48 protein-coding genes (1 of these 48 only partly in view) are annotated in these 57671 nt (G+C 60.2%); 17 read left to right on the plus strand and 31 right to left on the minus strand.

Annotation, left to right across the window (positions count from 1 at the left end):
* Positions 1-96: the 3' portion of an ABC transporter ATP-binding protein gene (locus AB8B33_RS24830; protein ID WP_439017388.1), read on the plus strand. Its footprint begins 984 nt before the window's first position; 96 of the gene's 1080 nt are visible here — the last part of the coding sequence; its start codon lies off the left edge, out of view; the stop codon is at positions 94-96.
* A 6-nt stretch (positions 97-102) separates the two neighbouring features.
* Here the strand turns inward: AB8B33_RS24830 and AB8B33_RS24835 are convergent, their stop codons facing one another.
* Positions 103-936 (minus strand): inositol monophosphatase family protein, encoded by an 834-nt coding sequence (locus tag AB8B33_RS24835; protein ID WP_439017389.1) that lies wholly within the window; start codon positions 934-936, stop codon positions 103-105.
* A 130-nt stretch (positions 937-1066) separates the two neighbouring features.
* Entirely contained in the window at positions 1067-2098 is a 1032-nt protein-coding gene (locus AB8B33_RS24840) for a LacI family DNA-binding transcriptional regulator (RefSeq protein WP_113323830.1), read from the minus strand.
* A gap of 209 nt (positions 2099-2307) precedes the next feature.
* Between AB8B33_RS24840 and AB8B33_RS24845 the strand changes: the two genes are divergently transcribed.
* The 5 genes from AB8B33_RS24845 (at position 2308) to AB8B33_RS24865 (ending at position 9184) form a co-directional block, all read left to right on the plus strand.
* Positions 2308-3591 carry an ABC transporter substrate-binding protein gene (locus tag AB8B33_RS24845; protein WP_113323829.1) on the plus strand — a complete coding sequence of 428 codons (1284 nt, stop codon included), beginning with the start codon at positions 2308-2310 and terminating at the stop codon, positions 3589-3591.
* 98 nt (positions 3592-3689) lie between these two features.
* Positions 3690-4622 carry a carbohydrate ABC transporter permease gene (locus tag AB8B33_RS24850; RefSeq protein WP_439017390.1) on the plus strand — a complete coding sequence of 311 codons (933 nt, stop codon included), beginning with the start codon at positions 3690-3692 and terminating at the stop codon, positions 4620-4622.
* Positions 4619-5470: a carbohydrate ABC transporter permease gene (locus AB8B33_RS24855; RefSeq protein WP_439017391.1), complete on the plus strand. Its 852-nt coding sequence runs from the start codon at positions 4619-4621 to the stop codon at positions 5468-5470. Before AB8B33_RS24850 ends, AB8B33_RS24855 begins: the two co-directional genes overlap by 4 nt.
* A 19-nt stretch (positions 5471-5489) precedes the next feature.
* The gene (locus AB8B33_RS24860; RefSeq protein WP_439017392.1) at positions 5490-8081 is read left to right on the plus strand and encodes a GH116 family glycosyl-hydrolase; all 2592 of its coding nucleotides are present in this window, start codon (positions 5490-5492) and stop codon (positions 8079-8081) included.
* Entirely contained in the window at positions 8081-9184 is a 1104-nt protein-coding gene (locus tag AB8B33_RS24865) for an ABC transporter ATP-binding protein (protein ID WP_310390324.1), read from the plus strand. Before AB8B33_RS24860 ends, AB8B33_RS24865 begins: the two co-directional genes overlap by 1 nt.
* An 80-nt stretch (positions 9185-9264) precedes the next feature.
* Here AB8B33_RS24865 and poxB read toward each other — a convergent pair whose 3' ends face one another.
* From poxB to AB8B33_RS24880, 3 genes are all read right to left on the minus strand, one after another.
* The gene (gene poxB / locus AB8B33_RS24870) at positions 9265-10992 is read right to left on the minus strand and encodes a ubiquinone-dependent pyruvate dehydrogenase (RefSeq protein WP_439017393.1); all 1728 of its coding nucleotides are present in this window, start codon (positions 10990-10992) and stop codon (positions 9265-9267) included.
* 224 nt (positions 10993-11216) lie between these two features.
* Positions 11217-13076, minus strand: a complete 1860-nt coding sequence (locus AB8B33_RS24875; RefSeq protein WP_439018844.1) for a TPR end-of-group domain-containing protein — start codon at positions 13074-13076, stop codon at positions 11217-11219.
* A gap of 406 nt (positions 13077-13482) precedes the next feature.
* The gene (locus AB8B33_RS24880; protein WP_439018924.1) at positions 13483-13698 is read right to left on the minus strand and encodes a hypothetical protein; all 216 of its coding nucleotides are present in this window, start codon (positions 13696-13698) and stop codon (positions 13483-13485) included.
* 144 nt (positions 13699-13842) lie between these two features.
* Between AB8B33_RS24880 and AB8B33_RS24885 the strand changes: the two genes are divergently transcribed.
* Both AB8B33_RS24885 and AB8B33_RS24890 read left to right on the plus strand, forming a co-directional pair.
* Positions 13843-20877: a DUF4082 domain-containing protein gene (locus tag AB8B33_RS24885; RefSeq protein ID WP_439017394.1), complete on the plus strand. Its 7035-nt coding sequence runs from the start codon at positions 13843-13845 to the stop codon at positions 20875-20877.
* 92 nt (positions 20878-20969) lie between these two features.
* Positions 20970-22154: a GTP-binding protein gene (locus tag AB8B33_RS24890; RefSeq protein ID WP_439017395.1), complete on the plus strand. Its 1185-nt coding sequence runs from the start codon at positions 20970-20972 to the stop codon at positions 22152-22154.
* A gap of 69 nt (positions 22155-22223) precedes the next feature.
* Here AB8B33_RS24890 and AB8B33_RS24895 read toward each other — a convergent pair whose 3' ends face one another.
* The 5 genes from AB8B33_RS24895 to AB8B33_RS24915 form a co-directional block, all read right to left on the minus strand.
* A complete protein-coding gene (locus AB8B33_RS24895; protein WP_113323822.1) occupies positions 22224-23405 on the minus strand; it encodes a M20 aminoacylase family protein in 1182 nt (393 codons plus the stop codon).
* 87 nt (positions 23406-23492) lie between these two features.
* Complete coding sequence (locus AB8B33_RS24900) at positions 23493-24272, minus strand: amino acid ABC transporter ATP-binding protein (RefSeq protein WP_113323821.1); 780 nt, start codon at positions 24270-24272, stop codon at positions 23493-23495.
* Positions 24269-25210, minus strand: coding sequence for an amino acid ABC transporter permease (locus AB8B33_RS24905; protein ID WP_439017396.1), 942 nt, complete (start codon positions 25208-25210; stop codon positions 24269-24271). The genes AB8B33_RS24900 and AB8B33_RS24905 overlap by 4 nt, the downstream gene beginning before the upstream one ends.
* Positions 25207-26097, minus strand: a complete 891-nt coding sequence (locus tag AB8B33_RS24910; RefSeq protein WP_439017397.1) for an ABC transporter substrate-binding protein — start codon at positions 26095-26097, stop codon at positions 25207-25209. Before AB8B33_RS24910 ends, AB8B33_RS24905 begins: the two co-directional genes overlap by 4 nt.
* Positions 26098-26143: 46 nt before the next feature.
* The gene (locus tag AB8B33_RS24915) at positions 26144-27115 is read right to left on the minus strand and encodes a nitrate ABC transporter substrate-binding protein (RefSeq protein ID WP_439017398.1); all 972 of its coding nucleotides are present in this window, start codon (positions 27113-27115) and stop codon (positions 26144-26146) included.
* A gap of 100 nt (positions 27116-27215) precedes the next feature.
* Between AB8B33_RS24915 and AB8B33_RS24920 the strand changes: the two genes are divergently transcribed.
* Entirely contained in the window at positions 27216-28544 is a 1329-nt protein-coding gene (locus AB8B33_RS24920) for a PLP-dependent aminotransferase family protein (protein WP_439017399.1), read from the plus strand.
* 18 nt (positions 28545-28562) lie between these two features.
* Here AB8B33_RS24920 and AB8B33_RS24925 read toward each other — a convergent pair whose 3' ends face one another.
* From AB8B33_RS24925 to AB8B33_RS24950, 6 genes are all read right to left on the minus strand, one after another.
* Positions 28563-30248 (minus strand): GMC oxidoreductase, encoded by a 1686-nt coding sequence (locus AB8B33_RS24925; protein ID WP_439017400.1) that lies wholly within the window; start codon positions 30246-30248, stop codon positions 28563-28565.
* A gap of 73 nt (positions 30249-30321) precedes the next feature.
* The gene (locus AB8B33_RS24930; protein ID WP_113324020.1) at positions 30322-31401 is read right to left on the minus strand and encodes a sn-glycerol-3-phosphate ABC transporter ATP-binding protein UgpC; all 1080 of its coding nucleotides are present in this window, start codon (positions 31399-31401) and stop codon (positions 30322-30324) included.
* A 6-nt stretch (positions 31402-31407) separates the two neighbouring features.
* A complete protein-coding gene (locus tag AB8B33_RS24935; protein ID WP_113324019.1) occupies positions 31408-32286 on the minus strand; it encodes a carbohydrate ABC transporter permease in 879 nt (292 codons plus the stop codon).
* Positions 32283-33173 carry a carbohydrate ABC transporter permease gene (locus AB8B33_RS24940; RefSeq protein WP_113324018.1) on the minus strand — a complete coding sequence of 297 codons (891 nt, stop codon included), beginning with the start codon at positions 33171-33173 and terminating at the stop codon, positions 32283-32285. The genes AB8B33_RS24935 and AB8B33_RS24940 overlap by 4 nt, the downstream gene beginning before the upstream one ends.
* Positions 33174-33247: 74 nt before the next feature.
* Positions 33248-34477: an ABC transporter substrate-binding protein gene (locus AB8B33_RS24945; protein ID WP_439017401.1), complete on the minus strand. Its 1230-nt coding sequence runs from the start codon at positions 34475-34477 to the stop codon at positions 33248-33250.
* 55 nt (positions 34478-34532) lie between these two features.
* Positions 34533-35486 carry a sugar phosphate isomerase/epimerase family protein gene (locus AB8B33_RS24950; protein WP_439017402.1) on the minus strand — a complete coding sequence of 318 codons (954 nt, stop codon included), beginning with the start codon at positions 35484-35486 and terminating at the stop codon, positions 34533-34535.
* A 233-nt stretch (positions 35487-35719) separates the two neighbouring features.
* On the opposite strand from AB8B33_RS24950, the gene AB8B33_RS24955 reads away from it, so the two are divergent.
* Positions 35720-36799, plus strand: coding sequence for a LacI family DNA-binding transcriptional regulator (locus AB8B33_RS24955; protein ID WP_310382717.1), 1080 nt, complete (start codon positions 35720-35722; stop codon positions 36797-36799).
* 194 nt (positions 36800-36993) lie between these two features.
* On the opposite strand, the gene AB8B33_RS24960 is transcribed toward AB8B33_RS24955, so the two are convergent.
* The 8 genes from AB8B33_RS24960 to AB8B33_RS24995 all read right to left on the minus strand — a co-directional run bounded on the left by AB8B33_RS24960 (position 36994) and on the right by AB8B33_RS24995 (position 43223).
* The gene (locus AB8B33_RS24960) at positions 36994-37245 is read right to left on the minus strand and encodes a hypothetical protein (RefSeq protein WP_439017403.1); all 252 of its coding nucleotides are present in this window, start codon (positions 37243-37245) and stop codon (positions 36994-36996) included.
* Between the two features lie 75 nt (positions 37246-37320).
* Positions 37321-38058, minus strand: coding sequence for a TfuA-like protein (locus tag AB8B33_RS24965; RefSeq protein WP_439017404.1), 738 nt, complete (start codon positions 38056-38058; stop codon positions 37321-37323).
* Positions 38055-39212 carry a YcaO-like family protein gene (locus AB8B33_RS24970; protein ID WP_439017405.1) on the minus strand — a complete coding sequence of 386 codons (1158 nt, stop codon included), beginning with the start codon at positions 39210-39212 and terminating at the stop codon, positions 38055-38057. Before AB8B33_RS24970 ends, AB8B33_RS24965 begins: the two co-directional genes overlap by 4 nt.
* Before the next feature lie 48 nt (positions 39213-39260).
* The gene (locus AB8B33_RS24975) at positions 39261-39479 is read right to left on the minus strand and encodes a hypothetical protein (protein ID WP_310382211.1); all 219 of its coding nucleotides are present in this window, start codon (positions 39477-39479) and stop codon (positions 39261-39263) included.
* Between the two features lie 11 nt (positions 39480-39490).
* Positions 39491-41332, minus strand: a complete 1842-nt coding sequence (locus AB8B33_RS24980) for a peptide antibiotic resistance protein (RefSeq protein WP_439017406.1) — start codon at positions 41330-41332, stop codon at positions 39491-39493.
* Positions 41333-41340: 8 nt separating this feature from the next.
* Positions 41341-41772, minus strand: coding sequence for a helix-turn-helix domain-containing protein (locus AB8B33_RS24985; protein WP_439017407.1), 432 nt, complete (start codon positions 41770-41772; stop codon positions 41341-41343).
* 354 nt (positions 41773-42126) lie between these two features.
* Positions 42127-42606 carry a RidA family protein gene (locus AB8B33_RS24990; RefSeq protein ID WP_310382214.1) on the minus strand — a complete coding sequence of 160 codons (480 nt, stop codon included), beginning with the start codon at positions 42604-42606 and terminating at the stop codon, positions 42127-42129.
* A 2-nt stretch (positions 42607-42608) separates the two neighbouring features.
* Entirely contained in the window at positions 42609-43223 is a 615-nt protein-coding gene (locus AB8B33_RS24995; RefSeq protein ID WP_439017408.1) for an NIPSNAP family protein, read from the minus strand.
* A 127-nt stretch (positions 43224-43350) separates the two neighbouring features.
* On the opposite strand from AB8B33_RS24995, the gene AB8B33_RS25000 reads away from it, so the two are divergent.
* Positions 43351-44700, plus strand: coding sequence for a dihydroorotase (locus AB8B33_RS25000; protein WP_439017409.1), 1350 nt, complete (start codon positions 43351-43353; stop codon positions 44698-44700).
* A 40-nt stretch (positions 44701-44740) separates the two neighbouring features.
* Here the strand turns inward: AB8B33_RS25000 and AB8B33_RS25005 are convergent, their stop codons facing one another.
* Positions 44741-45424 carry a GntR family transcriptional regulator gene (locus AB8B33_RS25005; RefSeq protein ID WP_439017410.1) on the minus strand — a complete coding sequence of 228 codons (684 nt, stop codon included), beginning with the start codon at positions 45422-45424 and terminating at the stop codon, positions 44741-44743.
* Between the two features lie 231 nt (positions 45425-45655).
* On the opposite strand from AB8B33_RS25005, the gene AB8B33_RS25010 reads away from it, so the two are divergent.
* From AB8B33_RS25010 to AB8B33_RS25020, 3 genes are all read left to right on the plus strand, one after another.
* Positions 45656-46699 carry a nitrilase-related carbon-nitrogen hydrolase gene (locus tag AB8B33_RS25010; RefSeq protein ID WP_439017411.1) on the plus strand — a complete coding sequence of 348 codons (1044 nt, stop codon included), beginning with the start codon at positions 45656-45658 and terminating at the stop codon, positions 46697-46699.
* A gap of 16 nt (positions 46700-46715) precedes the next feature.
* The gene (locus tag AB8B33_RS25015; protein ID WP_439017412.1) at positions 46716-48044 is read left to right on the plus strand and encodes a Rieske 2Fe-2S domain-containing protein; all 1329 of its coding nucleotides are present in this window, start codon (positions 46716-46718) and stop codon (positions 48042-48044) included.
* A 92-nt stretch (positions 48045-48136) separates the two neighbouring features.
* Positions 48137-49096 (plus strand): PDR/VanB family oxidoreductase, encoded by a 960-nt coding sequence (locus tag AB8B33_RS25020; protein ID WP_439017413.1) that lies wholly within the window; start codon positions 48137-48139, stop codon positions 49094-49096.
* A gap of 153 nt (positions 49097-49249) precedes the next feature.
* On the opposite strand, the gene AB8B33_RS25025 is transcribed toward AB8B33_RS25020, so the two are convergent.
* The 5 genes from AB8B33_RS25025 to AB8B33_RS25045 form a co-directional block, all read right to left on the minus strand.
* Entirely contained in the window at positions 49250-50068 is an 819-nt protein-coding gene (locus AB8B33_RS25025) for an ABC transporter permease (RefSeq protein ID WP_439017414.1), read from the minus strand.
* A 2-nt stretch (positions 50069-50070) separates the two neighbouring features.
* On the minus strand, positions 50071-50889 hold the full coding sequence (locus AB8B33_RS25030) for an ABC transporter ATP-binding protein (protein ID WP_439017415.1): 819 nt from the start codon (positions 50887-50889) through the stop codon (positions 50071-50073).
* 74 nt (positions 50890-50963) lie between these two features.
* Entirely contained in the window at positions 50964-51749 is a 786-nt protein-coding gene (locus tag AB8B33_RS25035) for an SDR family NAD(P)-dependent oxidoreductase (protein WP_439017416.1), read from the minus strand.
* Between the two features lie 68 nt (positions 51750-51817).
* Entirely contained in the window at positions 51818-52810 is a 993-nt protein-coding gene (locus AB8B33_RS25040) for an ABC transporter substrate-binding protein (protein WP_439017417.1), read from the minus strand.
* A gap of 302 nt (positions 52811-53112) precedes the next feature.
* The gene (locus tag AB8B33_RS25045) at positions 53113-54144 is read right to left on the minus strand and encodes a nitrilase-related carbon-nitrogen hydrolase (RefSeq protein WP_439017418.1); all 1032 of its coding nucleotides are present in this window, start codon (positions 54142-54144) and stop codon (positions 53113-53115) included.
* Positions 54145-54305: 161 nt separating this feature from the next.
* Here AB8B33_RS25045 and AB8B33_RS25050 point away from each other — a divergent pair, with 161 nt between their 5' ends.
* Positions 54306-55001 carry a GntR family transcriptional regulator gene (locus tag AB8B33_RS25050; RefSeq protein WP_439017419.1) on the plus strand — a complete coding sequence of 232 codons (696 nt, stop codon included), beginning with the start codon at positions 54306-54308 and terminating at the stop codon, positions 54999-55001.
* Between the two features lie 7 nt (positions 55002-55008).
* Here AB8B33_RS25050 and AB8B33_RS25055 read toward each other — a convergent pair whose 3' ends face one another.
* Positions 55009-55938 (minus strand): dihydrodipicolinate synthase family protein, encoded by a 930-nt coding sequence (locus AB8B33_RS25055; RefSeq protein WP_439017420.1) that lies wholly within the window; start codon positions 55936-55938, stop codon positions 55009-55011.
* A 159-nt stretch (positions 55939-56097) separates the two neighbouring features.
* On the opposite strand from AB8B33_RS25055, the gene AB8B33_RS25060 reads away from it, so the two are divergent.
* On the plus strand, positions 56098-56775 hold the full coding sequence (locus tag AB8B33_RS25060; RefSeq protein ID WP_439017421.1) for an SDR family NAD(P)-dependent oxidoreductase: 678 nt from the start codon (positions 56098-56100) through the stop codon (positions 56773-56775).
* Positions 56776-56794: 19 nt separating this feature from the next.
* Positions 56795-57478, plus strand: coding sequence for an SDR family NAD(P)-dependent oxidoreductase (locus AB8B33_RS25065; protein WP_439017422.1), 684 nt, complete (start codon positions 56795-56797; stop codon positions 57476-57478).
* Positions 57479-57671: the final 193 nt, after the last annotated feature.

The raw sequence follows: 57671 nt of genomic DNA on the forward strand, positions 1-57671 counted from the left end.
TGCTCCGGCTTCTTCGCCTTCCGCGACAATGCGCTGATCCACCAATCGGCAGTGGCAGCAACGGCTGCAACCGTGCAGCCGCTCTTTACGGCCTGACGTGTCTCAGGCCTTCGGCTGAAAACCTTCCTGCAGCCAGGGATAGAGTGCCTTGCTTGCCGCCAGGATGTCGCCTTTGCCGGTGACGGCGGCGCCTGAAAACCTCGTGACGATACCGCCCGCTTCCTCGACCATCAGTGCCGAGGCGCCAAAGTCATGGACCGACAGGCCGTCCTCGAAAAAGCCGTCCAGCCGGCCGCAGGCGACATAGGCGATCGAAAGCGCTGCCGAACCGAGACGACGCACGCCGGCGGTATTGGCCATAAGGCGCTTGACGGCATCGAAATAAAGCTCTTCCGGGACCGCCTTGACCTGGCCGGGGATCGGCAGGCCGGCACCGACGAGCACGTTCTGGATATCGGCAACCGCGGCGCAATGGATCTGTTCGCCGTTCAGCCAGGCGCCGCTGCCGGCCTCCGCACTGAAGAGCTCGTCCTGCATGGCGTCATAGACGACGCCCGCAACGACACGGCCGGCCTCGGCGATCGAGATCGTCATGCCGAAATGCGGGATGCCCCAGGCAAAATTGGTCGTGCCGTCGATCGGGTCGATATAGATGACCGGTGCATCCGCGCCGGCCTGCCGGTTGCCGACCTCTTCCTCGCCCTGGATCGCATAGGCGGGGAATGCGCCCATCATCTCCTCGACGATGATCCGTTCAACCGCGACATCGATTTCCGTCTGGTAATCGCGCGGCGCCTTGTGGACCATCTCGGCGGCCGTGCGTCGTCTGAGCGCATTGCGCGCCGTCTCTCCTGCCTTGAGGGCTGTTTCGGCGAGTACGAGAAGGCGGGGCGAGGCTGTTGGTGACAGACGCGCGGCGGTCGAAGACAATTTCATGAAGACAATCCGTGTGATGACTGAGGATGGCGAGCAGTTCAGTGCTTCTCATTGCAAATGCGCATGATGCTTTTATGAAGCGAACACAATGGTATGCGACGCCGCGCAGATCTCAATCGACTGCTGCTTCTCAGGTCATGCTCTCTGCCCGCTCGGCTGCGGGTGCCGCGCAGGATTCGCGAAGGATCAGCTTTGGGGAAAAGATCGTCCGCGCGGCACTTGGCGGCGTTTTGTCGGAGATCTCGCTGAGAAGCGTGGAGATCGCCTTTTGGGCCATCTCGAGCACCGGGGCCGCAACGACTGTCGGCGGTGGGTTCATGATGTTTGCAAAATCGAAATCGTCTATCCCGATGACCGAGACGTCATCAGGCACTCTAATACCCAATTCGCGCAGCGCATTCAGGACGCCGAGCGTCATCATGTTCGACAGTGCAAAAATCGCGGTCGGCGGATCCGGCTCGCGCATGCGCCTGATTGTGCTGTCATGCGCGAGCGCCTGGTCGAAACGCCCCTGAAGCAGCAGACCTGGATCAACCGGCAGGTCATGGGCGGCATGGGCTTGCATATAGCCGGCAAGACGATCTTCACCGGTGATGATGTTGTTGCGCCCGACGGTCACTGCAATCCGTCTGTGACCAAGGCCGATCAGATGCTCCGTGGCGATGCGGCCGGCGGCGATATTGTCTAGCTTGATCACGTCATAGGGCAAGCCCTCGATGAAGCTGTCGAGCAGGATCGTCGGCACATGGATCTTGTCGACCATGCGAGCGCCATGTTCGGCATCCGAGCGTGTCGGAATGATGATGAGCCCTTCGACGCGCTGCATGCGCATCATGGTCAGGATCTGCTGCTCGCGATCATGATCCTCGCTCGTCGAATAGACCGCCGCCATGTAACCAGCATTGAGGCAGGCGGATTCGACGACCTTGGCGACCTTGGCGAAATGTGGGTTGGTGATATCGGGCAATATCAGGCCGATCAGCCGCGACTGGCCCATGCGCAGGCTGCGCGCGCCGGCATGCGGGATATATCCGATGTCGCGGACGGCAGCCTCGACCTTGGCAATCACCTCGTCGCTGACGGGAGCTGAGCGGTTGAGCGCGGCCGATGCAGTCGATATGGCGACACCCGCCCGTTTTGCCACGTCTTTGATGGTGGCCATGCATCCTCCCCAGCGCTTTTTGTCGAACCCTCTTGCCACGAGGGCCTTCTGATGCTCTTATACGAAACGTTTCGACTAAGCAAATGACGCCACGCGGGACCGAGGAAGAGCTGGATCCGCGATATTTCAGTAACAGCATACGAAACGTTTCGACCGGTGGAGGCCGGATAGATGGGAACGCGCCGGAGGAGGCGCATAGGGAGGATCACATGCATGAGTTCTCGCGGCGTTCGCTGCTGATTTCGTCTGCCGCTCTTGCCGTCGGCGCAAGTGTCGGCCGCACCTTTGCGCAATCGGATGTCACGGCGACCCTGAAGATGCAGGGCTTCGGCGGTGACGCCGAACTATCGGCCATGACCAACGCGATTGCGCGTTTCAACAAGAAATATCCCAACGTCAAGGTCGAGCTTTCCGTCGATCCGATTTCGACCGGCTGGGGCGACTATGTCACCAAGGTCTTCAGCCAGTTCAATTCCGGCCAGCAGGCCGATGTCTATGGCACGGCGATCGAGACCTTCCAGAGCTTCTCGTCGCGCTCTCTCTTTCTGCCGCTCAACGATTTCGTGGCCGCCAATCCGGGCTTTTCCGACTTCGCGCCGAGCCTCTTCAAGCAGTCGAGCTACAAGGGGGATATCAACTATATCCCGATCGGCTGGAACAACATCATGATCAACTACAACAGGGATCTGTTCGACAAGGCCGGGATTGCCTATCCGAAGGACGGCAAATGGACCTGGGACGAATTCCGCGACGTCGCCAAGAAGCTGACGGTCAAGGATGCGTCGGGCAATGTCACCCAGTTCGGTTATGAGGTGCCGAACCAGAACTTCTTCGTCCAGCCATGGTTCTTCTCGAATGGCACCGGCGCTATCAACGACGAGTGGACGGCATCCAACATGCTCGACCCCAAGGTCGCCGAAAGCCTGCAGTTCCTCCACGACCTCATCCATGTCGACGGCGTCTCGCCGATCCCTGGCAAGGATATGATGGACAACCAGTTCATGGCCGGCCAGGTGGCGATGATCAGTCGCGGCCACTGGATCGTCCAGAGCGCCAAGAACAACAAGCTCAACATGGATGTCGCCATTCCGCCGAGCAAGGTAACCGACACGACCGTGATCGGCTTCGGCGGTTACGCTGTCGCCAAGACGAGCAAAGAGCCCGATCTTGCCAAGGCGCTGATCCTTGAGCTGACAAGCGAGGAGACGCAGAAGGAGGAGGGCGAAAAGGGCGGCGGCGTTCCCGGCCGCAAGTCGGCGGCCGAGACCCCGGGTTTCCTGAGCTTCCCGCCGAGTGCCGCGCTCTATTACCAGACGCTGCCGAACACCAAGGCTGTGCCGTCTCCTGCCAATTTCCAGGAGGTCGAGAAGATCTTCATCCGCTACTACACGGCAATGATGGCCGGCGAGGTCTCGATCGCCGATGGCGTGAAGCAGGCAGATGCCGAGCTCAACGCCTCCTTCGAGCGGCTGAAGAAGCGCATGGGCGGCTGATCGATCTAGGGTTCTCACGATCGCCCTCCCGCCGTCGCGGCCGGGTGGCATGTTGCCATGCAGGCATCTGCCATTCCGGGCGCGGCGGATGACAAACCATGTCCGCCATTCGAGCAGATGCCATGACCGCCACTTTCGAAAGACACCAGCCTCCACAGCTACGCCGCGCGCAGGCAGCGACCGGCTATCTCTTCGTGCTGCCGGCAACGGTGCTTTACCTGACCTTCGTCATCGCGCCTGTCATCGTCACAACGATCCTCGCCTTTGCCTATTACGATCCAATGCTCGGTTCGCAATGGGTCGGTTTCGACAACTTCGTCCGCTTCTTCACAGATCAGCGCTCGCTTCAGATCCTCTGGAACACGCTGCGCTTCGCGCTCTTTGCTGTCACCTTCAACGTTTCGATCGGGCTTGTACTGGCGCTGGCGCTGAACCGCGCCATGCCGGGCTGGCTGCTCTATTTCTTCCGGCTCGCCTTCTTTCTGCCGGTCATCATCGCTGCCGCCTTCGTCTCGATCGTCTGGACCTATTTTTATGGCGATGATCTCGGTGTCATCAATTATTACCTGCGGCTGATCGGTCTGCCGGGTGTACGCTGGCTCACCGATGCCGGCCAGGCGATGACCTCGATCATCATCATGGACGTCTGGAAGAATACCGGCTTCTTCATGATCATCTTCATCGCAGCCCTCCAGGGCGTGCCGAAGAATATCCTGGAGGCGGCGGTGATGGACGGGACGCCTGCCTGGCGCCAGTTCTTCCGCATCACGCTGCCCTATATCTCGCCAGTCGTCTTCTTCTGCATCGTCTACGCCTCGATCGGCGCGCTGCAGGTGTTTGAATCGATCGTCATCCTGACGCAGGGCGGTCCGGGTGACGCCACGCGCTCGCTGTCGATCCAGATCGTCGAGGAGGGCTTCGGCAGCTTCCAGATCGGCTATGCCGCCTCGATTTCGGTCGTCATGACCGTGATCATCCTCATCATCACCGCCATCCAGCAGGTCCTCTCGCGCAAGTGGGTGCAGCAATGAACAGTATGATGCAGACACGCGCGGCCCGGCGCTGGATCGACTGGGCGATCATCGCCACCATGGTGGTGATGGCGATCGGCATGCTGCTGCCATTCCTATGGTTGTTCTCGATGTCGTTCCGGCCGGTCTCGGATGCCTACAAGCTGCCGCCGAGCTTCCTGCCGCCGAATTTCGACCTCACCAACTATCGGCAGGTGCTGGCCTCGCGCGTGCCGTTCCTGGAGATCTATTTCAACTCGGTCATGATCGCCGTCATCGTCACCGTCGGCCAGATGGTGACCTGCACGTTCGCGGCTTTCGCCTTCGCCAGGCTGAACTTCCGCGGACGCGATACATTGTTCTTCATCCTGCTTATCGGACTGATGTTTCCAGCCCAGGTGACGATCCTGCCGATCTATCTCGGCTATGCGCGGCTCGGCCTGCTCGACAAGCCGATCGGGCTGGCGCTTATGTATCTCACCTCCAGTTTCGGCATCTTCCTGGTGCGGCAATTCATGCTCAGCCAGCCGAAGGCGCTGGAGGAAGCGGCGCTGATGGATGGCGCCGGCTATTTCAAGATCTTCTGGCGGATCTCGCTACCGCAGCTTCGCCCGGCACTCTCGGCCCTCGGCATCATCACTTTCACCCAGACCTGGAACTATTATTTCCAGGCTAAGGTGCTTTTGAGCTCGAATGAATCGCTGACGCTTCCGGTCGCGATGGACGTGCTGCGCGGCTACATGGCCTCCGGCAATCTCTCGGTGGTGATGGCGGCGATGAGCATGTCGATCCTGCCCGTCGTTCTCCTCTTTCTCCTCGCCCAGAAATTCGTGATCGAAGGCATCACGATGAGCGGCATCAAGAACTAACATCAGGGACATTGATTTCATGTGGGATGATCTCGCTTCCATCGAACCTCGCTTTGCCTATAAAGGCGCACGCACGCGCCATATTGCTTTTCCTCTCGGCGGCATCGGCTCCGGCGGCCTGTCGATCTCCGGCAGCGGCCGGCTGATCGATTGGTCGATCCGCAACCGGCCGGCGCTGCAGGGCTATAACGGCTACTCGCATTTCGCCATCAAGGCCGAGAAGGGTGGGGAACTGGTCGATGCCCGTGTGCTCAACGGCCCCTATGATCTGAACCCTTCCGGCGCGCCGGGCCTGCGCAAGATGTTTGACGGCTTCGGCCATGGCGCCAACCGCCAGACGCTGGTCGGCGTGCCGCATTTCCAAGAGGTCGATTTTTACGGGCGTTTCCCGATCGCCGATCTCGTCTTCAAGGATCAGCGTTTCCCCGGCGGCGTCAGGCTGACGGCGCTGAGCCCTTTCATTCCCCACAACGACCGCGATTCCTCGATGCCGGTTGCGATGTTCGAATTCGATGTTGTCAACGATACCGCGGACGAACTGACCTATACGCTTGCCGGCACGCTCGGCAATTACGGCTCGAACAGCGGCATCCACACGTTCAGACGGGAAGGCGGGATCAGCAGCCTGCATCTGACCTCGTCTGACACGACGCTGCCGGCGACGCAACGCGGCGATCTGACGATCGCAACGGACGCTGATGACGTCGACCATACCGACCATCACTATCGGGGCCAGTGGTTCGACGATCTCTCGGTCTACTGGAAGGAGTTTGCAAGGCCCGGTCGTCTGCCGAAGCGACACTACGATGAACCGCGCAGCTCCCGGCACATGAGCCTGCAGCCGGAACACGGCACGCTCGGCGCCCGCTTCGTCCTGGCACCCGGAGGACGTAAGAAGCTGCGCTTCGTCATCACGTGGAATTTCCCGCAAGGCGATGTCTACTGGGCCTATCGCGACAAGCCTGATGGGGCCATTCCCGATCGGCCAACGCCGGGCTGGACGAACTATTATGCGACGCAATGGGCGGATTCGACCGCAAGCGCTACTGAAGCCCTGACGCGCTGGGACGCATTGCACTTGCAAACCGCGGCCTTCCGCAACGGACTTTTCGAAACGACGCTTCCGGCAGAAGTCAAGGACGCGGCGAGCGCGACGCTGGCGCTGCTGCGCACCGCGACCTGCATCCGGCTGGAGAATGGCGAACTCTGGGCCTGGGAAGGCCAACATACCCAGGATGGTTCCTGCGAGGGCACCTGCACCCATGTCTGGAATTACCAGCAGGCGGTCTCGCATCTTTTCCCTGCCATCGAGCGGACGCTGCGCGAGACCGAATTCAGCTACAACCAGTTGCCGACCGGCGGGCTGACTTTCCGCCAGAAGCTGCCGCTCGGCTCAGGTTTCGATATTATCGGCCCCTGCGCCGACGGGCATTTCGGCGCGATCATCAAGACCTATCGAGACTGGAAGCTTTGCGGCGATACCGAGTGGCTGCGCCGCTACTGGCCGAATGTCAAACGAGCCATCGAATATGCCTGGTCGCCCGAAAATCCTGACCGTTGGGATCCCGATCAGACCGGCATTCTCTCAGGCCGCCAGCACCAGACCCTCGATATGGAACTGTTCGGGCCGAACTCGTGGCTCGCCTCCATGTATGTGGCGGCCCTTCTCGGCGTTTCCGAAATGGCGGCGGTCCTCGGCGATACCGAGCTCTCGGAAAAGACGGCGTGCATGGGCAAAGCCGGTGCGGCCTATATCAATTCCGAACTCTTCAACGGCCGTTGGTTCATCCAGAAGATCGATCTCTCCGACAAGGACGTGCTGATACCCTTCGATGTCGGCCGCGCCGCCGGCGTTCTCGTCGATGGTTTCATGGAAACCTACTGGTCGGAGGAATTCCAAGAGCTCAAATACCAGATGGGCGAGGGCTGCATCTCCGATCAGATCCTCGGCCAATGGCATGCGGAGGTCGCCGGGATCGGCGGGTTCCTCGATGCCGACAAGGTCAGGATCGCGCTGAAATCGGTGCACAGAAACAATTTTCGCCCGACGCTGGAGGATCACTTCAATCCCTGCCGCAACTATGCCTATGAAGACGAGGCAGGGCTTTTGATTGCAACCTATCCCGAGGGCATTCGCCAGCCGATGGTGGCTGCGCCCTATGCCGAAGAGGTCTGGACCGGCATCGAATATATGGCCGCCTCGCACCTCATCATGCATGGCCTCATCGAGGAGGGTATGGATATTGTCTGCGGCGCCCGCAACCGCCATGACGGTTCGCGCCGCAACCCCTGGAACGATATCGAATGCGGCTCCTATTACGCGCGCTCGATGTCGGCCTGGCAGCTGGTCAATGCCTTCTCGGGGCTCAGCGCCGATTTCGTCTCCGGCACGCTTGCCTTCGCACCGAAAGTGCAAGGCGACTATCGTCTATTTTGGTCAGCCGGCAGCGCATTCGGCACATTGACCCGCAAGGGCGATGGTCTCACTCTCGCCGTGCTGGGAGGCAGCCTCAGGGTCGCTGAAATCGCCGTGGACGAGTTCAAGCATCGCCTTGCCGGGAAGACGCCCATCGAAGCGGGCCAGTCGATCGAACTTAAGACGGTGGCATAATGGCCGGCATTGAACTCAAGGCAGTCCGCAAGGCCTTTCAAAGTCTCGAAGTCATACACGGTATTGATCTCGCCATCGCCGACGGTTCGTTCACCGTCTTTGTCGGGCCGTCCGGCTGTGGCAAGTCGACCCTCTTGCGCATGATGGCAGGGCTGGAGGAAGTAACCTCAGGGGAAATCCGCATCGATGGCCAGCGCTGCGACCATCTTCTGCCATCCGCGCGCGGCATGGCGATGGTCTTCCAGTCCTATGCGCTTTATCCGCACATGAATGTCGAGCAGAACCTCAAATTCGGCCTGGAGAACCAGAAACTTGCCAGGCAGGAGATCGCCGCCCGCGTCGCCAAGGCGGCTAATATTCTGCAGATCGAGCACCTGATGAGCCGTCGCCCGAGCCAGCTGTCCGGCGGCCAGAGCCAGCGTGTTGCGATCGGCCGCGCCATCGTCAAGGAGCCGAAGGCCTTTCTCTTCGATGAGCCGCTCTCCAATCTCGATGCCGAACTGCGTGTAAAGATGCGCGGGGAACTGATCAGCCTGCATCGGCGGCTGAAGTCGACGATGGTCTACGTCACGCATGATCAGGTCGAGGCAATGACCATGGCCGACCAGATCGTCGTGCTCAACGAAGGCCGCATCGAACAGGTCGGCCCGCCGATCGAGCTTTATGCGCGCCCGGCTAACCTTTTCGTCGCACGCTTTCTTGGCGCACCGCCCATGAACCTTCTCGCGGGCCGGATCGCGCGCAGTGGTGACATGATGGGCGTTTCGCTTGAGGACGGCACCCACATTCCCTTGCCCGGTCGCCAAGTCGATTTGCCCGATGGCGCCCCGGTCACATTCGGCATAAGGCCCGAACATTGCGAAATCGGAGAGGGCAGCCTGCAGATCGTGGTCGGCGACACCGAAGTCCTCGGTTCGGAAACGATCATCCATGCCGGGACGGCGACCGGGAATGGCTTCACCGTGGCACTGCGTGGCATCAGCCGGGCAGTCTCGGGCGAACGGATCCCGATCGTCATACGAGAGCCTTTCGTTCATCTGTTCAACGAGGCTGGCATGACGATCGGTTCTGGCAGTGATTGGCGCGATGCCTATCTGAATTGAATCAAGCTTCATCGGCTTCTACAACCTGCCGGCCGGGGTCGAAGCCGTCGGCAGGGTTTCCATCCACTGTAGCGTCCGACTCACCGAGACAGGAAATTCGAGACAGTCAGGTCCACGAGTTCGTCTCCCCGGCCGTTCATCACCGCGCGAATGGCCCAGAGACCGAAACCCTTCACTTGCGCTGCTTCGATCCTGGGCGGCATCGACAATTCCTGCGTATTGGTAACGACGTCGAGCAGTGCCGGGCCGGGATGCGCCAGGATTTCCCTGATGGCACCGTCGAGTTCGGCGGGATCCTCCACGCGAACGCCATGGACTCCGGCTGCGCGGGCAACCGCCGCAAAATCCGGATTCTTGAGTTCGGTGCCGGTCTCAAGGAAGCCGGAAGCCTTCATTTCCATCGCCACGAATCCGAGAACGGAATTGTTGAAGACGACGACCTTGACCGGCAGATTCTGCTGAACGAGCGTCAGGAAGTCACCCATCAACATGGCAAAGCCACCATCGCCGGACATGCTGATGATCTGGCGTTCCTTATATGTTGCCTGTGCGCCTATTGCCTGGGGAAGGGCGTTGGCCATCGACCCGTGAACCAGGGATCCGATCAGGCGACGCTTTCCGTTCATTTTCAGGTAGCGTGCAGCCCAGATCGTGGGGGTCCCGACATCGAAGGTGAAAACGGCGTCGTCGGAGGCATGTTCGCTCAGAAGGCGTGCAACATATTGCGGATGAATCTTGCTGCCCTCTCTGCCGGTGGCGAGGTCGTCGAGGCCTTCCCGCGCCTTCTTATAGGCGGCAAGGCAGGCATCCAGATGATCCCGGTCCGTTCGCTCCGTCAGCTTCGGCAGCATTGCCGCCAGTGTCGATTTGACGTCGCCGACGATTGCGAGATCCAGCGAGGCCCTGCGGCCAAGATTTTCCGGGCGAATGTCCACCTGCGCGATCTTGGCGTCGGTTGGGTAGAACTGCCGATATGGGAAATCGGTGCCGAGCATAAGAAGCGTGTCACACTCCAGCATGGCCTTGTAACCCGAAGAGAAGCCGATCAGACCGGTCATGCCGACATCGAAGGGATTGTCCCACTCGACATGTTCCTTGCCGCCGAGCGCGTGGACAATGGGCGCCTTGAGCCGATCCGCAAAGGCGATCAATTCGTCATGCGCCCCTTCGCAACCGCGTCCGCACAGAAGGGTGACTTTCGAACTGTTGTTGAGCAGCTCCGACAATCGATCGATCTGATCGTTCGCCGGCACGACGTTCGGCTGGGACAGCGTGAGTGCGGCCGGTGTCGAAATCTTCGCGGTGAAATCGCTCAATGCCACGTCGCCGGAAATGACCACGACGGCAACGCCGCGCTTTCCGATAGCCGTGCGAATGGCCGTTTCGATGACTGCTGGCAATTGCTCCGGATGGCTGACAAGTTCGCAATAGTGGCTGCATTCCCGGAAAAGCTGGTCGGGATGCGTTTCCTGGAAATAGCCTCTGCCGATTTCAGCCGAAGGTATCTGCGCGGCAATGGCCAGGACGGGGACCCGCGAGCGATGGCAGTCGAACAGGCCGTTGATGAGGTGGAGGTTGCCCGGGCCGCAGCTTCCGGCGCACACGGCCAGTTCGCCACTGAGGTGGGCTTCGGCCCCCGCCGCGAAGGCTGCCGTTTCTTCATGACGGGTATGGACCCACTCGATGTCGCCTCTTTTTCGAAGCGCTTCCGTGAGCCCGTTCAGGCTGTCTCCGACTACGCCATATATCCGCTTGACTCCGGCCGAATGCAGCACCTCCGTCAGGACATCAGCTACTTTGGACTTCATTGAAAGGCTCCCGGGCTTTGGGTTTCAGGTGGATGGTAAAAGGAAGCTAGGCCTCGCTCTACGCTTCTCAACCCGGAGAATTATCAGAGCGGCGGAGACACCAAACTGGACCTTGGTGTAGGTGCCGGCAGAGAAGAAGCCCGTTTGCCTGATATCCCAGGACGCTGCCTATCAGCCGAGAGCATAGGGTCGCTCCGCGTTTGGCGCCCTTCTTCTGCCGCGACCTATGCTTCCACCTGTTCCCGCTCTTTCATCGCTTCTGCGACAAGTTTCATGAAGCGCGGATGCCGGCGCAGGTTGTCCAGGTCAGAATCATGTGTGAACCATTTGATGTGGTAGACGGAGCTTCGGGGCAGCAAGCCCTCCAGGATATCGATCGCCCGTTCCACATGGCCGAGTACGGAGTGGACGCAGGCAAGATTATATTGGGCGACGATATCATCGGGATCGATGGCGCTTGCCCGTGCGGCCCAATCGCAGGCCCGCGCCGCATCACCGAGATGGGCAAGGGCAAGCGCGCCGCGATGGGCAGGCCCGGAATTTTCCGGGTTCTGATTGAGCGCCCGCTCGGCTCTTTCAATGCCCATGCGCGCCCAGCTTTCCTTGTCCACCGTCCGTCCGAGAGAATGATACGAGGACATCAGGTGGATCGGCGAAACATAGTCGTCGGGGCGGATTTCGGCGGCACGGCTAAAGTAATGCACCGCCTCGGCGAAATTCCCGCGCATGAAGAAGATGCGGGCATAGTGGAAATTTGCTTCATAGAGGTTGGGATCGAGCGCCAGCGCGCGTTCGAAGGATGCCGTGGCCTCGTCGTCCTCGCCGTTTTGATGCAGCGCCAGGCCGCGGGAGGCATGGGCCTCGGCGAGGTCGGGATCGAGTTCCAGGGCTTTGGCGCTCATTGCGAGGATGCGCTCCAGGGGCACGTCGTCGGGCGCCCAGTCGCGGATCGCAGCATCGCAATCGGCGATGCCGGCATAGGCGCGGCCATAGTCCGGATCGAGTTCGACGGCCTTGTAGAACATGCGCCGGGCAAGCTGCAGATAGGACTTGGTCCAGGTATGGGAGAGCTGCCTTCCTCTCAGGTAATAGGTATAGGCCTCGACATTGGCCGTCGGCTCGGCGGCGATCGCCTTGCGTTCCTCCGGCAGCAGCCGCACCTTCAGCTGGCCGACGATCGCGTTGGTGATCTCGTCCTGGATGGCGAATATATCGGTGAGGTCGCGATCATAGCGTTCGGCCCAGAGATGGTCGCCGTTCGTCGTATCGATCAGCTGGCCGGAGATGCGTACCCGCGTACCGACAATGCGCACACTGCCTTCCAGCATATAACGCACGCCGAGCTCCTGGGCGACCTGCTTCACCTTCACCGATGTGCCCTTATAGGTGAAGACGGTGTTGCGCGGCACCACATGCAGGCTGGAAACCTTGGAAAGATCGGTGATGATATCCTCGGTGATGCCGTCGGAGAAGTAATCCTGATCGGCATCGCCGCTCATATTGGTGAAGGGCAGGACGGCGATGAAACAGGTGTTGCGGTTCTGCGCGACGAGGCGGGCAGAACTCGGCTTCTCGAAGGAAACTGTGTAAACCTGAACCGGCTGTCGAATATTTTTGAACACGTGTTCACCTAAAAAATCGAAGCCGAGATTGAGGCGTGAACCGACCTGATCCCGCACGATTGCCGACACGGCAATGCCGCCGACCGGAGCAATGCCTTCCAGGCGCGCGGCAAGGTTGACACCGTCGCCGAAAATATCGTCATTTTCGACGACGACATCGCCGAGATTGATGCCGATGCGGAATTCGACGCGCTCTTCCTTCGGCACGTTTTCGTTGCGCACGGCCATGCTGCGCTGGATTTCTGCGGCGCAGGCGACCGCATTCACGACGCTCTGAAACTCGGCCAGGATGCCGTCGCCCGTCAGTTTGACGATACGGCCCTTGTAATCGGATATGCGGATGTCGACCAGTTCGCAGCGATGGCGGTTCAAAGCCTGCAGCGTGCCCGTCTCGTCCATGCCCATGAGCCGGCTGTAGCCAACCACATCGGCAGCGAGGATGGCACTCAATCGCCGCTCCATGACCCTCTCCATGGATTGTCTCATGTCAGTTTCTCGCTTTTTCCAGATTTTGACCGCGCTAGGGCTCCCTCCCTTGCAGCCGATATCTTTCGATTCGACGTGCTGTCACGGCGGCGCAGAGCCTATATCGTTACGGCGCAGCATCAATACTCCGAACGGGCGAAGATTGCGCCAAACGATAGCTCTTTCGGATGGGAAAGACCCCGGATGTGCTGACGTGCTCAATTTTGAGGCCGTGCATCGATTTTGGAACGCGTCTCGGAAGAAGGGGTCGGGCGCAGAGCGCTCGAACAGGCCCCGGGACAGCGTCTCGTGCCCGTTCATTGCCTCTGAGAGCTTGCGAGGTCGCCGTCATTAAAGGCCGCGATCCATCGAAGCGCGGTTCGATTTGTATCGGCCCGGTCGGTTACCTGGCAGGTAATTTTTCGCGATCCCGTTTGCCGCGGAAGAGCGACAGAATGCTCTGCCAAGAGGAGTTGGCAATCGACAGCGACTGGATTGTCAGTTTCTGCGTGTGCAAGGCGGCGAGCTTGGCGTGGTGCGCCAGTAGCCGTCCGTGATGCGAAGCAGATCCGACGACCGTACCGCTTGTTGTCTCGCGAAAGGCAAGTCGCGCGTCCACGCAAAAGCCCGTTTGCCTAAAGGATGCAGCCTGTAGGTCGAAAGGGGTAGGACATACTCGTCCACTTTTCGATTATAATTGGAGGTCCGCGTATCGAACGATCCTCATAGATTTGATCCTGGTAATTTCGCGAGAGGGCACACCATGTATCGCAACGCTCGCCGGTGGGCTTCGCGCTCACTCATGATGGATTCGTGGGTTCCCCGGTGGCTGGCCGCCAGTGGAAAGGCAAGGCCGCGCAAGGGCGCCGACCGGCCCGAGGATAGTGCTCAACTTGCGACATCTGCGCAGATAGCGGGTGGAAGCAAAGGGGGTGCTCTTGTCGGCAGCCCCGACAACAGCTTTGCGCTCAGCGGACATGATAACGAACCGAGAACGGAAACGGTCGGCGAAGCAGACGGTCGGGGCGATATCGACCAAGTGTCCCCATCCTTGGCCGAGGCTTTCGCAGCGGCGCGCGAAACGGGTGTTGGAGGCGGAAATTCTGCCGCGTCGGTACTGTCGGCCCATAATCCGGTTTTTGCACCTTTCGAGCGGAACGCGAACGGCGCTGCATTCGGGTCTGCGTCGTCCCTTTATCACACCTATGCTGGCATTAGCACCATGGGCGGCGATCCCCTGGCTCCCTATCTGCCGCAGAGCCCCGCACCGACGGCATCAGGGCAAGGTTCTGCTGCTGCAGCGGGTGCGCGCACTCACTCCGGCAAGGTGGTCATTCTCGAATCGAGCCCGTCAGCAGAGGCGGCTGCACACCACGGTGGATCGAATTCATTGGCGTTTGGCATGCCCTTTGGTGTCTGCGGATGTGGCTATTTTACGTCCCCTACGCGGATTCTCGATTGGGCCCATGGCGGCGCCATGCTTCAACAGGATGGTCAATTGCCGGGGACCAGGCTGACCGAAGGGCCGGACTATACGGCGACGATCAAGCGGGCCATCGGTGCCTCAGTCAGCGACCCGCTTCTTGATCGTGACTTATCCCCGCTCTCGAGCTGGCGCGGAACCGCAAAGTTGACGGGCTCGACGAACTTGAACGGATCGTTGCCCGGCGGCGGAGAAATGGGAACGGCAACCGGCACCAAGGGCGTCGGCATCCTTTCCGGTTCGGTCACCACACCGCCGATCACGCAGCGGTCGTTAACGACGCAAAATCTGGCGGCCGCAGCGGCAGCGGCGCCCGCTAACAAGGTCGTGGCGGAAAACCTGCTGCCGGGCAATCCGGAGAGCGAGTGGGGCATCGATGGGGCCGGCAGCTCCAATATCGAGGGATTTGCGACCGACATCAGTGTCGACAACGGCAAGACGGTCAGCTTCAAGATTGATACGGATTCCAACAATTACCGGATCGATATCTACCGCCTCGGCTATTATGGCGGCATGGGCGCGCGCAAGGTCACGACCATTCAGCACACCGGCGTGCAGAATCAACCAAATCCGTTGCGCAATGCCACGACCGGCACCGTGGATGCCGGCAACTGGGCAGTTTCGGCTTCGTGGACCGTACCTGATGATGCTGTCTCAGGCGTTTATATCGCCAAGCTCGTGAGACAGGATGGCACCTTCGGCGAAAATCAGATTCCGTTCATCGTGCGCGACGATGACAGCCACAGCGATATCGTTTTCCAGACCGCTGACGAGACCTGGCAAGCCTACAATGGCTGGGGTGGCGCAAACTTCTACGGTGGCAACGGTCCGGCGACGGGGCAGGGCGCTGGTCGCGCCTATGCTGTCAGTTACAACAGGCCGATTGCGACCCGTGGTGGGGTTGGCACTTATGCCGGTCCGCAAGACTATCTGTTCGGCGCCGAATATGCAGGCATCTACTGGCTGGAGCAGAACGGCTATGATGTTTCGTACCTGTCGGGTGTCGACGTCGACCGCTATGGCAGCCTGCTGCTCAATCACAAGACCTATGTTGATGCCGGACATGACGAATATTGGTCTGGACAGCAGAGGACCAATGTCGAAGCTGCACGCGATGCAGGTGTCAACCTGATGTTCTGGAGCGGTAACGAGGTCTATTGGCGTACCCGTTGGGGCAACGCCTATAGCGCCGACGGCACGCCTTATCGGACCCTTATTTCCTACAAGGAGACATGGTCGCCCGGCGCCAGCATCGACCCTTCCAACGAATGGACGGGCACGTTCCGCGATCCGCGTCTCAGCCCACCGGCTATCGGCGGCGGAAACCCGGAAAACTCGCTGACCGGGCAGCTGTTCAAGGTCGATGATGTCGGCAGCAATCTCAGCGCGATCACGGTTGGATATGACGATGCCAACCTGCGTTTCTGGCGCAATACGAGCGTTTCCAATCTCCAGCCCGGCCAGACGGCAACGTTAACCAAGAACTATCTGGGCTACGAGTGGGACGAAGCGACCGATAACGGCTTCGATCCGGCTGGTCTCGTCAAGCTGTCTTCGACGACGCTTCCGGTCAGCACCTATTTGCTCGATTACGGAAACACGACCGGCAACGCGACCGCGACCCACAATCTGACGCTTTATCGTGCACCGAGCGGTGCATTGGTGTTTGGCGCCGGTACTGTCTACTGGACATGGGGCTTAAGCAACAATCACGATAATGAGGCGACCCCGACCGATCCCCGCGTGCAGCAGGCAATGGTCAATTTGCTGGCCGACATGGGCATTCAGCCTGGGACGCTGCAATCCGGGCTCGTCGCCACGACCGGCTCCACGGATCATGTTGCACCGACTTCCATCATCACGGCGCCGTCAACGGCGACTGTTGGCTCCACAGTCACGATTACAGGTACCGCCACAGACACGGGCGGCGGGGTCATTGCCGGCGTCGAGGTCTCGACCGACAATGGGGCGAGCTGGCATCCGGCGACAGGCGATGAGAACTGGACCTATACCTGGTCGCCGCAGATCGCGGGCAATTACACGATCCGCTCACGGGCCGTCGACGACAGCATCAATCTTGAAGCGCCCTCGGCAGGACGCACCGTCACCGTGACCGGCGCGAGCTTTTACTCTCTCTTCGGCGCGGCGACGCCTGCTGTCGTCAACACCGACGATACGTCAGCCGTCGAGCTCGGGGTCAAATTCCAGACCTCCGTGGCAGGGACCGTTACCGGCATTCGTTTCTATAAGGGCAGCCAGGACACCGGCACGCATACCGGCTCACTCTGGTCGAGCACGGGTACGCGGATTGCGACCCTCACCTTCACGAACGAGACTGCCAGCGGCTGGCAGACTGCCTATTTCACCAGCCCGGTGACCCTGACGGCCGGACAGACCTACACGGCGTCCTACCATACGAACACCGGCCACTATTCGACAACCGCCAGCTACTTCGTCTCCAATGTGACGAGCGGCCCCCTGACGGCTCCAGCCAGTGGCAACGGCGTATATACCTATGGGAGCGCCAGCCTGTATCCCACGAGCACCTTCGAGTCGACGAACTATTGGGTCGATGTGATGTTCACCACGCCGAGTTCGAACACGACGCCGACGGCGGTTGCTGACGCAGGTGACGCGACCGAGAAGGGTGGCATTGCCAATGGTTCGGGTGGTGTGGTTGCGAGCGGCAATGTGCTGACCAACGACACCGATCCGGATGCCGGTGACACCAAGACGGTCACGGCCGTCGTCTTCGGCGCGACATCAGGCACGCTCGGTTCGGCACTGAACGGCACCTATGGCAGTCTCGTGCTCAGCGCATCGGGCGTCTATAGCTATGCCGTCAACGAGACCAATGCCGCCGTCCAGGCGCTGCGCCAGTCGACCAACACGCTGAGCGATGTGTTCAGCTACACGATGCGCGACGCTGCCGGCGCCACCGCCACGGCAAACCTGACCATCACCATCCATGGCGCCAACGACGCACCGGTGCTCGCCGTCCAGACGACCACTCAGAACGCCACCGTCGGCTCTGCCTTCTCCTTCGTGCTGCCGACCACCACCTTCACTGATGTCGACAGCACCGAGACGCTGACCTATACGGCAACTGCTGCCGATGGCACGGCGCTGCCCGCCTGGCTGGCCTTCAACGCCACGACACGGACATTCTCTGGCACGCCGACGACATCAGGCACTTACGGCGTCAAGGTGACGGCGACAGACCTCGGCGGCCTTGCGGCCAACGAGAGCTTCAACATTGCCGTGTCGACGCCTGGCAACACGACGCCGACGGCGGTTGCTGACGCAGGTGACGCGACCGAGAAGGGTGGCATTGCCAATGGTTCGGGTGGTGTGGTTGCGAGCGGCAATGTGCTGACCAACGACACCGATCCGGATGCCGGTGACACCAAGACGGTCACGGCCGTCGTCTTCGGCGCGACATCAGGCACGCTCGGTTCGGCACTGAACGGCACCTATGGCAGTCTCGTGCTCAGCGCATCGGGCGTCTATAGCTATGCCGTCAACGAGACCAATGCCGCCGTCCAGGCGCTGCGCCAGTCGACCAACACGCTGAGCGATGTGTTCAGCTACACGATGCGCGACGCTGCCGGCGCCACCGCCACGGCAAACCTGACCATCACCATCCATGGCGCCAACGACGCACCGGTGCTCGCCGTCCAGACGACCACTCAGAACGCCACCGTCGGCTCTGCCTTCTCCTTCGTGCTGCCGACCACCACCTTCACTGATGTCGACAGCACCGAGACGCTGACCTATACGGCAACTGCTGCCGATGGCACGGCGCTGCCCGCCTGGCTGGCCTTCAACGCCACGACACGGACATTCTCTGGCACGCCGACGACATCAGGCACTTACGGCGTCAAGGTGACGGCGACAGACCTCGGAGGTCTGTCGGCCAACGAGACCTTCAATGTCGCCGTATCGACGGCGCCAACGAGCTACAGCCTGTTTTCCGCCTCCAGCACGCCGACCCAGACGAACCTCAACGATGGTCAGCAGATTGAGCTCGGCGTCAAGTTCCAGTCGAACGTTGCCGGCGACATTACCGGCATCAAGTTCTACCGCAGCGCCAATGACAACGGACAGAATGTCGTCGACCTGTGGACCACGACAGGCACCAAACTCGCGACCGCCACCTTCACCAACACCACGGCGAGCGGTTGGCAGACCGTGAACTTTACAACACCTGTCACAATTGCCGCCAACACCAACTATGTCGCCTCCTATCACACCACAGGTGCCTATGTGGCGACTAACAATTTCTATACGGCCGCCGTCACCAGCGGCCCGTTGACTGCCCAGTCGAGTGCGGTGGCCGGTGGCAACGGCGTCTACCGCTATGGCGGATCCGCCACCACAGGCATTTTCCCGAATGCCACCTACAATGCTGCCAATTACTACGCCGATGTGGTCTTCCGCCCGGCATCGACGTCGAACACGACGCCGACGGCGGTTGCTGACGCAGGTGACGCGACCGAGAAGGGTGGCATTGCCAATGGTTCGGGTGGTGTGGTTGCGAGCGGCAATGTGCTGACCAACGACACCGATCCGGATGCCGGTGACACCAAGACGGTCACGGCCGTCGTCTTCGGCGCGACATCAGGCACGCTCGGTTCGGCACTGAACGGCACCTATGGCAGTCTCGTGCTCAGCGCATCGGGCGTCTATAGCTATGCCGTCAACGAGACCAATGCCGCCGTCCAGGCGCTGCGCCAGTCGACCAACACGCTGAGCGATGTGTTCAGCTACACGATGCGCGACGCTGCCGGCGCCACCGCCACGGCAAACCTGACCATCACCATCCATGGCGCCAACGACGCACCGGTGCTCGCCGTCCAGACGACCACTCAGAACGCCACCGTCGGCTCTGCCTTCTCCTTCGTGCTGCCGACCACCACCTTCACTGATGTCGACAGCACCGAGACGCTGACCTATACGGCAACTGCTGCCGATGGCACGGCGCTGCCCGCCTGGCTGGCCTTCAACGCCACGACACGGACATTCTCTGGCACGCCGACGACATCAGGCACTTACGGCGTCAAGGTGACGGCGACAGACCTCGGCGGCCTTGCGGCCAACGAGAGCTTCAACATTGCCGTGTCGACGCCTGGCAACACGACGCCGACGGCGGTTGCTGACGCAGGTGACGCGACCGAGAAGGGTGGCATTGCCAATGGTTCGGGTGGTGTGGTTGCGAGCGGCAATGTGCTGACCAACGACACCGATCCGGATGCCGGTGACACCAAGACGGTCACGGCCGTCGTCTTCGGCGCGACATCAGGCACGCTCGGTTCGGCACTGAACGGCACCTATGGCAGTCTCGTGCTCAGCGCATCGGGCGTCTATAGCTATGCCGTCAACGAGACCAATGCCGCCGTCCAGGCGCTGCGCCAGTCGACCAACACGCTGAGCGATGTGTTCAGCTACACGATGCGCGACGCTGCCGGCGCCACCGCCACGGCAAACCTGACCATCACCATCCATGGCGCCAACGACGCACCGGTGCTCGCCGTCCAGACGACCACTCAGAACGCCACCGTCGGCTCTGCCTTCTCCTTCGTGCTGCCGACCACCACCTTCACTGATGTCGACAGCACCGAGACGCTGACCTATACGGCAACTGCTGCCGATGGCACGGCGCTGCCCGCCTGGCTGGCCTTCAACGCCACGACACGGACATTCTCTGGCACGCCGACGACATCAGGCACTTACGGCGTCAAGGTGACGGCGACAGACCTCGGAGGTCTGTCGGCCAACGAGACCTTCAATGTCGCCGTATCGACGGCGCCAACGAGCTACAGCCTGTTTTCCGCCTCCAGCACGCCGACCCAGACGAACCTCAACGATGGTCAGCAGATTGAACTCGGCGTCAAGTTCCAGTCGAACGTTGCCGGCGACATTACCGGCATCAAGTTCTACCGCAGCGCCAATGACAACGGACAGAATGTCGTCGACCTGTGGACCACGACAGGCACCAAACTCGCGACCGCCACCTTCACCAACACCACGGCGAGCGGTTGGCAGACCGTGAACTTTACAACACCTGTCACAATTGCCGCCAACACCAACTATGTCGCCTCCTATCACACCACAGGTGCCTATGTGGCGACGGACGGTTTCTTCACCAATGCGGTGACAAACGGTCCGCTGACGGCTCAGTCAAGTGCTTTGGCCGGCGGCAACGGCGTCTATGCCTATGGCGGATCCGCAACCGCGGGGCTCTTCCCGACCAGCACATACGATTCAGCGAATTACTATGCCGATGTGGTCTTTCGTCCACAGCTTGCCACATGACGCATCGGAAAGGCGGCTACGAACGGGATTCGAAGGAGGCTCATACGACGCAAATACCGACCGCTCCGAGTGCTCACATTCAAGGCATGCCGATGAACAGCATCGAGCGGCTCCCGGTAACCGTGCTCGCCGGTTTTCTCGGCGCTGGTAAGACGACGCTTCTCAGTCACGTCCTGAACAATCGTGAAGGCTTGCGGGTTGCCGTCATCGTCAACGACATGAGTGAAGTGAACATAGACGCAAGCCTCATTCGAGACGGTAGCTGCAACCTGTCGCATACGACGGAGACATTGGTCGAGCTCAGCAATGGCTGCATATGCTGCACCCTGCGCAACGATCTGCTCACGGAAGTGCGGCGACTGGCCGAAGAGGGGCGATACGACTATCTGTTGATCGAAGGCACCGGCATTGCCGAGCCGCGCCCCATCGCGGCAACCTTTTCCTTCTGCGATGAAAACGGCGTTTCGCTTTCCGATTTTGCCAGACTAGACACGATGGTCACGGTGGTCGACGCTGCAAACCTGTTAGTCGACTACAGTAGCGCCGATCTGCTTGCCGACCGCGGCTTGCAGCGGGACGGTGAGGACCGGCGCACCCTCATCGACCTGCTGGTCGACCAGATCGAGTTTGCCGATGTCGTCGTGATCAACAAGATCTCGGACGCGACTGAAGAGGTCCGCGCGGAGGTCCGCAAGATTGTTGCGTCTCTCAACCCGGATGCGCGTCAGGTAGAGACGGATCTCGGCAGAGTTTCTCTGGCAACCGTTCTCAATACCGGCCTCTTCGATGAAGAAAAAGCCGCCGCACATCCCTTGTGGCACAAGGAATTGTACAGCCCGGGCGAGCATGTTCCGGAAACGGAGGAATATGGGGTATCGAGCTTTGTCTACCGCACGAGGCGCCCCTTCGACCCCAAGCGGTTTCGGGCATTCCTGGACGAGCCCTGGCCAGGGGTGCTTCGCGCCAAGGGCCATTTCTGGCTTGCCACGCGCCCGCGTCACGTAGGCCTTATGTCGGCTGCAGGGGTGCAGCGGCGTTGCGAACCCATGGGGCTCTGGTGGGCGGCCGTTCCGCGACAAGACTGGCCGAGCCATCAGCAGTTTCATCAGCACCTGCAGAGCCGATGGGACAGCGCCTGGGGCGACCGCCGGCAGGAACTGGTGTTCATCGGGGTTGGCATGGACGAGACAGGTGTGCGGACCGCATTGGACGACTGCCTCGCCAGTGCGGACCCGCGCGAATGGTCAGCTCTCGAAGATCCGTTCCCGGCCTGGTAGCGCGCCAGGTTGCAACGTTTGCGCCACGAACGCATGGACGCGAGAGTTCACGGCCTGTGCCGAGATGCCTCAGTCGTCGAGATAGCGTTCGGTCAAGCGTGCCCACATCGCGGCACCCACCGTCAGGGATTTGTCGGCAAAGTCGTATTTGGCACTGTGCAGGATCGCGGATTCCACACCGTTGCCGAGCCGCAGGAAGCTTCCGGGCTTGTGCTCGAGGAAGTGCGAGAAGTCCTCACTGCCGGGGATGAGGTTGCAGAGAGCTACCTTGTCAGCACCGACGAGTTCTTCTGCGACCATGCGGGCGAATTCCGTTTCCGCTTCCGAATTGACGACCACGGGGTGACCGCGAGTGTATTCGATTTCGGCGGCTGCGCCGTAACCGTCGGCGATCGTTTCGGCGAGCCTGCGGATCCTGACCTCCAGCGTCTCGCGCACCTTCGGGTCGAAGGAGCGAATGCTGAGCAGCAGTTTTGCACTTTCGGGGATGACGTTTGCGGCCTCGCCGGCATGGATCGCCCCGACCGTGACGACCGCGGTTTGTGTCGGATCGATGCTGCGGGAAACGACCGATTGCAGGCTGACGACGAGGTTGCAGGCAACGACCACCGGATCGACGGTCAGATGCGGCCGCGAGGCGTGGCCACCCTTGCCCTTGATGATGATCTCAGCGCTGTCGGCAGCCGCCATCAGCGGGCCCGACCGCATCAGCCAGGTGCCTTCGGGTGCGCCCGGATGATTGTGCAGACCAAAGATAACGTCGAAGGGAAAGCGTTCGAACAGCCCGTCAGCGATCATTGCGGGCGCACCACTCAGCGGACCTGCCTCCTCGGCCGGCTGGAAAATGAGATTGACTGTCCCGTTGAAGCGGCGCGTGCGTGCCAGATATTCGGCCGCACCGAGAAGTATCGTCGTGTGGCCGTCATGTCCGCAGGCATGCATCTTGCCGGCAACCGTGCTGGCATAGGGGCGGCCGCTCTCCTCGGTGATCGGCAGAGCGTCCATGTCGGCGCGGATGGCGATGCTCTTCTTTCCGGCGCCGACCGTCATGCGCGCAACCACGCCATGGCCGCCGACGTTGCGGGTGACGTCATACCCCCAGGATTCAAGCTTTTCGGCAACAAAACGCGCGGTCTCGGCCTCCTCGAAGGAGAGCTCTGGATGAGCGTGCAGATGCCGGCGGACAGCCGTCAGCTCCGCTTCCATCGGTTCGAAATCGGAGAGGCGGGCAAAATCATTGTCGAGGGACATGGCAATTCCAGTTTCATGGGCGCGGTATCGCCGGCCGGCTCACGGTAAAGCCAGCCCGCAGGGCAAGAGCATGGAGGAGCCGCCGCGCTAGATAAAGCGCGACAGGAAACTTCTGGTGCGGGGGTGCTGCGGGTTGCCGATCACGTCCTCCGGCTTGCCTTGTTCCACGACCTTGCCGTCATCCATGAAGACGACGCGGTCGGCCGCTTCCCGCGCGAAACCGATCTCGTGAGTGACGACGATCATCGTCAGACCCTGGTTTGCAAGATCCCGCATGGTGGCGAGAACCTCGCCGACCAGCTCGGGGTCGAGTGCCGAAGTCGGCTCGTCGAAGAGCATCAGCTTCGGCTTGATGGCGAGCGCGCGGGCAATCGCCACGCGCTGCTGCTGGCCGCCGGAAAGCTGGCGCGGATAGCTGTCGGCCTTGGCCGAAAGCCCGACCCGTTCCAGGAGCCTCAGCGCATTTTCGGTCGCAACCTTGCGGCTCTCACCGTGGATGCCGACCGGTGCCTCGATGATGTTCTGCAGCGCCGTCATATGCGGGTAGAGATTGAACTGCTGGAACACCATGCCGATCTTGCGGCGCTGCAAGGCGATCGCGTGGTTCGACAGCTGCAGCAGCCGGTCCTTATGCAGGCGGTAGCCGATCTGTTCACCATCCACCTCGATTGAACCCTGGTTGATGGATTCGAGGTGGTTGATACAGCGCAGGAACGTCGATTTGCCGGAGCCGGAGGGGCCAAGGACGACGACGACCTCGCCGGGCGCGACGTCGAGATCGATACCCTTCAGCACTTCCAGATCCGCGAAGGACTTGTGGACATTGCGTGCCTTGACGAGAGGCTCGATAGTGGAGATCGCGTTCATGCGCCTGCCTCCGTTGCCTGTGCCATGACAGCCGTTTCCTTTGCAGGTTTGGCGGCGCCCGTGCGGCGATCGCCGCGGCTGTAATAGCGCTCGATATAGGCCTGGCCGATGTTCAGGAGCGACGTGATGAGCAGGTACCAGAGAACGGCAACCAGCAGCATCGGCACGATCTCGAAGGTGCGGTTGTAGATCGACTGCACCGAATAGAGCAGATCGGCCATGGCGATGACGCTGACGAGCGAAGTCGCCTTGATCATGCTGATCAGCTGATTCCCGGTCGGCGGAACGATCGAGCGCATGGCCTGCGGAATGATGATGCGGCGAAGCGCGCGGATGCGCGTCATGCCGAAGGCTTCCGCCGTCTCGAACTGACCCTTGTCTACCGAAAGCAACCCGCCGCGAATGATTTCGGCCATGTAGGCGGACTCATTGAGCGCGAGACCGGCGATCGCGGCCGTCATCGGGCTGATCACCGAGTTCGTATCCCAGCTCATGAAGGTCGGGCCAAAGGGAATGCCGATCGACAGCGTCGGAAACAGCGTCGAAAGATTGTACCAGAAGATCAGTTGTACCAGGAGCGGCGTTCCGCGGAAGAACCAGATGAACAGCGAGGCGAGCGAGCTTGCCAGCCGATCGCTGGACATTCTCGCGACGGCCAGCACGAGGCCGAGCGCGATGCCGATGATCATCGCGACGACCGTCAGGCCGAGCGAGACGTAAAGGCCGCTGATGACGGTCGGGTCGAAGAAATATTGAGTGACGACCGGCCAGCCGAAATTCTCGTTATGCGCGACCGACCAGGCCCAATAGGCGGCGATCGCAAGCGTGATGGCCCAGGCCGCAACGCGGCCTTTGGGGAAGGGCTTGTGGGCATGAGCCACATCCCGGCTTCTCGCATCGCCGGAGGGCGATGCGAGTGTTTGCGTTTGTGTGCTCATTTCGGAAGCGTCCCACCGAGGTTGATGCCGGGCTCCTTGATCATATTGTTCTCAAGGCCCCACTTCTTCATGATCGCGGCATAGGTGCCGTTGTCCATCAGCACTTTGACCGCATCGCGCAGGACTGGGCCGAGCGGCGAGCCCTTCGCGACAACCGCGCCCTGATAGAGATTCTCAAAACCGTTCTTCTGTCCCACACCAGTCAGTTCCAGCTGACCGTTGGCCTGCGACACGAAATAGGTGAGCGGCGCCTGGGAGGAGAAGAAGGCATCCGACCGCTTGGAACGGACGGCAAGGATCGAGCTCGGCTGGTCGGTGAAGGACTGCACCTCGATCGCGCCCTTGCCATCGGTCTTGCACTTTTCGGCCTGCACCTGGATGACCTTTTCGGCCGAACCGCCGGCCATGACGGCGATGCGGTTACCGCAGGCGGTATCGAGCGAGGTGATGCCCTTCGGATTGCCCTTCTGCACCGAGAAGACCACAAATTCCTGCACCCAATCGACGAAGTCGTTGGATTCCTCGCGGCTCTTGAAATCGCCGACGGGACCGAAGGCAAACTGATAGCGGCCCGAATTGACGCCAGCCAGCAGCGCCGGCAGACCGCCCACGGTCTCATGCTCGATCTCGACGCCGAGAACCTGGCCGAGCGCGTCGGTCAGATCGGCGCTGGCGCCGCTCATCTCGGTGCCCGTGACGATTTCATAGGGAGGAAACGAGCCATTGTTGACGGAGATCATCTTGCCAGACGTGCGGATCGCTTCGGGCAACTGCGCATGAAGCGCGTCGTTGACGGAAAGCTTGGGCAGGGCCGCATCTTCAGCGAAGGCCGTTCCCGAGATCACCACGCTCGTCAGAGCAAGGCATGCAATTTTCCTGATCGACATTGTTCATTTCCCCTGTTTGGTTCGAATTTATGGTTTCGTGTTGCGTTCACCCGATGCGGCTACCGTCCACATCGAAGGAGAAGAGGTCTTCCGGCGTCATCAGCTGCGGCAGGATGCCCTGGACGTGAAGCTCGCTGGCGAAGTCGGCGATCATCTTGCGGTTGACCGCAAAGCCGCTGGCCTCCCAGCCGAGCGGAAGCTCGGCTGCCGACTTCAAGAGTTCGTCCATCATGAAGGGCGAGGTGTCGGCGTATTTGCGGCGTTTGCTCAGCCACATCCGCTGCGATTCATCGATCAGCTTGCTGAGCTCTTCGATCACCCACGGGTTCTGCGCGACGATGTCCGCTTTGATGCCGATCAGATGCATGCCGGGAACATAGCCCACATCATCGAAATATCGACGTTCGGCACCTCTGAAATCGGAAACGACTTGCCGGAACGGCGATCCTCCGCCGAAGTAGCCGTCAGGCATGAAAGGCGTGAAGATCGCATCAAGGAAGCTTTCCTTGAGCAGGTCGACCATGGGGCGCTCGCCAGGAGCCGCTTCGATGCGGCCGGGCCGGCCGAACCCGTCTAGGCGATCGACGACCGGATGCGCTTCCGTCAGGCGGCCCGCATACCACATGGCATCCTCGACGCCGACGCCCTCGCGGCGCAGTGCTGCTCTGGTCCAGGTGTTTCCGGAGTCGCGCCATCCGGTGACGCCGATACGCTTTCCGGCCAGTTGGCCGAGTTCGGTGATGGGGCCGTCCTTGCGGGTGATGATGCAGCGGTGACGGAAGCCGCGCATGATGAAGTTCGGAATGCCGACGACGCTCTCGTCACCATCAATGCGCAGCTGCGTATAGCGGCTGAAGGACATTTCCGCGACATCGTAGTGGTCGCTTTTTCCGAGATGCGAGAGCAATGTGCCGACGCGGTCGACCTTGAGGTCAAGCTTGGGAGAGGAGACATCGCCGAGAACCAGGGGCGTCATGTAGTCCCAGTCACGGAGGGCAAGTCGGAGGCTAAGGGGCATCGGCATTCACTCGCAAAGACCTTGTTTTCGGAACAATTAAATGTTCAAAATTATCTGATCAAATGTTATTACGTTATTGAACATTAAAAGTGGCGATTAAATGAGCGATATTGTCGACGCGGCATGGTTTGCCCAAAAATTGACCGATCGGACAATTCGAGGAATTGCGATTGAAACCAGTGCCTTGATCCGCGCCGGGGCGCTCCCCGTCGGAACGAAGCTGCCACCGATCCGCGATCTCGCCTTTGCGCTCGGGATCAGTCCGGCGACGATCTCCGAGGCCTGGAGCGAGCTGAGACGCCAGAAAATCATTACCGGCAGGGGACGGAACGGCACCTGGGTGAGCGGCGATCGTTTCGTGGCGAAACCCGAACGGCTCGGCAGTTCCGGCCGTTATGGAGCCGACGTCCTCGACCTGACATCGGCCGTGCCGGATGTCCGGCTTTTGCCAAAGCTTACCGAAGCCATGGCCTACGGAGCGTCGGCCGAAAATCTCAACAGCTACGAGCGAAGCCGCATTCTTCCGGAACTCGAAGAGGCTGTCCGAAAGACTTGGCCATACGAACCGGAGGCATTGCTGGCGACGAACGGAGGCTATAATGCGGTCTACACGCTTATCCAGGCGCTCGTCATGCCCGGTGCGTCCGTTGCAATCGAAGATCCGACCGCCATGCGGCTTCTTGATATTCTGGAGGACCGCGGCGTGCAGATCATTCCGGTCCAGTGCGATCGGGAAGGGCCGCTGCCTTCGTCTCTCGAGGCCGCAATGAAGCTGCGGCCGGTCGCCTTCATTTTCCAGCCGCGGCTTCATTCGGTGACCGGCCAGCACGTCAGCAGCGAGCGGTTGCAACGACTTGGAGACATTCTCGACGGCACGGACACCTTGATCGTCGAAGATGACGGCATTGCCGACATTTCCACGGCTCCGCGTCATTCGCTCGGTGGCCGGTTTGCCGACCGGACCATTCACATTCTCTCCTATTCGAAGACGCATGGTCCGGATCTCAGGCTTGCTGTGCTTTCAAGCTCGCGGGCGATCGTCGAACAGATCCAGTCCTACCGTAGCTTCAGCGCCGGCTGGACAAGCCGCATCCTTCAGGCGGCCACCGCCTGGCTTCTGCGGGATCCCGTGACGCAAACCTCGCTGCAACACTCTCGCGATATCTATTTCCAGCGTCGGGCCGATCTGGTCGACGCCCTGGGGGGACGTGGGATCGAAGTGCAACATGGGAGCGGCCTGTGTGCCTGGGTGCCGGTCGCATCCGAACCTTTCGCGATGGTCACGCTGGCGGCGCGAGGTATTGCGGTTCATCCCGGTGCTAAATTTTCCATCCTTCCAAGCGCACATCTTCGCGTGGCGACAGCCATACTGTCTGATCGGCTAAACGACGTGGCCGACTCGATTGCGCTGGCCGCCAGCCCGGCCTAGCCTTCGGTGCTTCTCCAGCTATCCCAACACTTCACCGCGTTTGGAGACGCCGGCAGATCCGCGGTACTGCGCCGCGAGCTTCCGGCAGGCGCGAAGGGTCAGGGCCATGACGGTCAAGGTCGTACCCGCCGTTCCGCCGCCGGCAAAGGCGCTCGCGTCGGTCACAAGAAGATTGGGCACGTCCCAGCTCTGGTTCCATCCGTTGAGGACGGAGTTTTCCGGCGAAGTGCCCATGCGCGCCCCGCCGCTTTCATGGATTGCCGCACCCATGCACATGGTCTTTCGGAACCACTTGCGGAACAGGAAACGGCTTAAAGGATCGGCATCCGGGAAGGCGCCGCGGCCCATTTCTCTCAGGCCAAGCGGGGATCCGATGAAGTCGAGCTCGCCGCCGGCACTCTTCACCATGTCGATCAGGGTCATTTCCTGCTTGCGGATCAGTTCCTGCTCGGGCTCATGCATGACGCAGCGGATGTGCGGTACCGGAATGCCCCAGGCATCCTTGCGGCTGGCATCGAGAGTGATGCGATTGTCGGCGTGCGGCAGCATCAGGCCGAAGCCGAAGAAGGCAAGGCTCGATGGCTCGTTATCGCCGACCGGCGCGCGGCCGACGCTGCCCTGATAGGCGAAGTCGCCGCGCGGCGCCTTTCCTTCCACATTGTCGAAGCGCGGGACGAAGATCCCGCCCGACGGATTGTAGAACGGGTCCTGCGGGGCCGAATCGTCATGCGACCAGCCACGGGCAGGCGCAAAGGTTCCAAAGGCCAGACAAGGCAGCTGGTCCATGAAATAGCGACCGAGCGTGCCCGAACTATTGCCAAGCCCGTTCGGGTGCCTTGCCGATGCCGAATTCAGGAGCAGGCGAACGCTTTCGATCGGCGAGGCGCAGAGGACGACGTTTTCGGCCTTGACCGCATGGACGCTGCCGGAATTGCGATCAACGTATTCTGCGCCCGTCGCCCGACCGGTCTTCGCATCCGTGGTAATGCGGCGCACGATCGCATCGTGGCGGATGGTCAACTTGCCGCTGGCGAGCGCTTCGCGCAGCGGGCGCGGCACGCGCTCGGCGTCCGGCGCGATATAACGCCAGGATAAGACATGCCGTTCGGGCGCCTGGCTTTCGACAGTCTTCTTGAAGAGCTCTTCGGCCGGTGTCAGCTTGGCGGGGCGGGAATAGACGCCGTCCGGCAAGGTCGAGACATGATCCTGATTGCCGTAGAGGCCAAGCTGGCTTTCGGCTTCGGCATAGAAGGGGGCTAGTTCGTCATAGGAGACGGGCCAGTCGACGCCGCGGCCGCTGCGGCTTTCAATCTTGAAATCGTCGTCGCTCCAGCGCAGCAGCACGCGCCCGAAACTGTGCAGTCGCCCACCCGACTGCCGGCCGCGGATCCACAGGAAGGGTTCGCCGCGCGGCGTGGTATAGGGGTTATTCCGGTCATTGACGAAGAAGCGGCTGAAGCGCTCGGTGAAGAAGGCGGCACGCGCCTGCACCGGCTGGCCCTTGATGGTCGCCCGTGCGCGCTCCCAGATATTGATGGCGCTTGCGGGCGGTTTCTTGCGGGTGGGATCGAAATCTTTCTTGCTGATCTCAGGGCCGGCTTCGAGAAGCAGGACGGATAGACCATTGGCCGTCAATTCCATGGCAGCAAAGGAGCCGGCCGCGCCGGAGCCGATCACCAGCGCATCATACACTTTCTCAGACACGTCGTTCAAAACCTGACTTCATCAATGGAATGGGACGGGCAGCGCGATCTCTCTGCTGCCGGGAGAGCACGGCTCAGAGGCGATTGCCGTCGCTCGCAAAAAGCGATGCCTTGGAGAGATCGAGACCGATGCCGATGACATCGCCCGGTTGGAGCGAGAGATCGCCCATCACCCGCAGCGACAGGGTCGTGTCTTTCCAGGTGAGCCAGACAACCGTATCGGAACCCATCGGCTCCAGGACTGAGACGGCTGCATGAAGCGCGGTGTCCCCGGCTTCCGGTCGGATACTCAGATGTTCCGGACGCACGCCAAGCGTTACCGGGCAGGCTTGCGGCCTTGCGGCAAAAGCGTAACCAGACATGTCGAGGGTGAGATCGCCCGCCTTGAACAGCACCTTTTCGCCGTCCTGTTCGATGCTGCCTTGAATGAAATTCATCGAGGGCGCGCCGATGAAGCCGGCGACGAAGAGATTGGCAGGCCGGTGATAGATCTCCGCAGGTGTGCCCAATTGCTGGATTACGCCATCGCGCATGATGGCGATGCGATCGGCAAGTGTGAGCGCCTCTACCTGGTCGTGGGTGACGTAGATCATCGTGTTGCCGAGCTGCTGGTGCAGCTTCTTGATCTCGACGCGCAGCTCGTTGCGCAGTTTGGCATCGAGGTTCGACAGCGGCTCGTCGAACAAGAAGACGTCGACTTCGCGCACCAGCGCGCGGCCGATCGCAACGCGCTGGCGCTGGCCGCCGGAAAGCTCGGCCGGGCGGCGGTCGAGCAGCTTTTCAAGATGCAGGAGCGATGCCGCTCGCTCGACCCGGCTGTCGATTTCCGGCTTCGGCAGGCCCGCGACCCTGAGGCCGAAGGAGAGGTTCTTGCGAACCGACATGCGGGGATAGAGCGCATAGGACTGAAACACCATGCCGATGCCACGGTCCTTCGGTTCTTCCCAGGTAACGTTTTCCCCCGAAATCCAGATTTCCCCATCGGTGATGTCGGAAAGACCGGCGATCGCGTTCAGCAAGGTCGACTTGCCACAGCCGGACGGGCCGAGCAGGACGAGGAATTCCTTCGGTGCGATATCGAGCGACATTTGCTCGATCACCGTATGGTCGCCGTAGCTGATCTTCAGGTCCTTGATGGAAACAGCAGAGTGCATTCAGCCTTACCCCTTGACGGCGCCGGCCGCGATCCCGCGGACGAACCAGCGTCCGGACAGGAAATAGATGGCGAGCGGAATGATGGCGGTGAGGATGGTGGCCGCCATGTTGACGTTGTAGTTGCGCTCGCCCATCGTCGTATTGACGATGTTGTTGAGCTGTACTGTCATCGGCAGATTGTCGCGTCCGGCAAAGACGACGCCGAGCAGGAAGTCGTTCCAGATGCCCGTGAACTGGAACATCGAGGCGACCACGATCATCGGAAGCGCCATCGGCAGCATGATCTCGATGAAAATCCGCCAGAAGCCGGCGCCATCGACGCGCGCTGCCTTGAAGAGTTCTTCTGGAATGGTGACGAAGTAGTTGCGGAAAAGCAGCGTCACCAGCGGCAGGCCAAACAGCACATGCACGAGAATAATGCCGCCGAGGCTGTTGTAGAAGCCCATCACCGCCATGGCGCGCACCAGCGGATAGAGAAAGATCTGGTAGGGCACCAGAGCGCCGGCCATCAGCAGGCCGAACATCAGGCGTCCTGCCTTCGGGCGCCAGAAGGAAAGTGCATAACCGTTGATTGCGCCGATCAGGACGGAGATGACAACGGCCGGCACGGTGATCTTCACCGAATTCAGGAAGCCCATGCGCACGCCGGTGCATTCGCTCCCGGCACAGGCGCCGGCCCAGGCCGTCTTCCAGGCGGTAAAATCCAGGTGCAGCGGCAGGGCAAAAATCTGCCCCAGCCGGATCTCGTCCATGGTCTTCAGCGACGTGACGATCATCACGTAAAGCGGCACGGCGAAGAACAGCGCGGCGGAGATGAGGAAGGCGTATAGGCCGATGCGGGCTGCGGTGATCTGCGTCGGCCTAGGGCCGCGGGGATGGATCATAGCGTACCTGCCTGGCGCCGGGCGCGGATATGTTGGGCATAGCGGAAGGGTGCGACGATGATCAGCACGGTTAAAAGCAGGACGGTCGCCGCTGCTGTCGCAAGGCCGAGATTCTGACGCTGGAACAGATTGTCCATGATGAACTTCGCCGGCACCTCTGTTGCCGATCCCGGTCCGCCATTGGTGAGCGCCACAACGATATCATAGGTCTTGATCACGCCCATGGAGAGCAGCGTGCCGGCCGCCGCAAAGGCCGGCGTCAGTTGCGGCAGGATGATCGAAACATAGGTGCGCCAGACGGGAATGCCGTCGATGCGGGCAGCGCGCCACTGCTCGCCATCGATGCCGCGCATGCCGGCCAGCACAAGGATCATGACGAGGCCCGCGCCCTGCCAGAGGGCCGCGATCACCACTGCATAGATCGCAAGATCGCGGTTGATGATCCAGTCGAAGGAAAAACCCTGCCAGCCAAGCGCACGCACGCTTGCCTGAACGCCGAGCGTCGGGTTCATCATCCATTGCCAGATTAGGCCGGTGACGACGAAGGACATGGCATAGGGGTAGAGGAAGATCGTCCGGAAGGCGCTTTCGAAGCGTACCTTGCGATCGAGGGCGGCGGCAAGCAGGAAGCCGATAAACAGGCAGCCAAAGACGTAAAGCACGCCGAAGATGATGAGGTTCTGGAAGGAGATCAGCCATTTGGCAGTCTGAAACAGTTTGGAATATTGCTCGAACCCGACGAAGTTCCATGACGGGAACAGCCGCGAATTGGTGAAGGACAGGGTCACCGACCAGACCATGGTGCCGAGGTAGACGACGACCACCGCAGCCCAGGTCGGGATGAGAGCGATGAGCGCCGCCTTCGAGCGGTTATGCTTCCGTTTCATCAGTGCATCTTTGCAAGGGGCTTCGAAAGTCGCCTGCACCAGTGATGCGGTGCAGGCGACAGGCTTGTCCGATCTTACTCGAAGATCGCGGCGAACTGCGCAGCCGATGCATCGACATCAGCGGACGGATTGGCCCAGAATTCGCCGATGAAGTCTGTCAGAGCGCCCACCTGCTCCGGCGTCGTGGTGATGGCGTGTTCGGGAACGATCTTGCCCTCGGCCATGAAGGCCATGCCCTTCTGGGTGCAGGCGTCGAACTTGGACTTGTCGACATCGATGCGTGCGGGGATCGAGCCCTTGTTCAGCGAGAATTCGACTTGAACTGCGGGGTCCATGACGACCTCGGCAAGCAGCTTCTGCGCTGCGTCCTGGTTGGCGTCGTTCGTCTTCAGATAAGCGAAAGCGTCGGAGATATAGATCAGGCCTGGGGAAGCGGGAGAGATGGCGCAGCCGAAATCCTTGTCGGCGACTTTGCCGGCAGCCGTGAATTCGCCCTTGGCCCAATCACCCATGAACTGCACGCCGGCCCTGCCAGTGATAACCATGGCGGTGGCGTCGTTCCAGTTGCGGCCGGCAGAGCCTTCATCGACATAGGCCCGCATTTTGCCGAAGATTTCGAGAGCTTTCTTGACGCCGTCGGAGGTCAGGGCTGCCTGATCCTTTTCGGCATAGATCTTCATGAAGCCGTCCATGCCCACCTGGGACAGGAGCACCATGTTGAAGACCTTCACCTCCTGCCAGCCTTGGCCGCCCCAGCCGATCGGTGTCAGGCCTGCGGCCTTCAGCTTGTCCATGTCGGCGAAGAAGGTGTTCCAGTCCTTGGGCTCTTCGGTGATCCCGGCCTTGCTGAAGGCGTCCTTGGAATAGAACATCCAACTTTCACCGTGGATACCGGTCGGCGTCAGATAAACTTTGCCGTCATAGGTGATGTAGTCATAGAGTGCCTTCGGAAGCGCATCCTTCCACTTGCCGGCAGCCGCCACTTCATCCATCGGGTTCATCAGGCCCTGCTCGATGAATTCGGCCGGATCCTTGCCGACGACGACCTGTTTTGCGGTCGGAGGATCACCGGCGACGAGGCGGTTCTGGAATGCGGCATTGGCATTTTCGAAGCCGGCAATCGTGGAGCTCTCCCACACACCGCCGCGCTTTTCGAATTCCTTCTTGATGGCCTCGACGGCGCGGCCCTCGCCGCCTGATGTCCAGGAGGTAAAGACCTCGGCCTTCAGCCTGTCGTCTGCATTCGCAAGGCCGGCAGCACCAAGCAGCATGGTACCGGCGAGCAGGAGCGTCATTTCCTTCATTGTTCCACCTCTTGAATAGGCCCTCTTTGCGGGGCCGTTTGGTTGCAAGCTACGGTTAGCGATAGATCGGCAGCAGCGCCTGCCGCACGAGGGTCAGACCGTTGGCAATGTCGCCAACGGGATCAGCTGCGGCGTCGAGTTCGAGAATTGCCCAGCCATTGAACTGGCGATCCCGCAAGAGGCGGATCCAGGCCGGCCAGTCGACGCGGCCAAGGCCGAAGCCGCAGAAAAAGGGACGGTGGCGCTCGTGGATGTCGGTGCCGATCGGCGTGTCTGCCGGCATTTTGCCGACCGCATCCTTCCAGTGGGCGATGATCATGCGCTCGTGATGGCGATCGACGAGCTGGATCGGGTCGGAACCCTCGAGAATGATATGCGCCGTGTCCGGGCACATGTGCACATAAGCCGGATCCGTCAGCAGCATCAGAAGATCGACGTCGCGGGCAGCGGCAAAGATCGAATGCGCTTCCGTATGCACGGCGAGCTTGACACCCTTCTTGTAAAGGGTGGCTCCGAGCCGATTCAGGAAATCGGCGATGATCTTGGCCTGTTCGAAATCGCGGAAACGCACGGGCTCTTCACCTGGCGTCTGACGCATCGGTGCGCCAATGACCATGATATCGCCGCCGCAGGCCTTGATGAAATCGGCATATTGTTCGGCCTTGGCGATGATGGCTGCCTGCGCGGCGGCCTCGGTAAAGTCGCCCGATGCCTCCAGCTCCGCGAAGAAGCCGGATGCGAGCTGGAGCCCGCGGGCAGAAAGCTCGGCGCCGAAGGTCTCCACAGACCCGTAGGTCTTGATCGCATCCTGCCAGTTGAACGGAGAGAAGGTCAGCTCGACACCGGTCACGCCCGAGGCCTGGATGCTATCGAGGATCTCGTCCCAGAACTGCCGCGGCTGAGACTTCGCGTGTTCGATGATTGCGTCATAGCTGTCGACGCCCCAGAAGCCCGGGTGAAAGAAGGTGACCAGGTCCACACCAAAACGCAGATTGTCACTCTCAGCCATTATTCAGCCCCTTCATCCAGGCATAGCTCATCCGTCGCGAAGAGTGTCTCGCGCGTCGAATTTTATCCAGTAAATTCAATGTTTTGGCAATTGGCAATCGATTGCCATGCCTGGATATTAGTCAAGCCGATAAAATATGCAACGCTTTTCTTCGAGTTTTTGGCAATCGTTTGCTATAACGGGATTCGTGAGCCGAACAGGGTTTGGTTGCACTGGGCTAAGTGGATGGAATGATGAAGAAAACCGAAGATAGCCTATCCACAGAGGGATCATCCGCCCTGATGGCCGATGTCGCACGTCTGGCGGGCGTCGCAACTTCCACAGTCAGCCGCGCTTTGGCCAATCCGGGGCGGGTCAACGAAAAGACCAGAGCAAGGATTGCAGCCGCAGCAGAACAACTCGGCTATACGCCCAATGCCGCTGCCCGCAACCTGCGTGTCGGCAAGTCGAACGTCATTATGATCATCCTGCCGGGCTCGCTGCATTATGGCGCATCCCAGATCATTCCCCAGGTTCTGGAGGCCGTGAATCGCACTGTTATCCGCAACGGCTATAATCTGATGATCGCCAACCTCGATCGTGACGAAAGTTCCGAGCGGCATATCCTTGATCTTGCCTTCGGAGGGACGGTGAGGGGCGCGCTGATCCTGTCATCGCAGCTGCCGGTAGTCGCCAACAGATCGCTTGCCGAGGCGGGACTGCCGATCGTTTCGCTTCTGCTCGACATGAGCGATACTTCTGTTCCGAGCATCATCACCAATGACAGACAGGCTGTGAAAGAGGCTGGTCGGGAGCTCCTGGCGCTCGGGCACCGCCATTTCTTCTACATCGCCGGCCCGACGGGCAACTATCACGACATCGAACGCTATGCCGGTCTCGTCGAAGCCTTGCAGGAAGCGGGGCTTTCCGAACAGCATGTCACGCGCGCCGGTGGCCAATTCACCTTCCAATTTGGCTTTGAAACGGGTCTGCAGGCTGCCGAAGACTTTGCAAAGCTCGATGAAAAGCCGACCGCTGTCGTGGCGACGAGCGACGACATGGCAATCTCCTTCATGAGCAAGGTTCAGAAGATGGGATGGCGCGTACCTGAGGACCTGTCGATCGTCTCGTTCGACGGATCTCCGGTCTGCGAATATTGTGCGCCCCCGCTCTCAACGATCGAGCAACCCATGGAGGCTCTCGGGGAGACCGCGACAGAATTCCTGATTGCCAGGATGGAAAAGTCGGATGAAAGGCGAGAACTGCGCGTCGTCATTCCGAGCCGGTTCATTCGCCGTGAAAGTATCGCGGTGAACTCGAAATTGACAACCTGACTTTATTCTCGCGATCGGCTCTCTCTGAATTGTTTGGGTGCAGCTTTCGGCTGACCGCATCGACAGGCGCGAAATCACCTGCCGAGTCTCAGTTCGTTTCTGCGAACATTGTTTCCGCGCCTACGAATCTTGGATGAGAGGACATTCAACGACCTTTAGTGAAACAACGACTGAGGCATTGGCCACAGGGCCGATCAGTGCAGCTCGATATTCATGTCCGCGAGCAACGGCTCCAAACCGGGAAGATCGGCATCCGTCGCCCTGCGCAGCTCCCGCGTAACCGCCGTCAATGCCAGATCGAGAGACTGAGCGCCCAGTTCGATCTTCAAATCTTCCGCCACCGCCTTTGCATAAGTGATCATCCGAGCCAAAGCCATGAGCTCGTCAAGATCATCCATGTCTGCCGCCGCTGCGTGCTGAAGTTTTCCCGACCCTATGACCGTCATATCAATTCTCCAGATTGCATAAATGACCATAGGGACAGTTCGGTACTAAAGTGCGTGAAAAACGCGTGAAACACTTTATAGGTGCAATTGGATCCTGGCTTTTGAGCGGGCTAGTTGTTCGGACCAAAGCGTGGTTTTCCTGAATTCCCAATGGCGATTTATCGGCACGCGCTGATCATCCGCATCGCGAACAACTTCGAGGAGAGCCAGGGCATCGAGCCGCTTCTGATCGATTGCGTGGGTCTTCACCATGTTCAGCCAATGCGGCTTTTGCGATGCCGGTATTGCCGCGCATGTGCGAACGATGAGAGCCCAGCTTCTCTTCTTGAAGAAGAGATTTGCCGCGGTTTGTTCGAGAGCCAGGCGAAAGGCTTTATCAAAGAGCTGCAGCCTTTCCATCTCGTCCAAAGTGCTTCTCACATTGACCATCGGCACGGTCAGCGGTCTGCCGCCCAGCTCCATCGGTTCGTGCAAAAGCGCGACATCGGCGTCATCGACGATGGTTCCGCTGACATAGTCGTTGAAAATCCGGCCAACGCCGATCATTCCAAATGCTTGGCATTCGGCGGCGCGCAAGGCACCCATGCTGGCCGCGCCCAGAACCGTGACATTGAGGGAGAGAGCGAAGAGAATTTCCTTATGCCAAACCGGTGCGGTATTTTCAAAGCCGCCGTCGACCAAACCGATGACGTTTGCGCCATCTTCCACCGCCCTTAACACATCTCCCTGAACAGCGGGCGGCCTCAGAACGATATCCGTCGCGGCGTGGCTTGCTGCGTTAGGCAAGCTCGGGCCGATGAAGACGACCTTCACCAGCGCATCGCCCTTGCAAGGGCACGTTGGCCGAAACGATGGAGCCTGTTGCCCTCGGGGTTCTCAAGATCGGGTATGAATATCTTCACCACCGAAAATGGCAGGTTTGCAGGTGTCAGAGGAAGGGCAATCACCGAGCCGATTCCGCCGGCGCGAAGTCGCGTCAGCAGGTCATGCAGCAGGACGGATATGTTTCGAGCCGGTCTTGTGATGGTGGCCGCAGATACAGAAGCAGGGACGGCAAGAAAGGTGGTGCGGGTTTGTGCCGGAAGCGGCGTTGTGAACAATTCGGGCCAGACATCGTCGCGGGCGCCGCTGATATAAGTCAGTCTAGACTGAAGCGCTTCCGTTACGGCGCGGATTGCCGCCCGCACGGCCCAGGGATGTGCGCCGCTGCCGCTGGTGACCTCGACGAACCGGAGCGGCACTTTGCCGTCGATCGCTGATGGGGCGACGAGTGCGGTATAGCAGGGGATACCGATATCGCTCGTGATCTCGAAGAGTTTCAAGATGAGCCCGGCGGCCTCGATCCTGTCGATCAGGCCTGAGAGCGCTGCGTCGGCAAAACTCCTGGGATCGACGCAGCATGCGCAGCGCTTGTCATCGCTCAAAATCTGCCAAAGCACATGGGCATCGCGTTCGATGCGCTCCAGAATGCCATGGAATATTGCTTCTTCCAAGGTGTTGCCCGAGGCAAGACCATCCGACGACATCCAGAACCGGTTCTGCCGCGTTCGGTCGAGGAGGGCGGCATCCTGCGGAACATGGATCGGCTGGTCGTGAAGCAACTCGCTTGCCAGGCTCCAGACCAATTCCTCGTCTTCGCCCACGACCTGCTCGCCGCTTGCGATCAGGCAATCGAGCGGTTCGACGCAATCGCCCCGGCGTCGCAGGTCTCGTGCCGACGAAACCGTAGTTATGGTGACGGGTTCGCCCGCCACCGCGCGTTCCAGGGCCTCCATCGCCGCCGAGACTTTGGCGTCGATATCCTCAAGTCCCTTGCCTTGGGCGATGACAATGGAGCGGGAGTTCGGTGTATAGGCGCACCAGACCGGAAGACCGACACAATCAAGATCAGTCTGTCGTGACAGGCGCGTGATGCCCATTGCCTCTAAATAAGGAGCGACACGGGACAATGTGTCCCGCGGCGCCATTGTTCGGTCGGAATAAAGATCGGAATGACCGGTCAGCGTCGCGAGCCTTCAGCCATCCACGTGGCCGGAGAAGACCGTATCAGCCGAGGAGACGGCAATTGCGAAATCGACATTCTTGATGAATACGCCGCCGGCGTCGCGCTGCTTGACGGCTGCCGCCAGATCGCCGCTGGCAGGCACCTGGACCGGTGTTACGGTGCCCGCGTCGATATCCACGAGCCAGAGCCCCTTGTCGCCCGATACACCCAGTACAACAACTTTTGCCATAATATTCTCCTTCAGGTTTTTGAAAAACCGGCCTTGAAAAGACCGTCTCGGTAAAGCTCTTTTTGCCACTGCTCCTTGAAGGGCACCAAGGCGAGCCATTTCTCGACCTCGAAAGCAGGATTGAGGAGCTCGGCGCGTTGCCGATAAAACTGTGCCCGTTTTCGATCGCCGATCATCGCGCAACTGGCGGCCGCGATGCGATAGGCCGGTGCCTTGTCTTTCATCCGGTCGACATAGGCGAGCGCCTCTTCGTACTGTTCAAGGAAGTAGCTCGCCCCAGCTGCGCACCAGAGATAGGCGTCGGGTGCGATCGGATTGAGCGAGATCGCTTTCTTGATTTTCTCCAGCGCATCTTGCGGCCGCGATGCATGGACCAGCGTGTCCGCATGGCTATAGATCACATCGGCATAATGCGGGCTGAGGCTTTCGGCGAGGTCGAGTGCCGCAACGCTGTCATCAACAGCACCCTGGTAAAGTTTCGTTACGCCAAGTTCCCGATGCCCGGCTGCCGATTCTGAATCCCTCTCTATCGCCCGAAGTGCCTGATCTTCCGCAAGCTGCAGCAGGGCAGGATCGCCTTGCGTGGTCAATAGCCACTCGCTGGTAAATGTCCGCGACAGGCCTGTGAAAGCAGGGGCATAGTCTCGAGAAAAATGCAGTGCGCGCTTGAAGGATTTCCGTGCACGCCGGATATCCGGCAGGCTAAGCTTGGTAAGCAGACCGGCGCCAAGGAGATAGGAATGGTAGGCCTGCGGATCCGCCTCGTTACGAAGGCGAATGCTTTCGTTTCGCTTCAATTGTCCTGAGACGGCGTCGGCAAGTTTCTGGGCGATCAAGCGCCTCTGTGTCGGCAGCGTTTCGACCGCCATGTCAAATCGGGCTGCCCACAAGATCTCGTCGGTTGGAAAATAGATGAGTTGTGCATAAAGCCCCTCTCCGGAAAGCCGTGTGTCCAGGAGGTAGGAAATCGAATGCCGTTGAACGATGGTAGCCTTGTCGGAGTCGCGGCGGATCTGCTCGGCTGTATGGGGTGCGACGACGGATATGTTGCGCAGGGCGCAGAGCTCGATCGTGACGTCCTCGATAAGGGCGTCGGCAATTGCCGACTCCCGTGTCAGGGCCGCCGCACCGGGGGGCAGCAGTACAAGCCGCGGCGCGGATGTCGCGGTTATGATTTGCGGCATGCCGGCGTCTTGCTGCTCGGCGGTGAGACTGCGTGCCATTGCCACGGCTCTCGCCGCCTGCGGGCGGCGTTGCGAATGATCCTCTGCCGTGCCACGAAGGATCGATCGGATCTGCTCGTCACCGGGAAAGACTTCAAGAAGTTGAAGTCCCGAGCGGCGCAGAAGGCGACGTTCCTCGTCATCACGAATATGATCTGCAGCCCTGACGAAAATATCCCTTAAGGTGAGCAGGTGCAGCTGCCGTTCGCGCTCGATCCATCCATCGATTGCCTTGGTCGATGCGCTGAGACCGGCAATGAAGCCACGTTGCACGAGATCGCTGACGGCCGCCAATTGCGCCACCGGCTGCTCTTCCTTGCGCAATATGTCGAGATCAACCGACAGGACGTTCTTGTTCAGGCTGACGAAAGGTGGCCCGAAATTCAGTATCTGTTCGTCGGGTCCTGTCGTCGTGTCGCGAATGCGTGAAATCAACTTCCGCAAATTGAGATCGGCAAGATGATCTCCGGTCTCGTTCCACAAGAACCGCGCGAGCTCCTGTCGGCTGCGCTGCTGATCCGGCGAGCAATACAGATAGGCGAGCATCACCAGAGCCTTGACCGGATAGCGGATCGGCGCACCCAGGCCGTCTGTCAGTCGCAATTCGCCAAAAGTCTGGAGATGGATCACGAAAGCCCTCAGGCGCCGGTTTCTGGATGAATGACATCGATATCAGGGTGGGTGTTCCTGGCCAGGCTCTTGGCAAGGGCGACGAGCTTCTGGCGGATAGCCGGGCTCTCGATCGCCATGAAGGCGCGATTGAGGGCTTGGGCGTCCTTCGACGCCAAAAACGCATTCAGATCATCCCTGCCGTTGCTGACAAGGTTATAGGTGGTCGGCTCGGTGTCATTTTCGAAGAAGAACTGAACGGGTACGCCCAATGTCTCGGCGATCGTTTGCAGCCGGCTCGCGCCAATGCGGTTTATGCCTTTTTCATACTTCTGGATCTGCTGGAAGGTGACGCCGATCCGTTCGGCAAGTCCGACCTGCGATAGCCTGAGCAGCTTGCGGCGCGCCCGCACTCTGCTGCCGACATAGGCATCGATCGATGTGGGCGACTTGGCCTTCATGGCTGGAACCTCCGGTCACGGATGATCATTGCGAGGTTTGCGTCAAAATGCAACCGAAAGTAATACAATAATTTTCGTGATCAGCGCTGCGACGCTAGTAACATTTTGCCGAAATTTAGGTTTTCTGTATCGCAATCATTCGATTGGTAATGCCCGAATAAAGCATGAGAGTAAAAGGCTCGGCCTGGAAAACCGCAAGGCCTGGGAAAAGCTCTCCCTGGTCCGCTTTCGAACGAGGAGAGCCAAAGCGTTTTTCTCGCTGGATAAATGCGGAAGAAAGGTGCCTGAAGTTCATTTGCGGATAGACTTCGCTTGCGAGGGCCTTCGAGGCAAATTGCTCCAGCTGCCTGTTGCTCAAGCATAAAAAGGCGAAGACGGCAGGACCTCGATCACCGCTTCGATTTCGACCGGAATGCCGCCCGGCAACGAACCAGCTCCCATGGCGGTGCGGGCATGCATGCCGCGCTCACCGAAGACCTCGAAGAAGAGATTGGAGCATCCGTCGATCACGAAGGGGTGGCACGTGAAATCGGGTACTGCATTGACCATGCCAAAGACTTTCGCAACCCGTGCGACCCGATCGAGACTACCGAGACTGGCATGCGCAACCGATAGGAGGTTGATGCCGACCAGCCTTGCAAAGTGCTGGGCCTGATCGGCGCTATAATCGCGGCCGACGACGCCTGTGTAGGGTTTCCCATTCTCATCGAGGGGAGCAAGTCCGGACAAGAACAGAAGCCCGCCCGCTTCCACGGACGGAAGGAAGCGGGCAATCGGAGCAGGTGGAGGGGGAAGTTCGATGCCGAGTTCGCGGAGACGACCTGCGATGCCCATGCCTATTTCAGATCCGAGAAAGAGGTTGCGACAAACAGTTCCGACTGCAGGTTGGTCAGTCTGCCGGAGCCGCCTGGCGGCGGCCAGATGCCTTCCTTACTCGCCTGCGCTCTCGCCGCCATGCGGGCTTCGATCGTCTGGTACGGCCAGATATGTACCATCTTTTGCGGTCCTTCCTCGATGGATGCCATGTTGGTTAGGAGCGGCGACATTTCATAGCGGCGATCGATGATCTTGGCCCAGGCAGCTTCCGTCTCAGCTAGGCCGTTGGGGGCGAGCGTGTAGGTGCGGAACTCATAAAACGGACCGTAGGTCCCCGGCGAAATCGGCTTTGCAAAGGACAGCGGCTTGAAGGCCGTGCTCGTCACACCCGCGAGATGCGCGCCGATCTTATAGGGATCTTCTGCCGTCATCAGTCTGGCGCGCTCTTCCGCAATCGCCTCCACCCCCTCATAGGCCGTCAGGAAGGCGAAGCGATTCAGTGTGCCGAACTCGCAGGCAAAGGCCCCGAGCGGCCTGCCGGTCGCAGAGAAGCTTGCGTAGGCCTCGGGCAATATGGGCATGACGGCACCGAGCGTATTGGGCAACAGCGACAAGATCGTCAGGTCATAGATCATTTTCAGTCTCGCTCTTCCTGAAATTTTGAAGGGGTCTTTTAAAGGTGTTTCCGAGTTGGTACACCAAAGGAATGCCAATTGCACGCCAAAAAATAAAACGCGGCGGAAGAGCAGAGGAGTCGGCGAAATGACGGAACTGGTTTTAAAAGGTCGGGTGGTAGCGGCGTCGGGTCTCATCGAGAACGGCTGGGTTGCCGTTGCCGACGGGATGATCGCGGCGGTCGGGACCGGCAAGGCGCCAGCGGCGCCTGAAACGCAGGATTTTGGCGCGGCCTGGCTTTTGCCGGGAGCGGTCGACGGTCAGACCCATGCAGGAAGCCAGATCGGCTTTCCCGGCATGGCGCCGACGACGAAAGCTGCCGTGATCGGCGGCGTCACCACGATCGTCGATATGCCATACGACCATCCAACCCCGGTCACGACAGCGTCAGTGCTCCAGGAAAAGGTCAGCGCCATCCACCAGCATGCCGTCTGCGACGTCGCCCTGTATGGCACGGTCCCGCCGACACCTGACCTTGCCGATATCAGAGGGCTTGTCGATCTCGGGGTCTGCGCCTTCAAGATTTCGTCCTTCGAGGCGCACCCGGATCGCTTTCCCCGCATCGACAATGCCGCGACGCTAACCTTGCTGCATGCGCTGGAGGGCACGAGCCTTCCGCTCGGCCTGCATAATGAGGATCAGGAAATCGTGGCGCATGCGACGAAAACCCTGAAGGAGGCGGGTAAGATCAGTGCCGAATTTCACAGCCAGAGCCGTCCGCCGGTGGCCGAGCTTGCTGCCACAGGCACCTTTCTCGAACTCGCTGCCTCGACGAGCGCCCACGCCCATATCGTTCACATCTCCGTACCTGAGGGGTTCGAGATGGTGCGCGCCTATCGCGACAGAGGTGTTCAAGCGACCGCCGAAATGTGCGTGCACTATCTCCTCTTCGACGCCGATATCGACATGCCGCGCCTGAAAGGGCTGCTAAAGGTCAACCCGCCGATCCGCCCATGGCAGATCGAGGCGCTCTGGTGCGTGTTGGAGGAGGGGCTCTGCAGCTTCGTCTCTTCCGATCACAGCGCCTGGCCGCTGGAGCGAAAGACCAATGATTCGATCTTCGACGTGGCAGCGGGCATGCCGGGACTGGAAGTGATGTTGCCGGCCTTCTTTACTGCGGCGGCAAAGCGCAAGGGCGATGTCGAAGCTGCGCTGCTGACCGCCAGCTATCTTGCCGATCGCCCGGCGCGGTTCTTCGGGCTTTCAAAAAAGGGGCGCATCGCTCCGGGTTTTGATGCCGACATCGCCGTGCTCGCGCCAGAGAATTATGTCTACGACGCCAACGCAAATCCGGACGGTCCTGGCTGGAGCGCCTATCAGGGCATGATATTCTCGGTCAGACCTTCGGCGACCTTCGTTCGCGGGCGCAAGGCCTTCGACGGCGCCGCCGTAACCGAAACGCCGGGCTACGGCCGCTATATACCGCGTCGAGGATGACACGATACCAGGCACCACATATTCTGGGGCGATTGTCAGGCTAGCGGGCGCTGCCTGCCAACCGGTCGATGATGGCAAGTTTGACGCTTTCGATGTGGTGGGCCATTGCCTTGCGGGCCATTTCCTGGTCTCCGCTCGATATGGCATCGAGAAGTGCCGCATTTTCCTCAACGCCGAACTTGTACTTCGACGGATTGCGATAGGCGTTGAAGACATGGGTGCGCCGGCGCAGGTCGCGGATCATGCCGGCCAAAAGCGCGTTGCCTGCCGCATCGGCGATTTCGCCGTGCAGCATGTCGTCGATTTCCCAGATCTCGCTGAGCGAGGGGGCCGGTTTGTTGCCAAGTTCCTGGAGTGCTGCGCGGATTTCCTCGATGCGCGCCGGGGGGATGCGGCCTGCGGCAAGTCGAGCAGCCTCCGATTCCAGGAGCTGGCGCACATGCAGCAGCTCGACGAAAGCTTCCGTCGAAAACGGGCTGACGGTGACGCCACGGCCCGGCTGCTTGTAGACAAGACCTTCCGCTTCAAGTCGGCCAAGAGCTTCCCGGATCGGCGTGCGCGAGGCGTTCAATCGATCGGCCATGCGCCGTTCGACGATGACATCGCCCGGCCGCAGCTCACCGCGGATCAAAATGTCGATCAGCTGCTCGTAGACCTGCCCGGTCAGGTTCGCGCGTTCTGACGAAAGCGCTTCGGCAAACTGGTCATGGTCAGATTCGGTCATGCTCACCCCCGATCAAAATCTTCTATCCACTAACCCAGCTTGTGCTCCACTGGAAGACGATAGGAATAATCTTGGTATTCCAAACCCCTGTTTTCTGCGAAGGATCCAACCAACCTGCGTCTTTTCGCGAAAATCCGTTGTGAAACAGGGCTTGGCAAACGGTAAAAGCCGCGCTAAAAGTTTGGTATACCAATGGCGTGCAACGTGTCTGCCAACAAATGGAGATCGATAGTGGCTGTCAAACCCTGGCGCGCAACCAGTATCCAAATGCGAAGTGAACGGGCAACACAGGCATCCGACGACGAGGCGGCGCGTGCCGTCATTAGGCGCAATCTCGACCGGTTGATCGGCCTGATCGAGACGGCTTGCGCGTCGAACGAGAAGCCGGATCTCGTCGTGTTTCCGGAGTTTGCCCTGCAGGGGCCACCGCTTTCCATGACCGTGACCCCCTGGATCCAGAGAGCCTGCTCGACGATCCCCGGTCCTTTGACCGCCCCGCTGCAGGCGCTTGCCAGGCGCGAAGAAATTTATATCGCCGGCAACATGTTCGAAGCGCCGCCCGAGTGGCCCGGCCGTTACTTCAATTCGTCCTTTCTGATCGGACGCGACGGCGAGATCGTCGTCAATTACCGCCGCGTCAATACGGCGGCCTTTCCCTCGGTTCATGATTTCATGTCCGACTATCTACGTGCGACACCCCAGGACCAGGTGTTCCCGATTGCCGATACCGAACTGGGGCGGCTGGCGCTGATCCCCTGCGGCGAAATCAATGTTCCTGAGGTGGCCCGCTGTTACATGATGCAGGGCGCTGAAGTGATCCTGCATCCGACCAACTCCAAGTTCACGACGGGCCAAGAGGCGGCCAAGGTCGCGCGCGCGGCAGAGAACATGTGTTATCTGATCAGCGCCAATGTCGCAGGACCGATCGGCTTTTCTCCCGACAACTCCATCCTCGGCGGCCGCTCGCATATTCTTGATCATTTCGGCGACACCATCGCCTTTGAGGAAAGTGCTGCGGAAGGTGTCGGCGTTTCCGGCATCATCGACATCGAGAGGCTCCGCCTCGATCGCCGCACCGATACCGGAACTCACAATCCGCTGCTGCGCGCCCGTTTCGAGATGTACCGGCCCTACTACCAGCAGGCGACCTTCTATCCGCCTGACCACTTTCGCGATGTGCCCATGATGAATGCTGCGGAGACGAAAGCGGCCGTCGACATCTCGCGGGCCAACCTGGAACGCGTGCGCGTTCTCGAACCTCTTTCCAGCCGATGACATCAAGGAGACAAGCATGATCACTGCCGAGGAAAACGAACAGCTCTGCCGCGTCGGCAAGGGCACGTTGATGGGCAATTTCTTCCGCCAGTTCTGGATACCGGTCTGCATGTCGTCGGAGCTGAAGGCGGACGGCGATCCGATACGCCTGATGATCCTCGGCGAAAAGCTCGTCGCCTTCCGCGACAGCGAGGGCAGGGTTGGCGTGTTCGACCATCGCTGCCCGCACCGCTGTGCATCGCTGTTTTTCGGGCGCAATGAAATGGGCGGCATTCGCTGCGCCTATCACGGCTGGAAATTCGACGTCACCGGCAAATGTCTCGACCAGCCGAACCTCGAGGACAAGTCGAAATATCCGGCCGGTACGCCGGCGATTGCCTATCGCGTCAAGGAATCCGGCGGTCTCGTCTTTGCCTATATGGGCGAGGAGCAGGCCAACCCGCCGGAACTGCCGGAGCTCGAAGCCATCATGGCCGAGGGCGACGACCGCAACATCGCGCTGACCCACCGTGACTGCAATTACATGCAGGCGCTCGAAGGCGATATCGACACATCGCATCTGGGCTTCCTGCATGTCGGCGGTATCGATGGCGAGAAGCTCGATCTCAGCGATCCGGAAGTCTTCACCGTCACCGAGAAGGCGCCGAAGATCAACGTCTCGGTCATGCCGTTCGGGACCATGTATTCGGCGCAGCGAAACGCCTATGAGGGAACCGAACACCACCGTTTCGCGAGCTATGTCTTCCCCTTCTGGGTCACCTATCCGGGTGGCGAGATCGAAGGCAATATTACCGCCAACGCCTGGGTTCCGATCGACGACACCTCGACCATGATCTTCAACATCGATCTTGGTCGCAAGGATGGCCGGAAGAAGAACCTGAAATACAAGGATGGGACGCCGGTCGGCGGCCTTGCCCGGCCGCTTGAATACCATCCCAACACCACCGACTGGAAAGGTCGCTGGCGCCCGGTCAAGGATCGCTCCAACGATTACGGGATCGACCGCGAGTGGCAGCGTAATGGCGACAGCTATACCGGCATCGTCGGTGTGCCGCTGCAGGACCAGGCCATCCAGGAGTCCATGGGATATGTCGTCGATCGCGATATGGAGCATCTCGCCGCTTCAGACCGCATGGTCATCCTGACGCGCCGCGTCATGCTCGACGCAGCCAAGGAATATGCCGAAAGCGGCAAGCTTCCAGATATCGTCCGCCAGCCGGAACTGGCGCGTGATGCCCGCGGCGGCGACATCGTCGTGCCCCACGGTACCGATTGGCTCGAGGGCTATGAGGAAAAGATGGCTGCGATCAAGGGTTATCGACCGAAGCTGTCGGCCGCCGAATGATGGACGGCAGCTACCCCCATGTGAGCGGTGCGGCAAACGCGCCGGTCCCATCCATCCCGACGAGCGAGCCCGTTCAGGAGCAAAGGAGCGATATGGCTGAACCCGCGGTTCTTTCCCTGCGCATCCTGGCGATCCGTTATGAAGCGGAAACGATCCGCTCCTTCGAACTCGTCTCGCCCGATGGCGGGTTGCTGCCTTCCTTTGCGCCGGGCGCCCATATCGATCTTGCCTTGCCCGGCGATCTCTCCCGCAGCTACTCGCTGACGAGCGACGGCCAGAGGCCGAAAAGCTATGTGATCGCCGTCAACCGGGACGCGTCGAGCCGTGGTGGCTCGGCCTATCTCTGCGAGACCGCCAGGGTCGGCGATATCGTCACGGTTCAGCCGCCACGCAATAAATTCGCTCTGGAAGAAGACGCGGATCAGACCGTCTTCTTCGCAGGTGGTATCGGCATTACACCTGTCGTCGCGATGATCCGTCGCATGGAAGCGCTTTCGAAGACCTGGAAGCTCATCTATGCCGGCCGCAGCCGCCGAAGCGCTGCCTTCGTCAGAGAACTCGAGCACCTGGAGGCAATCGAGCCCGGCCGCGTCCTGTTCCATTTCGACGACGAGAAGGGTGCAGTCCTGCCGATTGCGGACCTCGTCGCATCCTCTCCTGACGATGCGCATCTTTACTGCTGCGGCCCGGCCCCGATGATCGACGCCTTCAAGAATGCGGCGGCAGCACGTCGGGACGAAACGGTTCATGTCGAGCATTTCTCGGCCACGGTCGAGCAGTCGACCACCTCCTTCACGGTGGTTCTGAAGCGTTCTGGCAAGGAATTTCTCGTCCCGGCGGGCAGGACGATCATGGACGTCCTGCAGGACGCCGGCATTCGCGTCGCCTATTCCTGTCGGGAGGGCGTCTGCGGTACCTGCGAAACTCGTGTTGTCGAGGGTGTGCCGGATCACAAGGACAATGTTCTCTCAGCGCGCGAACAGGCTTCCAACAAGCTCATCATGATCTGCTGCTCGGGCGCTAGGAGCGACCGGCTTGTTCTCGATCTCTGATTCCATAATCCGACAAGCATTGACGACGAATCCCGGCCAGAGAGCCGGGCTTCGTCGTTTGGGTGCTTTGTCGGTCACTGGCGATCCGCGATCAGTGCAGCCGAAAAGAAAACGCCCTTTGGGCGGCGCGCTCATTACACCTAGCTTGCAGCCCTATCCCCTGTCCGCAACGGCCGTGCTCGCCTTCCAGGGGATGGCGATCCGCTCGATCCGTTCCAGCACGGCAAAGAACACGACGCCGATGAGCGAGATCACCACGACGGAGGCGAATTGGCGAGCAATGTCGAAATTCGCGCCGGCAATCAGGATCAGGTAGCCGAGACCCTTATCCGCACCGATGAATTCGGCGACGATGGCGCCGATGACTGACAGCGCCGTTGCAAGCTTCAGACCTGCAAAGATGCTGGGAAGTGCCTGCGGCAGGCGGAACTTCCAGAAGGTCTGCCAGCCGCTCGCACCCATGGAGCGTGACAGGTAGATCATCTCCCGCGAGGCAGACTTCAGTCCCATGACCGAATTGATGACGATCGGGAAGAAGGACAAGAGGACCACGATGACGATCTTCGGGGCCATTCCGTAGCCGAACCAGGTCAGCATCAAGGGCGCGATGGCAACCTTCGGAATCGTCTGGCTGGCGACGATCAGCGGATAGATCGCCTTTTCCATAAAGCGTGAATAGACGATCATGACCGCCAGTGGCACGCCGACGGCGACGGAACACAGGAAGCCGAGCAGCACTTCGCTCATTGTAACCAGCGCGTTCGGCGCCAGGCGATGTGCGTTTTTGACGATTTCCTCGAATATGTCCGAGGGTGGAGGAAGAATGAAAGCGGGAATCTGAGCAATACGGACGCAGAGCTCCCAGATGATGAGGAGGCCGGCAAGGGCCCAGAGTGCCGGAGGAACTGCGCCGAGGGCGCGTGAAACCAGGTTCTGGCGGTATTCGATGTGAGTGTCGGCAATCGGTGCCATGATCAATACTCCTCGCGAAAAACGCCAAGTCCCTTGAAGATCGCCGTCAGCTCCCGCGTATAGGCGGAAAATTTCGGATCCTCGCGCATGGCAAGTCGCCGCGGGCGCGGCAGGTCGATATCGATGATCCGCTCGATGCGGCCCGGACGCGGCGACATGACGACCACCCGATCGCTGAGGAAAATCGCTTCCTGGATCGAGTGGGTGATGAAGAAGACCGTCATCTCGTTATCGGCGCAGAGACGCAGGAGATCGATCTGCAACTGGTCGCGGGTCATGGCGTCGAGCGCACCGAAAGGTTCGTCCATCAACAGGAGCGGCGGCCGGTGCAAGAGCGCCCGACAGATCGATACGCGCTGGCGCATGCCGCCGGATAGTTCCTTCGGATAGGCGTCCTCGAAGTCTTCGAGCGAAACCATCTTGAGCAGCTGACGCGCCCTATCTTTCGCCTGGGCGATATCGGATTTGCGGACTTCCGCCTGTAGCAGAACATTCTGCAGGGCGGTGCGCCATTCAAGCAGCACGTCTTGCTGGAAGACGACGCCTGCTTCTGCGTTGGGTCCGTCGATATGCTTGTCGCCGACCATGATGCGGCCGAGCGATACCGATGTCAGGCCGGCAAGCAGCATCATCAGCGTGCTCTTGCCGCAGCCACTCGGTCCGAGCACCGAGACGAACTCGCCCTTACCAATCGACAGATTGATGTCTTGAAGCGCATGCACCGTACCCTTGCGGGTCTGGAAGGTTTTCGAGACGCCGGAAATGGCGATGTGCTTCGACGTCACCTTGGGAATGCTGTGTTGTGATGGAATGGCGTTCATCTCTGCATCTGGGTCTGACCCATCTCCTGTGAGGCCCCCGGGGCCGAGAAATTCCGTACGGGCGAGCCGCCCATTCAGATCGAGCGAATGGCGCCGCCATCGACACGCAGCATGCTGCCGGTGACGTAGCTTGCCGGTACCCCGGCGAGAAATGCTGCGACGGCGCCGAATTCTTCCACGGTGCCGTAGCGTTCGGCCGGAATGGTTGCGGCTGATTCTGCGCTGATATCCTCGACCGGTCGTCCGCTGCGTTCGGCCTGGGCCGCGTCGAGCGATCGCGTTCTTGAGGTTGCGATCCGCCCCGGTAGCAGCATGTTGACGGTCACGCCGTCTTTCGCCACTTCACCGGCGAGGGTCTTCATGAAGCCGACGAGCGTCGAACGAAGCGCGTTGGAAATCGGCAGATGCGGGATGGGCTGGACGACGCCGCTGGAAGCAATGGTGATGATCCGGCCCCATTTCTGCGCCCGCATTGCCTGTACGAGATCGAGTGTCAGCGACAGGACGGGACGAACCATGGCGTCGAACTGCGCAGAAACGATATCGACATCGACTCCCGAGGGAATGCCAGGTGGCGGGCCGCCGGTATTGTTGACGAGGATATCAACCCTACCCTTGTTTCGTGCGGCTTCGCTGATTTTGCTGGCAGCATCGGGATCGGAAAGATCCGCTACTGCGAGATAGCACCTGGCCTGCTGATCCTCGGGCAGGCTCTGTCGCGCGGCTTCGAGACGATTGGGCGAGCGGCCGCTGAGCGTGACGCTCGCGCCTTCGGCAAGAAGCGCCTTGGCGACAGCAAGGCCCAACCCCTTGCTGGCGCCAAGTACCAACGCGTGTTTGTTGTTCAGTCCGAGATCCATGGGGAAGTCCGCGCCCCTGCGGGCATTTCGATGAGATGAAGGTGGCGCGCGCGCCACCCGGGAGCGCATCAATTGGCCGGCAGGTAGGATCCGTCATAAATCTTGGCGGGGGTCAGGCCGGGGGCCATGCCGCTGTATTTCTCAAGAAGCGAGATCGTCAGAGTAATGTCCTGCTCGGCGACCCAGCCATAGGGCTTGCCCTCGGAAGCGGCCGTATGCTCGTATTTCGGCATGTTCTTAATCTCGCCCTTGATCCCTTCTTCGTTGGAGTCAGGGCGGGCTTCCATCAAGATCTTCAGCGCTTCGTCGGGATTGGCCGCAGCTTCGGCCTTGCCCTTCTGCAGAGCGGCCAGGAAACCGCGAACGGCGTCCCCGTGTTTCGTCAGATAGTCTTTTCGAACGATGACGCTCGAACCCAAAATGTTCACACCGTAATCGGCAAACAGCATGGGCGGCTCGATGGCGGCCCGTTCGGCGACCTTGTCGCCATCCGGATTGGCCCAGCCGTTGATGAAGTCGACATCGCCCTTCAAAAGCGCGACCCGGTCGCCGCCGCCATTGATCATGATGACCTTGACCTTGTTCATATCGACGCCATTGGCTTCGGCGAAGGCTTTGATCATGCCGTCCTCGAAATTACCCGCATCGGTACCGAGCCGCTTGCCCTCGATATCCTTCGGGCTGTTGATGCCGGAGCCCTTGAGGCTGATGACCGATGTCGGGTCCTTTTGGAGCAGACCGGCCACGGCAACGATTGTGTCGGCGCCGGCTGCCTGCTGCGCCTGCGCCAGCGCGCCGAGGCCGGCAATGCCGATTTCGAAATCACCGCTTCCGACGGCCTGAATGGTGCCGGTGCTGCCATTGCCGTCGACGATGTTCACGTCGAGGCCCTTTTCGGCGAAGTATCCCTTGGCGGCTGCAACGAAAATCGGCGCATCCACGCCGCCGGCGACCCAGGCCAGCCGGAGATTAATCTTCTCATGATCCTGTGCGAGAGCGTTGCTCGCAACGGGCGCACAGAGCATCGTCAATCCGACGAGCGGCATCACCAGATGCTTCATTTTTTTCCTCATCTCGATCCCCATTTCTTATGTTGGCATTCAGATGGTATGCCAAGGGAATATCGCGTGTCAATGTGTCAATGTTGCAATATTAAGCACCATTACTTTGTGATTATTTTATATGCAAAGCAACGTTTGAAGGGCCGCAAAGTGGCCGAGTTTGCGACCCGCAATTGTTCGTGTCGGGTTCTGAAGTAGGGGCAGCGAGGTTGGCGCCTCAGCGCGCTCCTCATGAGCCCTCCATGGACTTTATACCGGTGCAGCCAGAAATCTGGCCGTCCCCGTCGTGATGGCGGCGACGCTCAGGCGTCGATATTGCGAATGATCCGTGCGGCCGTCAGGTTGGAAATCGCCTTTTCGTGGACGGGCGAGAGCTCGGAATAGGTTTCGAAAGCCTTCTTGGCGAGCGCATCGACCGGATAGAATTCAGCAGCCGAGAAATAATCGCGATACATTTCCCAGCGCGTTCGCAGGAGGGCATTGCCCATATTCGTATCCCGGCGGGCTGATTGCAGCGCGCCGATATCGATAACGGCACTCGCCGCGAGGCTTTCGGCGTCGGATCCCTCAAAGGCCAAATAGTTTCCGTTGAAGTCGACGATTTGCGAATGCCCGCCGCGCTCCTGGTCCGAAAAGCCGATCTGCCCCGAAACATTGGTGCTGATGAGGTAACACATATTTTCCGCGGCACGGCAGATCTTGGCGGCGTCGGCCCGCGCATTGGCTGGTTCATTGGAAGGATGCAGCAGGACTTCCGCACCCCGCATCATGAAGACGCGTGAGAGTTCCGGCACGCTGACCTCGCCGCAGGGGAAGATGGCAAGCCGGCCAAGTTCGGTATCGGCGACAGGAAAGATCCCGTCTTCGCCATAGGCCTCGCGATACTGGCTGAGAATATCATGCGGCGAGGTCCAGCTTGCCGTGTTGATGCGCCGGTAGCGCAGGATGATCTCGCCTTTGGCATCGAGCAGGAAGGAGGAATTGAAATAGCGGTCGGGCCAGCGCGGATCGACCTCGAAGTGATTGCCGGCAATGTAAATGTCGTGCTGGCGTGCGATGGCCGCAAGGCGCTCGGTGATCGGTCCCGGAATGGTGGTGCAGGCGCGATCGATCCATTCGCTGACGGGCGTTGCGCGCGGCGGGCCTTGAAAGACGAATTCCGGCAGAACAACGAGCCTGGGCGGCAGTTCGCTTTTGCATGCTGTTTCGATCAGCCGGACCGTCTCATCAAGGTTCTCCTCGATGATCTGCCATGCTTCTTCCCGCGTTTTCGCATTGCTGGCGATCTTGCTGTCCATTTGGATGCATGTTGCCCTCCACGGTTGAATCGACATTAATATCTCCTTTAGTGATCTAGGTGTTCCAATGGAATACCAATGGCACGCAGTCGTCAATATGGTTCGTTGGCTTCCACGCGCGGTGACTGTGCAAGCAAAATCGATTGCTTCACAGGCAAGGTTGGTATATCGCCGGTCCACCAACTAACGGGGTTCGAATGACATTTTCCGATACGGCAGCGGCGGGGCGTGTCTTCCCGCTTTCAGCAGAAGGCGAGCCCAGCCTCAGCGAATTTGCCTATGCGCAGATCCTGGATCTGATGCTGTCCGGGCGCCTCCAGGCCGGTGCCGTCCTGCAGGAACGCAAGCTCGCCGAGATGCTGTCGATTTCGCGTACGCCCGTGCGCGAGGCGCTCGGCCGGCTGGAAACGGAATCGCTTGCCATGCGCCGGCAGGGCCGGATGCTCGTCGTTGCGGATGTGAGCATCGAAACCTACATGAACCTGCTTGATATGCGCCGGATTCTCGAAGTTGAGGCAGCCGCGCGCGCCACTGGGCAACTGGCGGCTGATGAAGCGGAGAAGGTGCGCGTCGCGATCCGCGGGCTGCTGCAGCTTCCTAAGATCACGCCGGCCGACCACTGGTCCGTCGATGATCTCGTGCACGGAACGATCGCCGAAGCTGCCGGAAATCCGATGGTTGCCGCGGCGATCCGAGACCTGCGCCGCCGCACCCATATCTTCAATACGGCGCGCATGCCCCATCGCCTGCAGCCGGGCGGCAGCGAGCATATGGCCTTGATCGATGCGGTTGCCGGCGATGATCCCCAACTGTCGCGCCGGCTGATGGGCGATCATCTCGACAATGTGCGCGATGCCATCATCGACTTCATCCTCGGGCGGCGGAGAGGCTGACACCAGCCTATCGACCAAGCGCGGCCAGACGTCGCTCCTGCCGCAGGATCAACCGCTCGATCTCCTCGATCGCAGTCCTGGAAAGCGGTGTGCCGGGGCGGCGCTGCGCCGAACTGCGGATTGCGCCGCGTCGCGCAAGGACGTGTTTGCGGGCGCCGAGCCCGATGCCCGGCTGCTGCTCGTAGCGAACGAGCGGCAGGTAAGCATCGAATATGTCCTGTGCCCGGTCAATGTCTCCCGCAGCAGCAAGTGCACAGACCTCGACCATCATTTCAGGGTATCCGAAGCCGGTCATCGCACCATCCGCACCCCGCGCAATTTCCTCAGGCAGGAAGATGCCGCCATTACCGCAGAGAATCGAGACGCGGCGGCGGCCATTGACTTCGGCTTCGCGGAGCGCAGTGATCTTTGCAAGCCCCGGCCAGTCTTCATGTTTGATCATGACGATGCTCGGGCAGGTTTCGATAATGCGGCCAAGGCTATCGTTGCTGATCGACACGCCAGTGGATAGTGGAAAGTCCTGCAGCACGACGGGAACGTCGCTGCCGAGCGCGTCCACGATCTGCTGATAATAGCTTATGATCTGCTCGTTGGTTTTCAGATTGCCGGGCGGCGCCACCATGACGCCCGCCGCCCTGAGATCCATCACAGCCTTGGTCAATTCGCTGATTGCCGCAAGCCCCGGCGCCGATACGCCGACGACGACGGGCTTGCCTGCGGCGCGTGCGAGTGTTTGTCTCGTCACGGCCAGGGCTTCCGTATAGGTCAGCTTCGGCGCCTCACCCATCATGCCGAGAATGGTCAACCCGTCGGCGCCTGCCTCGAGATAGAAGTCGGTGACGCTGTCGACGCTCGCAGTGTCGATCGCTCCGTCTTCGGCAAATGGGGTTACAGCGATGACGTAAACGCCCTTGCTGCTGGTACTGATCAGGGACATTGGATGATCCGTTTTTAGCGAGTGGCAGGCCTGTGACGTCTTCTGTGAACGCGTGTCGCTGATGCTGCACGCCGTCTCAACGAAAAAATTGTCGGAGGGAGTTGCGCCATTCTTGTTTTGGTATACCGTTGATATTCCAATCGCATGAAGTGAAATCGAATGTCAACGATCCTTATCTCAGGCGCAAATCGAGGCATCGGCCTCGAGCTTGCCCGGCAGTTTGCGGCAGACGGCTGGACGGTCCTCGGAACCGCCAGAGATCCGTCCACCGCGTCCGAACTTGCCAGCATATCGGGCGCAGAAGTGTTTACCCTGGATGGCACGCAGAGGAGCTCGATCGAGGCTCTTTATGTCGATCTCGATGGCGTTCCGATCGATGCGTTGATCGCCAATGCTGGTATTGCGGTCAATCTCGAAGCCAAACCGGCAGAGGTGACGCAGGAGGACTTTTTGAAGGTGGTCGAGACGAACACCTTCGCACCGCTTGCGCTTGCTGCGGCGCTGAAACCGAATCTGCTTGCGGGAAAGCTCAGGATCGCCACCGCCATGTCGAGCCTGATGAGCTCGATCGGCGCCAATGACTGGGGAACGCAATATACCTACCGCGCTTCCAAAACCGGCCTGAACGCAGTTTGGTCGGCATTGGCGAGGGAATGGAAGGACGACGGGATTATCTGCACCTTGTTGCGGCCGGGTCTTGTCGCGACCCGGATGACGAACTTCAACGGCATCGCCGTGGAAACGAGTGTGGCCGGCATGAAGAAGGTCGTCTCGGGGCTGACGATTGCCGATTCCGGCCGCATCATCGGCTATGACGGTACCGATGTGCCCTGGTGAGAAGGAGGATAGCGACGCGATGCCAACTGTATTGATTACCGGAGCGAATGAAGGGCTCGGTCTGCAGCTTGCGATCCAATACGCGACGATCGGCTGGGAGGTGATGGCCGCCTGCAGCGATCCCCTCGACACGCGCCTGTCTGACAAATTCGGAGAGCTCATCATCGATTTGCGCTACAACGCTCTGGAGGAAGGCTCGGCGCGAAACCTGGTCGACTGCCTTGACGGTCGCGCCATCGACGTCGTCATTCTGAATGAAGGCATATCCGACGAAGACCGCCTGCCGCCCGAAGCGATCACCTTGGCGCACTGGCGGCCGATCATGGTCGCAAACACGTTCGCGCCGCTTCATCTCGCGAGCTTGCTGGAACCAAACCTTAGGAAAGGCGAGCTCAAGATCCTTACGGCGGTGTCGAGCCATGCTGCCTCGATCAGCAGGTTCCAGGAGCCGCGCCGCTTCGCCTATCGCGCATCCCAATCCGCTCTGAACCAGATGTGGCGCAACCTGTCGGTCGAATGGAGATCCTGGGGCTGCATCTGCCTGCTCCTCGAACCTGGAAAGTTTAGCGTTTCGAACGCCGACGATCAGGGCCTCCCCGATACTGATAGCGTTGCAGCTGGTTTTCGGTCCTTAATAACGGCAGCAAACCGGGAACACAGCGGCAGACATTGGGCCTATGACGGAACGCCGATACCGTGGTGAGGCCTGCTGCCCGATCCCGTTCCAGCGCGATTCTGCCAATTCTAGACATCGTCGAGCCCTCATGCAGACTTGGTGCGAAGTTTTGAGAGGAAGTCTTCAAGACGAAACTATCGGATGAGATTAACAGGCGCTCGGCAGATTGATCAGAGTCCTTGCCGGATCTAGGCGGGGCACTGTAGGGAAGGTTCTGCAC

It is taken from the genome of Rhizobium sp. 768_B6_N1_8 (genome assembly GCF_051811225.1).
GTDB lineage: Bacteria > Pseudomonadota > Alphaproteobacteria > Rhizobiales > Rhizobiaceae > Rhizobium.

Excerpts from the sequence above, each read along its gene's own strand:
- AB8B33_RS24895 (WP_113323822.1), bottom strand. The coding sequence starts at position 23,405 with ATGTCCCTCGACAATGATTTTGCCCGCCTCTCCGATTTCGAACCGATG.
- AB8B33_RS24875 (WP_439018844.1), bottom strand. The coding sequence starts at position 13,076 with ATGGAGCGGCGATTGAGTGCCATCCTCGCTGCCGATGTGGTTGGCTAC.
- AB8B33_RS25000 (WP_439017409.1), top strand. The coding sequence starts at position 43,351 with ATGACGGAACTGGTTTTAAAAGGTCGGGTGGTAGCGGCGTCGGGTCTC.
- AB8B33_RS24970 (WP_439017405.1), bottom strand. The coding sequence starts at position 39,212 with ATGGCGCCGCGGGACACATTGTCCCGTGTCGCTCCTTATTTAGAGGCA.
- AB8B33_RS25065 (WP_439017422.1), top strand. The coding sequence starts at position 56,795 with ATGCCAACTGTATTGATTACCGGAGCGAATGAAGGGCTCGGTCTGCAG.
- AB8B33_RS25030 (WP_439017415.1), bottom strand. The coding sequence starts at position 50,889 with ATGAACGCCATTCCATCACAACACAGCATTCCCAAGGTGACGTCGAAG.
- AB8B33_RS24985 (WP_439017407.1), bottom strand. The coding sequence starts at position 41,772 with ATGAAGGCCAAGTCGCCCACATCGATCGATGCCTATGTCGGCAGCAGA.
- AB8B33_RS25055 (WP_439017420.1), bottom strand. The coding sequence starts at position 55,938 with ATGTCCCTGATCAGTACCAGCAGCAAGGGCGTTTACGTCATCGCTGTA.
- AB8B33_RS24890 (WP_439017395.1), top strand. The coding sequence starts at position 20,970 with ATGAACAGCATCGAGCGGCTCCCGGTAACCGTGCTCGCCGGTTTTCTC.
- AB8B33_RS24865 (WP_310390324.1), top strand. The coding sequence starts at position 8,081 with ATGGCCGGCATTGAACTCAAGGCAGTCCGCAAGGCCTTTCAAAGTCTC.
- AB8B33_RS25025 (WP_439017414.1), bottom strand. The coding sequence starts at position 50,068 with ATGGCACCGATTGCCGACACTCACATCGAATACCGCCAGAACCTGGTT.
- AB8B33_RS24850 (WP_439017390.1), top strand. The coding sequence starts at position 3,690 with ATGTCCGCCATTCGAGCAGATGCCATGACCGCCACTTTCGAAAGACAC.
- AB8B33_RS25020 (WP_439017413.1), top strand. The coding sequence starts at position 48,137 with ATGGCTGAACCCGCGGTTCTTTCCCTGCGCATCCTGGCGATCCGTTAT.
- AB8B33_RS24920 (WP_439017399.1), top strand. The coding sequence starts at position 27,216 with ATGAGCGATATTGTCGACGCGGCATGGTTTGCCCAAAAATTGACCGAT.
- AB8B33_RS25005 (WP_439017410.1), bottom strand. The coding sequence starts at position 45,424 with ATGACCGAATCTGACCATGACCAGTTTGCCGAAGCGCTTTCGTCAGAA.
- AB8B33_RS25035 (WP_439017416.1), bottom strand. The coding sequence starts at position 51,749 with ATGGATCTCGGACTGAACAACAAACACGCGTTGGTACTTGGCGCCAGC.
- AB8B33_RS25045 (WP_439017418.1), bottom strand. The coding sequence starts at position 54,144 with ATGTCGATTCAACCGTGGAGGGCAACATGCATCCAAATGGACAGCAAG.
- AB8B33_RS24835 (WP_439017389.1), bottom strand. The coding sequence starts at position 936 with ATGAAATTGTCTTCGACCGCCGCGCGTCTGTCACCAACAGCCTCGCCC.
- AB8B33_RS24955 (WP_310382717.1), top strand. The coding sequence starts at position 35,720 with ATGAAGAAAACCGAAGATAGCCTATCCACAGAGGGATCATCCGCCCTG.
- AB8B33_RS24960 (WP_439017403.1), bottom strand. The coding sequence starts at position 37,245 with ATGACGGTCATAGGGTCGGGAAAACTTCAGCACGCAGCGGCGGCAGAC.
- AB8B33_RS24905 (WP_439017396.1), bottom strand. The coding sequence starts at position 25,210 with ATGAGCACACAAACGCAAACACTCGCATCGCCCTCCGGCGATGCGAGA.
- AB8B33_RS24975 (WP_310382211.1), bottom strand. The coding sequence starts at position 39,479 with ATGGCAAAAGTTGTTGTACTGGGTGTATCGGGCGACAAGGGGCTCTGG.
- AB8B33_RS24940 (WP_113324018.1), bottom strand. The coding sequence starts at position 33,173 with ATGAAACGGAAGCATAACCGCTCGAAGGCGGCGCTCATCGCTCTCATC.
- AB8B33_RS25060 (WP_439017421.1), top strand. The coding sequence starts at position 56,098 with ATGTCAACGATCCTTATCTCAGGCGCAAATCGAGGCATCGGCCTCGAG.
- AB8B33_RS25015 (WP_439017412.1), top strand. The coding sequence starts at position 46,716 with ATGATCACTGCCGAGGAAAACGAACAGCTCTGCCGCGTCGGCAAGGGC.
- AB8B33_RS24885 (WP_439017394.1), top strand. The coding sequence starts at position 13,843 with ATGTATCGCAACGCTCGCCGGTGGGCTTCGCGCTCACTCATGATGGAT.
- AB8B33_RS24935 (WP_113324019.1), bottom strand. The coding sequence starts at position 32,286 with ATGATCCATCCCCGCGGCCCTAGGCCGACGCAGATCACCGCAGCCCGC.
- AB8B33_RS24910 (WP_439017397.1), bottom strand. The coding sequence starts at position 26,097 with ATGTCGATCAGGAAAATTGCATGCCTTGCTCTGACGAGCGTGGTGATC.
- AB8B33_RS24855 (WP_439017391.1), top strand. The coding sequence starts at position 4,619 with ATGAACAGTATGATGCAGACACGCGCGGCCCGGCGCTGGATCGACTGG.
- AB8B33_RS24840 (WP_113323830.1), bottom strand. The coding sequence starts at position 2,098 with ATGGCCACCATCAAAGACGTGGCAAAACGGGCGGGTGTCGCCATATCG.
- AB8B33_RS24945 (WP_439017401.1), bottom strand. The coding sequence starts at position 34,477 with ATGAAGGAAATGACGCTCCTGCTCGCCGGTACCATGCTGCTTGGTGCT.
- AB8B33_RS24900 (WP_113323821.1), bottom strand. The coding sequence starts at position 24,272 with ATGAACGCGATCTCCACTATCGAGCCTCTCGTCAAGGCACGCAATGTC.
- AB8B33_RS24860 (WP_439017392.1), top strand. The coding sequence starts at position 5,490 with ATGTGGGATGATCTCGCTTCCATCGAACCTCGCTTTGCCTATAAAGGC.
- AB8B33_RS25050 (WP_439017419.1), top strand. The coding sequence starts at position 54,306 with ATGACATTTTCCGATACGGCAGCGGCGGGGCGTGTCTTCCCGCTTTCA.
- AB8B33_RS24915 (WP_439017398.1), bottom strand. The coding sequence starts at position 27,115 with ATGCCCCTTAGCCTCCGACTTGCCCTCCGTGACTGGGACTACATGACG.
- AB8B33_RS24845 (WP_113323829.1), top strand. The coding sequence starts at position 2,308 with ATGCATGAGTTCTCGCGGCGTTCGCTGCTGATTTCGTCTGCCGCTCTT.
- poxB (WP_439017393.1), bottom strand. The coding sequence starts at position 10,992 with ATGAAGTCCAAAGTAGCTGATGTCCTGACGGAGGTGCTGCATTCGGCC.
- AB8B33_RS24930 (WP_113324020.1), bottom strand. The coding sequence starts at position 31,401 with ATGCACTCTGCTGTTTCCATCAAGGACCTGAAGATCAGCTACGGCGAC.
- AB8B33_RS25040 (WP_439017417.1), bottom strand. The coding sequence starts at position 52,810 with ATGAAGCATCTGGTGATGCCGCTCGTCGGATTGACGATGCTCTGTGCG.
- AB8B33_RS24950 (WP_439017402.1), bottom strand. The coding sequence starts at position 35,486 with ATGGCTGAGAGTGACAATCTGCGTTTTGGTGTGGACCTGGTCACCTTC.
- AB8B33_RS24990 (WP_310382214.1), bottom strand. The coding sequence starts at position 42,606 with ATGGGCATCGCAGGTCGTCTCCGCGAACTCGGCATCGAACTTCCCCCT.
- AB8B33_RS24995 (WP_439017408.1), bottom strand. The coding sequence starts at position 43,223 with ATGATCTATGACCTGACGATCTTGTCGCTGTTGCCCAATACGCTCGGT.